This is a genomic window from Bacteroidota bacterium, assembly GCA_026391695.1.
Classification (GTDB): Bacteria; Bacteroidota; Bacteroidia; order Bacteroidales; family JAGONC01; genus JAPLDP01.
Window position 1 is genome coordinate 1 of record JAPLDP010000028.1, and the last position, 57671, is coordinate 57671.

Annotated in this window: 44 protein-coding genes (1 of these 44 running past the window's edge); 22 read left to right on the plus strand and 22 right to left on the minus strand. The window is 42.7% G+C overall.

The window, feature by feature from the left end:
* A partial coding sequence (locus tag NT175_02660) for a DUF6340 family protein (GenBank protein ID MCX6233611.1) occupies positions 1-633 on the plus strand: 633 nt, incomplete at its 5' end.
* A gap of 34 nt (positions 634-667) precedes the next feature.
* A complete protein-coding gene (locus NT175_02665) occupies positions 668-2071 on the plus strand; it encodes a Tat pathway signal protein (protein ID MCX6233612.1) in 1404 nt (467 codons plus the stop codon).
* A gap of 26 nt (positions 2072-2097) precedes the next feature.
* On the opposite strand, the gene NT175_02670 is transcribed toward NT175_02665, so the two are convergent.
* From NT175_02670 to NT175_02685, 4 genes are read right to left on the minus strand one after another with little or no spacing between them, the layout of a single operon-like run.
* Positions 2098-4113, minus strand: coding sequence for an Ig-like domain-containing protein (locus NT175_02670; protein ID MCX6233613.1), 2016 nt, complete (start codon positions 4111-4113; stop codon positions 2098-2100).
* Positions 4114-4142: 29 nt separating this feature from the next.
* Complete coding sequence (locus NT175_02675) at positions 4143-5411, minus strand: Ig-like domain-containing protein (protein MCX6233614.1); 1269 nt, start codon at positions 5409-5411, stop codon at positions 4143-4145.
* Positions 5412-5450: 39 nt separating this feature from the next.
* Complete coding sequence (locus tag NT175_02680; protein MCX6233615.1) at positions 5451-6944, minus strand: RagB/SusD family nutrient uptake outer membrane protein; 1494 nt, start codon at positions 6942-6944, stop codon at positions 5451-5453.
* A 5-nt stretch (positions 6945-6949) separates the two neighbouring features.
* A complete protein-coding gene (locus NT175_02685) occupies positions 6950-9916 on the minus strand; it encodes a TonB-dependent receptor (GenBank protein MCX6233616.1) in 2967 nt (988 codons plus the stop codon).
* A gap of 214 nt (positions 9917-10130) precedes the next feature.
* Here NT175_02685 and NT175_02690 point away from each other — a divergent pair, with 214 nt between their 5' ends.
* On the plus strand, positions 10131-11453 hold the full coding sequence (locus NT175_02690) for a hypothetical protein (GenBank protein ID MCX6233617.1): 1323 nt from the start codon (positions 10131-10133) through the stop codon (positions 11451-11453).
* Between the two features lie 76 nt (positions 11454-11529).
* Here NT175_02690 and NT175_02695 read toward each other — a convergent pair whose 3' ends face one another.
* From NT175_02695 to NT175_02765, 15 genes are all read right to left on the minus strand, one after another.
* The gene (locus NT175_02695) at positions 11530-11622 is read right to left on the minus strand and encodes a hypothetical protein (protein ID MCX6233618.1); all 93 of its coding nucleotides are present in this window, start codon (positions 11620-11622) and stop codon (positions 11530-11532) included.
* 58 nt (positions 11623-11680) lie between these two features.
* Positions 11681-11965: a nucleotidyltransferase domain-containing protein gene (locus tag NT175_02700; GenBank protein MCX6233619.1), complete on the minus strand. Its 285-nt coding sequence runs from the start codon at positions 11963-11965 to the stop codon at positions 11681-11683.
* Between the two features lie 295 nt (positions 11966-12260).
* The gene (locus NT175_02705; protein ID MCX6233620.1) at positions 12261-12599 is read right to left on the minus strand and encodes a hypothetical protein; all 339 of its coding nucleotides are present in this window, start codon (positions 12597-12599) and stop codon (positions 12261-12263) included.
* 18 nt (positions 12600-12617) lie between these two features.
* The gene (locus NT175_02710; GenBank protein MCX6233621.1) at positions 12618-14042 is read right to left on the minus strand and encodes an NADH-quinone oxidoreductase subunit N; all 1425 of its coding nucleotides are present in this window, start codon (positions 14040-14042) and stop codon (positions 12618-12620) included.
* 58 nt (positions 14043-14100) lie between these two features.
* Positions 14101-15615: an NADH-quinone oxidoreductase subunit M gene (locus NT175_02715; protein MCX6233622.1), complete on the minus strand. Its 1515-nt coding sequence runs from the start codon at positions 15613-15615 to the stop codon at positions 14101-14103.
* A 14-nt stretch (positions 15616-15629) separates the two neighbouring features.
* Complete coding sequence (gene nuoL, locus NT175_02720) at positions 15630-17549, minus strand: NADH-quinone oxidoreductase subunit L (protein MCX6233623.1); 1920 nt, start codon at positions 17547-17549, stop codon at positions 15630-15632.
* A 70-nt stretch (positions 17550-17619) separates the two neighbouring features.
* The gene (gene nuoK, locus NT175_02725) at positions 17620-17937 is read right to left on the minus strand and encodes an NADH-quinone oxidoreductase subunit NuoK (GenBank protein ID MCX6233624.1); all 318 of its coding nucleotides are present in this window, start codon (positions 17935-17937) and stop codon (positions 17620-17622) included.
* 17 nt (positions 17938-17954) lie between these two features.
* Positions 17955-18461: an NADH-quinone oxidoreductase subunit J gene (locus NT175_02730; protein ID MCX6233625.1), complete on the minus strand. Its 507-nt coding sequence runs from the start codon at positions 18459-18461 to the stop codon at positions 17955-17957.
* 15 nt (positions 18462-18476) lie between these two features.
* Positions 18477-18959 carry a 4Fe-4S binding protein gene (locus NT175_02735; GenBank protein MCX6233626.1) on the minus strand — a complete coding sequence of 161 codons (483 nt, stop codon included), beginning with the start codon at positions 18957-18959 and terminating at the stop codon, positions 18477-18479.
* 18 nt (positions 18960-18977) lie between these two features.
* The gene (gene nuoH / locus NT175_02740; protein ID MCX6233627.1) at positions 18978-20054 is read right to left on the minus strand and encodes an NADH-quinone oxidoreductase subunit NuoH; all 1077 of its coding nucleotides are present in this window, start codon (positions 20052-20054) and stop codon (positions 18978-18980) included.
* A gap of 26 nt (positions 20055-20080) precedes the next feature.
* Complete coding sequence (locus NT175_02745; GenBank protein MCX6233628.1) at positions 20081-21193, minus strand: NADH-quinone oxidoreductase subunit D; 1113 nt, start codon at positions 21191-21193, stop codon at positions 20081-20083.
* A gap of 3 nt (positions 21194-21196) precedes the next feature.
* A complete protein-coding gene (locus tag NT175_02750) occupies positions 21197-21652 on the minus strand; it encodes an NADH-quinone oxidoreductase subunit C (GenBank protein MCX6233629.1) in 456 nt (151 codons plus the stop codon).
* A gap of 63 nt (positions 21653-21715) precedes the next feature.
* Positions 21716-22264 carry an NADH-quinone oxidoreductase subunit B gene (locus NT175_02755; protein MCX6233630.1) on the minus strand — a complete coding sequence of 183 codons (549 nt, stop codon included), beginning with the start codon at positions 22262-22264 and terminating at the stop codon, positions 21716-21718.
* The gene (locus NT175_02760) at positions 22255-22605 is read right to left on the minus strand and encodes an NADH-quinone oxidoreductase subunit A (protein ID MCX6233631.1); all 351 of its coding nucleotides are present in this window, start codon (positions 22603-22605) and stop codon (positions 22255-22257) included. The genes NT175_02755 and NT175_02760 overlap by 10 nt, the downstream gene beginning before the upstream one ends.
* Before the next feature lie 137 nt (positions 22606-22742).
* Positions 22743-25022: a putative Ig domain-containing protein gene (locus tag NT175_02765; protein ID MCX6233632.1), complete on the minus strand. Its 2280-nt coding sequence runs from the start codon at positions 25020-25022 to the stop codon at positions 22743-22745.
* Between the two features lie 118 nt (positions 25023-25140).
* Here NT175_02765 and NT175_02770 point away from each other — a divergent pair, with 118 nt between their 5' ends.
* Together NT175_02770 and NT175_02775 are read left to right on the plus strand one after the other, a co-directional pair.
* Positions 25141-26919, plus strand: a complete 1779-nt coding sequence (locus NT175_02770; GenBank protein MCX6233633.1) for an aconitase/3-isopropylmalate dehydratase large subunit family protein — start codon at positions 25141-25143, stop codon at positions 26917-26919.
* Positions 26920-26930: 11 nt separating this feature from the next.
* On the plus strand, positions 26931-28274 hold the full coding sequence (locus NT175_02775; protein ID MCX6233634.1) for a metallophosphoesterase: 1344 nt from the start codon (positions 26931-26933) through the stop codon (positions 28272-28274).
* A 130-nt stretch (positions 28275-28404) separates the two neighbouring features.
* Here NT175_02775 and NT175_02780 read toward each other — a convergent pair whose 3' ends face one another.
* The gene (locus tag NT175_02780) at positions 28405-32784 is read right to left on the minus strand and encodes a hypothetical protein (GenBank protein MCX6233635.1); all 4380 of its coding nucleotides are present in this window, start codon (positions 32782-32784) and stop codon (positions 28405-28407) included.
* 426 nt (positions 32785-33210) lie between these two features.
* Here NT175_02780 and NT175_02785 point away from each other — a divergent pair, with 426 nt between their 5' ends.
* From NT175_02785 to NT175_02805, 5 genes are all read left to right on the plus strand, one after another.
* A complete protein-coding gene (locus tag NT175_02785; protein MCX6233636.1) occupies positions 33211-34941 on the plus strand; it encodes a TIGR03768 family metallophosphoesterase in 1731 nt (576 codons plus the stop codon).
* Between the two features lie 213 nt (positions 34942-35154).
* Positions 35155-36357, plus strand: coding sequence for a metallophosphoesterase (locus NT175_02790; GenBank protein ID MCX6233637.1), 1203 nt, complete (start codon positions 35155-35157; stop codon positions 36355-36357).
* A 12-nt stretch (positions 36358-36369) separates the two neighbouring features.
* On the plus strand, positions 36370-38034 hold the full coding sequence (locus NT175_02795; GenBank protein ID MCX6233638.1) for a TIGR03768 family metallophosphoesterase: 1665 nt from the start codon (positions 36370-36372) through the stop codon (positions 38032-38034).
* A gap of 92 nt (positions 38035-38126) precedes the next feature.
* Positions 38127-40010: a T9SS type A sorting domain-containing protein gene (locus NT175_02800; protein MCX6233639.1), complete on the plus strand. Its 1884-nt coding sequence runs from the start codon at positions 38127-38129 to the stop codon at positions 40008-40010.
* A 28-nt stretch (positions 40011-40038) separates the two neighbouring features.
* Entirely contained in the window at positions 40039-41088 is a 1050-nt protein-coding gene (locus NT175_02805; GenBank protein ID MCX6233640.1) for an HAD family hydrolase, read from the plus strand.
* Positions 41089-41091: 3 nt separating this feature from the next.
* Here NT175_02805 and NT175_02810 read toward each other — a convergent pair whose 3' ends face one another.
* Positions 41092-41745, minus strand: a complete 654-nt coding sequence (locus NT175_02810) for an ABC transporter ATP-binding protein (protein MCX6233641.1) — start codon at positions 41743-41745, stop codon at positions 41092-41094.
* A 108-nt stretch (positions 41746-41853) separates the two neighbouring features.
* On the opposite strand from NT175_02810, the gene sucC reads away from it, so the two are divergent.
* Positions 41854-43047, plus strand: coding sequence for an ADP-forming succinate--CoA ligase subunit beta (gene sucC / locus NT175_02815; GenBank protein MCX6233642.1), 1194 nt, complete (start codon positions 41854-41856; stop codon positions 43045-43047).
* 59 nt (positions 43048-43106) lie between these two features.
* On the opposite strand, the gene NT175_02820 is transcribed toward sucC, so the two are convergent.
* Positions 43107-44978 carry a nucleoside-diphosphate sugar epimerase/dehydratase gene (locus NT175_02820; protein ID MCX6233643.1) on the minus strand — a complete coding sequence of 624 codons (1872 nt, stop codon included), beginning with the start codon at positions 44976-44978 and terminating at the stop codon, positions 43107-43109.
* 62 nt (positions 44979-45040) lie between these two features.
* Between NT175_02820 and NT175_02825 the strand changes: the two genes are divergently transcribed.
* The 11 genes from NT175_02825 to NT175_02875 all read left to right on the plus strand — a co-directional run.
* Positions 45041-45208 carry a hypothetical protein gene (locus NT175_02825; protein ID MCX6233644.1) on the plus strand — a complete coding sequence of 56 codons (168 nt, stop codon included), beginning with the start codon at positions 45041-45043 and terminating at the stop codon, positions 45206-45208.
* Between the two features lie 217 nt (positions 45209-45425).
* Positions 45426-46538, plus strand: a complete 1113-nt coding sequence (gene gcvT, locus NT175_02830; GenBank protein MCX6233645.1) for a glycine cleavage system aminomethyltransferase GcvT — start codon at positions 45426-45428, stop codon at positions 46536-46538.
* A gap of 373 nt (positions 46539-46911) precedes the next feature.
* Positions 46912-48222 (plus strand): hypothetical protein, encoded by a 1311-nt coding sequence (locus NT175_02835; GenBank protein ID MCX6233646.1) that lies wholly within the window; start codon positions 46912-46914, stop codon positions 48220-48222.
* Positions 48223-48559: 337 nt separating this feature from the next.
* Positions 48560-49054, plus strand: coding sequence for a transposase (locus tag NT175_02840; protein MCX6233647.1), 495 nt, complete (start codon positions 48560-48562; stop codon positions 49052-49054).
* A 964-nt stretch (positions 49055-50018) separates the two neighbouring features.
* Positions 50019-51143, plus strand: a complete 1125-nt coding sequence (locus tag NT175_02845) for an ATP-binding protein (GenBank protein ID MCX6233648.1) — start codon at positions 50019-50021, stop codon at positions 51141-51143.
* Entirely contained in the window at positions 51140-52504 is a 1365-nt protein-coding gene (locus tag NT175_02850) for a sigma-54 dependent transcriptional regulator (GenBank protein MCX6233649.1), read from the plus strand. Before NT175_02845 ends, NT175_02850 begins: the two co-directional genes overlap by 4 nt.
* Positions 52505-52745: 241 nt before the next feature.
* The gene (locus NT175_02855; GenBank protein MCX6233650.1) at positions 52746-53030 is read left to right on the plus strand and encodes a hypothetical protein; all 285 of its coding nucleotides are present in this window, start codon (positions 52746-52748) and stop codon (positions 53028-53030) included.
* Between the two features lie 24 nt (positions 53031-53054).
* Complete coding sequence (locus tag NT175_02860) at positions 53055-53321, plus strand: hypothetical protein (GenBank protein MCX6233651.1); 267 nt, start codon at positions 53055-53057, stop codon at positions 53319-53321.
* 178 nt (positions 53322-53499) lie between these two features.
* On the plus strand, positions 53500-54300 hold the full coding sequence (locus NT175_02865) for an NAD(P)H-dependent oxidoreductase subunit E (protein MCX6233652.1): 801 nt from the start codon (positions 53500-53502) through the stop codon (positions 54298-54300).
* A gap of 30 nt (positions 54301-54330) precedes the next feature.
* Positions 54331-57561, plus strand: a complete 3231-nt coding sequence (locus NT175_02870; protein ID MCX6233653.1) for an FAD-dependent oxidoreductase — start codon at positions 54331-54333, stop codon at positions 57559-57561.
* 10 nt (positions 57562-57571) lie between these two features.
* Positions 57572-57671, plus strand: partial view of a 2Fe-2S iron-sulfur cluster-binding protein gene (locus tag NT175_02875; protein ID MCX6233654.1) — the beginning only. The gene runs 590 nt beyond the window's last position; the window shows 100 of its 690 coding nt (coding positions 1-100); it begins with the start codon at positions 57572-57574; its stop codon lies off the right edge, out of view.

The window sequence follows — 57671 nt, forward strand, 5'->3', positions numbered from 1 at the left end:
GAAACATTCGACTCCAATGTCAGGCTGGAACAGGATGAATATGACGTGGAAAGGAAAGTCAACGGGCAAAAGGTCAAGGTAAAGGAATATTCAGCCGACCTTGGAATTGATGTCAACTCAGGTTGGCGGATATATGATCCCGTGAATAAAAGCATCGCTGACATGAATATTTATTCTTTCGACCGGCGCTGGGATAAAACAGCCTCAAGCCCTGGTGAAGCCCTGGGCCAGCTTCCGTCAAAGAGGAATGCCATTAACCAGACCGGCATCTATGCAGGCGAACAGTATGGAATCAGGATTTCACCCGTTTGGGCTCATGTCACACGAAGTTATTATTCAAAAGGACAGGAGGATCTGGAACTTGCCAAACGGTATGTAAAGACCAATGAGTGGGAGAAAGCCGCTGAAGTGTGGAAGAAGCTGGCCTTTAATCCGGACAGGGAGCTGGCTGGTAAGGCAGCATATAATATGGCGCTGGCCAGCGAGATGAAGGGTGAACTGGATATCGCACGGGAATGGGCGAAAAAATCGTATGAAGAGTTTGGAAATAAAAAAGCCCTGGGGTATCTGAAAATAATTGAACGGCGTATCGGTGACCAGGAAGACCTGAAAAGACAAATGGGAGATGAATAGTCTTTAGAAGTGAACCATTATTTTAATTTCGATTATGCGTAAGATTATTTTTTTCTTTGCTGCAGCCATGCTGCTCACTGCCCCGGTTGAAATGGGCTGCTGTCATCAGGATAAAAAGGTAAATCTACAAAGGCCCATTCCTGAAAAATTTTCACTCGATGACCTGGAACACAGGACATTTCTTTACTTCTGGGAGCTTGCCGATAAAGTGAGCGGCCAGATACCCGACCGTTATCCCACTGAAGCATTCTCCAGCATTGCTGCTACTGGCTTTGGCTTGTCGGCATATCTCGTCGGCGTCGAACGGCAGTATATTACCCGACAGGAGGCTGCTGAAAGAGTAGCCAAAACACTGCGGTTTTTATACGGATTACCACAGGGGCCGGAAAAAAGTGGAATAGGAGGGTATAAAGGCTTGTTTTACCATTTCAATGATATACGCACCGGTATGCGTTTCAAGGATGTTGAACTGTCAACTATTGACACAGGCCTGCTCATGGCAGGAATCCTGTCGTGTATGAGTTACTTTAATGGTGATGATGCAGTCGAAATGGAGATACGGGATCTTGCCGATAAATTATTCCGGCGTGTGGAGTGGGATTGGGCACTGAACGGCAACGACATTCTGTGTATGGGCTGGCATCCGGAATCGGGTTTCCTTCACAGCTATTGGTATGGTTATAATGAAGCGATGATCCTGATCATTATGGCTATAGGATCGCCCACGCATCCCATACCTGCCTCAAGCTGGACTGCCTGGACGTCGAAATATAACTGGGCGTCATGGAAAGGCTATGAACATGTGAATTTCGGACCTCTTTTCGGACATCAGTTCTCCCACATGTATATTGATTTCCGGGGTATTTTTGATGACTACATGCGCGCCAAAGGTATCGACTATTTTGAGAACTCGCGTCGTGCCACCTATGCCCAGCAGGTTTACTGTACAGAAAACCCTAGACAGTTCAATGACTACAGCCGTGATATCTGGGGACTCACGGCCTGTGATGGGCCGGGTTATGCCACACATGAATGGAAAGGGAAGAAGATGGTTTTCGATGGCTACAGTGCCCGCGGCACTGCTGCCGATTACAACGTGGATGACGGCACCATCGCTCCAACAGCGGCCGGTGGTTCTATTCCCTTTGCCCCGGAGATTTGTATTTCTGCTCTCGAAGCCATGTTCAACAAATATGGTGACGCTCTCTACCAGGATTATGGTTTTAAGGATGCTTTTAATCCGTCGTTTACCTGGGGAAAAGGTAATGAAAAAGGGTGGTTCGATATCGATTATATTGGTCTGGACCAGGGGCCCATCGTCCTGATGATCGAGAACTACCGTACAGGTTTGCTATGGAATATCATGAAACGCAATCCCTATATAGTCGATGGCCTGAAAAAAGCCGGGTTCGCTGGCGGATGGCTGGAGCGGCAATAAAGATACGGATATAAAAGTGCAGCATTTTAATGTGTGAATCCCAGCTTTGACAGTGCCTGGTCTATTTCGGGACTTGACATGAAGAGATCCCACAACAGGCCTGACCTGAAGTTCTCTATCATGCAGATGATCGGTCCTTCATCAATGGCTATATAGCTATCTGCCCACCATCCATCGGTCACATCAAAGGCATCATAAAAACCACAGGGGCCCCAGAGATGATCACCAAGAATATAATAAAAATGTCTTATGACATCCATCGATTGCTCCGGTGTGTAAGGTAGTGCCGAAACGGCGGCAGTGGGAGTGATCACTCCCAGGTCATTTGTCGGGGAATGTGCATCGTAACCCCAAGGATTATCGCTGGCGGTGAGGCCCCATGATACAGCACTATAACCTATATAGTTTTTGGGATTATCGGTACAATAGGCCCAATTAATAAGCGATTGGTTTACATTTTGTTCCCAGTAGCTTGCATATATGTCGCTGAGGTTCCTTGGATCCAACCCGAGGAAAGAATAATGTGTGAAAAACAGAGGCCCGCCATAGGCAGAACCCAGCGGGAGTGTATATCCATAATAGGTGTTGCCGTTCATAATGGCGCCGTTCTTTGCATAGCCCAGATGGTACACGTCGGCAGAGACCGGATGGGTCGTTGAGGATGCTGCCAGCACATAGATGATGAGCGTTTCATTATATCCTTCGATTTTCAGGTTCACAGCCCACCCGCTATTAGGTGACCAATGCCAGTAAAGTACATTTTGACCGCGCGTAAACCAGTCATATTCTACGCCTCCGGCCAGGGTATTTATCCTGCCTGCCAGATCTCTCTCCTCTATGACAGTTGTATCAAGGTATTGTCTCATTGTCAATAAACCCTCGATCATAAAAGATGTTTCAACCAGGTCACCGCCGTCATCTTTAGGGCTGAAAGGTACCGTTTCACCTGTAGAGCCATTGAGCCAGTGTGGCCATGCACCATGAAAACGATCGCAGGTCTCAAGAAAACCAAGTATTTTAGTGAGATGTGCCAATCCATCAGCGCGAGTGATGAAACCCCTGTTCATCCCGACGACAAGTGCCATCACACCAAAACCTGATCCTCCGATAGTAACAACATCGCCTGATGTATTTCTCTCCCTTGCCAACCCGCATAATGGATGCGAGAAATCATAGAAATACCTGAACGTCTGCTGCTGAACAAGATTAAGCAACTGTTCGTCGGTTACTGATGGAAACTTATATGTGGAATCTAATGCAGTGTAAAATGAGTTGGAAAAACCGTCGAAGGAGAAGCCGTTTTTGGCCGCAAGATTTTTTGATATGGTGAAAAAGAAGCGGCTATAGTCATTCAGATCTCCGGCATTTTTTATGGAAATATTTTTATTATCGTCTGATATGGAAAACGTAATTGGCATTTGGCCTGATAAAATGAAAAAAGACTGGTAATTAAGTGAGTCGAGGGGATGCGAAAACCTTATATTTATGGTGATGTCCAAGGGATTAATATTTTGCAATGGTAGAGGAACACGGAATTCCAGCCCATTCAGAGTGATGTTATCAATTTCAAGTTTTCCGGCAACAGTGGAAAAGGAAACCTCTAAGCCAGGAAAGGTTTCTCCATTCAGACCTTTGATTGCAGAGCTTATCTGAAGCTGGTAGCCAGTCTGATGGTCCAGTTTTCTGTGAAGAGTCAGAACGGCAGACTTGCGATCTGTAGTGAAGGTAAGCACAAATCCGATGTCAGTATGATCGACTTTCTGCAGAAGCACTCCCTTCCTCACGCTGCCGGTGTCGAGTTGATTATTGAATCCGATGACGATTATGCTGTCGACAGGAACGTCAGTAGTTTGTCCCTGGAGATTAAGCATAACAGTGCCTATATCAATCTGGGCTAACTGTAAAATCCCAGGATTGGTGACCGTGTCCTTTTTACAGGAAACGATGCAGCATATTCCTGCCAGGAGCATCAAAGAGAGCGAAAGTAATATCGTCTTCACGGGTAACGGTGTTGGAAAAAAGAGAGGGTTAAGGAAATCCATAACCCTCTCAAAAAGATTTTTTAAAGCAATTACGGTTTTTCTGAGTTGTACATAAGGCTTATTTCGGTAGGCGTCAAGGTCTTGTGGAAGATTCTGACGTCATCCAGGTATCCACCGAAGTGGTTGGATGTCGGGAAATCATAGCCACCCCAGGGTTCGGTATCCCACAATGTGCCGGCTCTTGACTGGATAAAGCCAAATGCCAATTCATTGACGACTTCAGGAGCGACACCGCCATATAATAATCCGACGACACCTCTTTTCACATCGCCATCGGGCCAGAGGTTAAAGTCGAACTGTTTCATCTTTTCGCCGTTGATATACATGGTAGCGAGCCTGGTAGCACTTTCGTATGTGCAGACGACATGAGCCCATGTATCTTTGATAAGAGCAGCGACGCCACCAGAGGCGGTGAGGTCTTTACAGAATGTCCATCCCTGCCAGCCGCCATTTTCCCATGTCTGCCCATCACCGGGAAACCACAGGTCTTCGGCTGCAGTGGTGCCGTCAGCCAGCTCATATTGTGCTGCCAGCTTGCACCATGAGTAGTCGGCGGTAATTTCGAACTGGAAGCCATGGAAAGCGCCAAGTCCCATTACAAAATGTCCTTTCGGGTTACCACCGGCGTCAACATGGCCGGCCGACACTGCCTTGACCCAGAACGACAATGTAAAGTCGGCGGTATTCATCAGCAGGTCGCCATTGGCAAATTCAACGATTGTAGTGGTGCCGTCAAACCTTGCACATTTTCCTGCAGTTGCTGTATAAGAGTCAGCATAAGTGAGGTTCACATTTCCAATAGGAGCGGTGCCAGCAACCTGTTCATTGGGGGTATCGTTGAAATTCCAGTAAGCATACACACCGGCAGGAACGAAGGTTCCTTCGGTTGTAAAGGTTCTGTCAAAAGCCGGCAGGCTTTGTCCGTCTGTTGCCTTGATGCCTGCTTTAAAGCTTAGCTTATAAAGGGCGCCATTTCCAAGGGATTGGTCTGGAACTATTGTGATCTTGGCACCGGATACGGTAATAGTCAGGTTAATAGCTGTGGCATCATAATCCTGTTCCAATGTGATCTTAGTAGCATTTGCAGTAGTAGCATCTACATCGAGCGAAAACACTGCCTCGATTGTCGGATTTGTAGGTACATTGCTCGGCGGAGTGGCTGAATTCATGTCAATGATCCCACTTTTTAATGATGAGAGCGCAAAGGTGACGGTCTCATCTTTTTTACAGCTGTTTACTCCGATCAGGAGCACCAGTGCTATAATTAATGAACTGAATAACACAATTTTCTTTTTCATACTTTTTATAAATTTAAGGTTAAACATTATGTGAAATTATTACCAATTTGGATTTTGAGTCAATGTCCCCTGCGAGATATCGATTTCGTTCTGTGGTATGGGCAGGAGTTCATGTTTGCCGGTAATAAAACCGAGAGGCCCCAGCACTGCAGAGGCTTTTCCTGTCCGCACGAGATCCCAGAACCGATGTCCTTCCATGGCGAGTTCAAGCCGTCGTTCATTCAATATCAGGTCTTTAAGCTGAGTTTGATTGGTGACTGTGATATCCGGTAAAATGAAATTATTCCCCTGGCGGGCACGTGCCCTTACCATATTCAAGTATACTAACGCTTCGGTGGGCTTATTATTTTCATTGAGTGCTTCGGCAGCCATAAGCAATACATCGGCATAACGTATCACGCGGCGGTGATGGCCCCACTGTGTGATGGTATTATTCCCCGGCACCCATACTTTCCGGTTGTAGCATTCTATTTCTATGATATTGTTCTGTTCATCATAAGTCACATCCGGGGTAGTGCCGTCTCCAAGTATGACAACACCGTCCAGGGTATCGCCCAGGTTAATGACAGTGCCCTTGTACCGCGGGTCACCTGCTTCGAAGGAATTCCGTAAATTGATGGAAGGTCTGTTGAATCCCCATCCACGGTTGGGCGTTCCTCTCACTCCCTGCGTGTTAGCATACTGATCACCGCCATTTTCTGTGCCCTCCAACTGCAGAGCGCCGATTTCAAAAACGGATTCAATTCCATTGTTGCCGTCAACACTGTTGGCATTGACGAAAACAGGTTCCAGCCCATACTCGTTGGAAGTGATCACCTCCAGAGCATATTTTTCAGCATTGACAAAGTCATGCCGAAAGAGATACACCTTAGCCAGCAGAGCTTTTGCTGCTCCCTTAGTCGCCCTGCCCATATCGGTTGCTGCATATTCGCTTTTTTCAGGCAGAATATCAATGGCGTAGAGGAGATCCTGGACAATGAGGTTATAAATTTCCTCCTGTGAAGCACGCGATAATTTCAACGGCGGTGTCAATGTTGTGACCAGCGGCACACCACCCCATGCCCTGACAAGGTCAAAATAAATAAGCCCCCTGACGAATCGGGCTTCGGCCAGGTACCTGTTCTGTAGATCAGCATCCATTTGAATCAATGGTACTTTTTCAATGACCACATTAGCACGTTTTATACCTTCATACAGGGCGCTCCACCATCTGTCGAGACCATCCTGGGTAGGTGTGATGGTGAAATTATCATACGGTCCGACATACGACAGCTGATCATTGGGATTACTCCCCTTCCTGGCATCATCCGACATGATATCGAGGATAGGATACCCTCCGGAATGGTAAAACCATTCCCGTAAGGAGGCATACGCAGCATTGGTGGCTAATAGCGCATCCGCCTGCGTAGTGGGGTATGACTCCTGCGTTAACTCACCCTGGGGCTCTTTTTCCAGGAACTTTTCGCATCCCGGTAATACCAGCAAGAATGTCAGTGCCGGTATCAGTAAATATTGTTTATTTAACGATTTCATTATCATTAAAAGGTTAAGTTGATGCCAAATGAATAAACAGCAGTAACCGGGTAGATGCCATAATCTATCCCGTTTGATAGCACATCGAAGCTTCCAATTTCGGGCGTATAACCTGTATATTTCGTAAATGTATAAAGGTTGTCGGCTTTTATATAAACCCGGAATTTATGCATATAAATTTTTTCACTAATAGATGATGGCAGAGTATATCCCAGAATTACATTTCGTATTCTGATATAGGATCCATCCTGGATAAACTTATCGGACGGTGTATAGTTGTATCCTCCGAAAGACGGCCGTGGTTCGGTGTTGCTGGTGCCGGGGCCGATCCATCTGTCCATCACATGCTGCTCGAAGTTATAGGGATCAGGGCGGACGACCTCTTTGCCATTGAATATTTTATTGCCCGTTTGGCCCTGGATGCTAAAGGAGAAATCTATTCCCTTCCATTCCAGGTCGGCATTGAATCCAAAAATGAATTTGGGTACAGGGGAGCCGATATATGTTCTGTCTTTGCCATTAATGACGCCGTCATTATTCATATCGACAAAGCGGAGATCGCCGACACCTGCCTGCCCGTCATGGGGGTATGACTCCATTTCTGTTTCCGACTGGAAGATGCCGTCGGTCTGATATCCGTAAAAAGCGCCGATAGGCAAACCAACTCTGCTTAAAGTGACAGGAATGCCGTTGCCCAGGTAACCGCCAATCAGCGTTGAATCGATGCCGCTATTACCTCCAATGCTCAGTACCTCATTATGGAGGCTGGAACCAAGGAATCCGATGTTATATTTGACAGAACCGATCTGGTCTTTCCAGTTCATATTGAATTCAATACCCCTGTTCAGGATAGAAGCAGCATTAAATCGCACTTTTTGACCGGCTCCATTTCCAAAATAGCCTGGAGTGGATAATTGTACCAGGATGTCATCTGTCACCCTGTCGTAGTAGTCTATTTCAGCTGTAAGTCGGTTGTTTAAAACACCGATCTCCAGACCAATATCGGTTTGTTTTGACACTTCCCACCTCAGGTTTGGATTGCCATTCACAGCATACGATGCCGCAGGATTGGGAGCTGCATCTATTCCAAAAATAGTGATCAGATTGGATTGCACCCTGGAATACCGGTCATAATACGTGATTTTTTCATTGCCAATTTTTCCCCAGCTGGCTCTTATCTTCAGTTTGTTGATAAAATTAATATTCTCCATAAATTTTTCCTGTGAAATGTTCCATCCTGCTGCAAATGAGGGGAAATTGGAATATCTGTTGTCTTTGCTGAATTTGGATGAGCCGTCGCGACGGAATGTGGCAGTCAGAATGTATCTATTATTGTATGTGTAATTCACCCTGAAGAGATAGGAAATCATAGAGTAGTATTGGTTGGGGTCCACTCCATTGAAAATATTATTAACGGTATTTACATTATTTGCCGGATCATAGATATAGGATGGATTAATATACCAGAAGCTTGACGCATCACGAAGTATGTTAGCTCCTTGCACGCGCATTTCTTCCGATGAAGTATTCTGCATGGTGTAACCAATCAGAGCATCGACCGAATGTTTACCGAAATCTTTTTTATATTTTAATGTGTTTTCCCAGAGCCATGTGAGAAGATCGCTATTATTTTTATTCAGATCGCTGAGAACATTTTTTTGCATTGATTCAGTGCCGTCGGGATTATATATTGTATAAGCTGGCGTGAAGCTGACACTTTTGTAATACCCTGCGTCAACGCCGAAACTGGATTTAAATGTGAAGGCTTTCAGGAAATCTATTTCGACAAAAATATTTCCTACACCTCTTAATCCTTTGTTAAAATTATTGGAATATGAGAGGTCGGCAAGAGGATTGCCAACATTATACACGACAGCATAACTTCCATCAGGGTAATATGGCACCAGTAATGGCTGGGCACGGTAAACCTGGTAGGTGACATTTGGCGCAACTTCCTGCTTGAAGGGTGTTAGAGATATGGTAGTCCCAACCCTGGCGAACTTCGATAAATGATATGTATTATTAAAATTTAATGTTATTTTCTGGTAATTGGATTTGTCGATGATGCCTTCCTGTCCAAAATAACCGAGGCTAAGATAGTACTGCATAGAGGTGGTGGCGCCGGACGCTGAGAGCTGGAAATTAAAGAGGGGAGAAGTGTGGAAAACCAGGTCCTGCCAGTCGGTGTTTGGCACTGCATCGACATTGTTGTAACTGCCGGATTTTATTTCGTTTGAAATGATGGCAAAATCACGGCCATTTAAAAGCTTTATTTTTTTTGCCAGGCTTTGCAGACCATATTCACCCGTAAAGTTGAAGGTGGTTTTTACTTCGCCGATTTTACCGGATTTTGTAGTGACGAGAATCACCCCATTAGCTCCGCGCGATCCATAAATGGCTGTGGCAGAGGCATCTTTTAAAACTTCCATAGAGGCAATATCAGCAGGGTTCAGGAATGAGATATCATCGAGAATTACGCCGTCGACGACATAAATGGGCGATGAATTATTGAAGGTCCCGATGCCCCTGATTCTGACTGCCGGCGATGCTCCTGGCGCACCTGAAGTGTTCATCACCTGCACACCTGTGACTTTACCCGACAAAACTTCGACGGGATTGGCAACCGTAATTTTTGTGATGTCATTGCCTTTAATGCTGCTCACTGCACCGGTCAGATCACTTTTTTTCACCGACCCGTAGCCAATTACGACAACCTCTTCCAGGGCTATCTTTTCTTGTTCAAGGATTACATTGATGACGGTTTGAGTACCGGCCTGAACCTCCTGAGTAATATAGCCTATGAAAGAGAATACCAACATAGCCTGAGGCGACTCAACTTTTATAGTATACCTGCCATCCAGATTTGTGCTGGTACCAATAGTGGTGCCTTTAATCATGATGGTTGCTCCGGGAAGGGTTTCCTTCGTGTCGGAGGCAGTTACAGTACCGGAAATGGTCCGAACCTGGGCCAAAGAAATTGATACTATGCAAAAAAAGAAAAACAGAAATGCTCCGGTTCTTCTTATCGCTAGCATCTTCCTGCTTGTTGTTTTGTCTTGCATAAATATTGGGAATTGTAAATTAAGAACGACTAAGATACAATATTTTTTATTTTAAAATTTTTTTAGATAAAAAAATGTTGTACATTTCATGATGAATTTTTTGAATAATTAAATTCACTCAATCATGAAAAGAATTATACAAGTAATCTTAATTGTCCTTGTATCAATAGTGATTTCATTTGGACAAGCGCCGCAATCCATTAACTACCAGGCAATCATCCGCGATTCACTGGGTTTGCCTGTCAGTAATCAGCTGACAAGTTTGAGAATAAGCATTCTTAAGGGAAGCGCCACGGGAACGGCTATTTATGTGGAAACCCATTCTGACTCTACTAATTCCTTTGGAATGATCAATATTGCCATTGGTGGCGGAACGGTCGTTTCCGGAAGTTTTTCTGCTATTGACTGGGGTTCTGACGCTTATTTCTTGAAAATGGAAGTGGATACAACGGCCGGAATGGATTATATATTGATGGGGATCACTCAGCTTCTTTCGGTACCCTATGCATTATATTCTGAGAAAACAGGCGATACATCCATGTGGAGAAAGAACCAGTCATCAGTATATTACGAAGAAGGCCAGGTGGGTATCGGTACCAGTGAGCCCGATTCATCTGCCATATTGGATGTGACAAGCTCGACACAAGGCTACCTTCCCCCGCGAATGACCACAACAGAACGGGATGATATTGAAAATCCCGCCGAAGGTCTAATGATCTATAATCTGGATTGCCATTGCATCAATTTCTTCAATGGTGTTGAGTGGGTTTCCTATGGACAGGATCCTAACCTGGACTTTGAATGCGGAGGGCAACTTACTGATGTCAGGGACGATAAAACCTATGGCACAGTTCAGATAGGCGATCAGTGCTGGATGGCCGAGAACCTGAATGTTGGGACTATGATCAATGGCAGCAACAATCAAGCTAATAATGGTACCATTGAGAAATATTGTCATAACAACAATCCTGCAAACTGCGCAACCTATGGAGGTTTATACCAATGGGATGAGGCGATGCAGTATGATACAACGCAGGGCGCACAGGGCATTTGTCCCAATGGGTGGCATATACCGACAGATGATGAATGGAAGGTCATTGAAGGCACTGTTGATAGCCAGTACGGAGTAGGAGATCCAATCTGGAATAATGCGGGGTGGCGTGGATTTGATGCAGGTGGCAATCTAAAAGAAACGGGATATACTCATTGGTATTCACCAAATACCGGTGCTACTAACGAGAGTGGGTTTACAGGTCTTCCGGGGGGCATCCGCATCAACGGTGGTATCTTCGGCAACCTTGGCTACTTCGGTTACTTCTGGTCTTCGTCGCAGCCCATTACCTACGGCGCATGGTTCCGGGGCCTGAGCGGCGACTACTTCGCCAACGTTTACCGGTACGGCAGCAGCGAGGGGTACGGGTTCTCTGTCCGCTGCCTCAAGGATTGAGTGCGTTATGAGCGCGAAGCAGCGAAGTAACAAAGGGATGACATCTCCGGCACGGAGATGTCATCCCTTTGTTACACTAAATGTCAGATATCATCTCTTTAAGGAGAGGAAGATCAACTTCGACAGTTTTCCAAACGACATCCAAATCTACATCCAAATAATCATGAATGAGCTTACAATTTTACCTATTGCCTCAAGAATATGGTCAAGGTATACCTGATCGTTCTTCATTGATAAATAATTTGCAGATCCCTCTTGATATTTTCTTTAATAATTTCATTCCTGATCGCACCTTCTGTCACAATGTCAACTCTAATACCCAGTTTTTGAGAGATTAATTTCTCAACGTGAACTAATTGGAGAAGCGAGAGTGTAGATTTGAACTTCACAAGAATATCAATATCACTTAAATTTGTGTTTTCATTCCTGGCATAAGAACCAAAAATACCAATCATTACAGGATTATAATCCCGTAATGTATTGATAATGATATTTGTAACTTCTGTGTTCATTATATGTCCCTGAACAAAAATACGATTTTTTTCAATAGGTACTAACGTGTATGTATACGGACGTAATTATCTTTCACTTATCAGTGCACTCAGTAAATTTAAACAAATTTAATAATTCTATATCTATAAGGTAACTTTTACAGGTAACAAAGGTATGAACCCCAGCTGGCGCGCGTCCCACTTTTACGGGACAAGTCTTCCGAACGCGTGGCCGGTTTCAGTGCGTTTGAAGCGCGCAATTCTTTCGAATGCATCGCAGACGCACGCTATTATTGGGCTATTTGTATCTGAGTTTTTAAGCTTTAGGCTTCCGGAAAGCCCAGTAGCGGCTGTCAGTTTTTGTGGTCCATTGCTTCCAGAAGGAAGCTGTAACTCTCTTTCCGTCTCTTGTGCGCAGGCTCATTTCATATACGGCGATGACCGGATTAAAAACGATATCCGTCACACCTAAAATGAACGTCGCAGGGGAATCCACATTATCCTTTATTTCTTCCTGTACATGCACTTCAAATTTATTGTATTCAAGGATGTCTTTAAGAAAGGCTATCCGGTCAGGATCAGCTCCCTTTTCAACAATGCTGCAACGGATGCCATCGATCTCTTCTACAATATGTTTGCCTTTAGTGAGAGCCATAATTTAAAAATTTTACGACTAGTTAATTCCGAAACTCAGGTTGGTGATGATCTCATAGATTTCACTGTAAAATCCCAGTGCCACAATACCGATGGTGCATATTATCAGCCCGAAGCGGGTGGAGATATCGCTTTTAATATAGGCTATCGGAGATTCATTCCTGTTGATAAACATTGCCTTAACGATAAGTAAATAATAGTAGAGTGATACGGTAGCATTAAGAACCGCAATGAACACCAACCAGTAATATCCTGCTGATGCTGCAGATGTGAAAAGGAAAAATTTCCCAAAGAACCCGGCGACAGGAGGGATGCCTGCCAGTGAGAACAGTGACAGAGTCATCAGCAGGCTCAGTTTGGGATTGGTATGATACAATCCGTTATAATCATCCATGGTTTCTTTATCAGTCACAGCCGAGATGGCCGACACAACGCCAAAAGCACCAAGGTTTGAAAAAATGTAAACAAGAACAAAATAAATCACCGACGTCATCCCGAGTTTTGATCCGGCTACAATACCGAGAAGGATGAAACCTGCCTGCGCTATGGATGAAAAGGCGAGAAAACGTTTGAGGTTCTTCTGCCGTAAGGCAAAAAGGTTACCGATGGTCATTGTCAGAATGGAGATGATATACACGACATCCTTCCAGATGAATGTAATGGAACTGAAAACTGTATAAAGGACGATGATAAAGATGAATGAGGCGGCTCCTTTTGAAACCACTGAGAGATAGGAGGTGACATTGACCGGAGCTCCCTCGTAAACGTCGGCAGTCCACAGGTGGAATGGCACAAGCGATATTTTGAAAGCCATCCCGGTGAAGAAAAAGATGAATGCCAGCACCTGAAGAGGCGCTTTTGTATAAGCAGCTGCAACTTCAGTGAAGAATATAGATCCGGTTGTCCCGTAAATCATAGATAATCCAAAAAGCAGAATTCCGGAAGAAAGGGCAGAGGAAAGGATCAATTTGATGCCGGCTTCGGCTGACCGTGTCTGGTGATGCACGAACGCTGCAAGCGCCGCCATGGGTATAGTTGCCAACTCAAGGCCAAGATAGAACATCAGAAAATCACCCGACGAGATCATGAAATTCATCCCTATCAGCGTGGAGATAAGCAAAAGGAAAAATTCACTGATCTTTTCCCTGTTCTCTTCTCTTTTAAGCCATGTGACCGATTGCAGCATAACGATGAACAATCCGATGTTCAGGATGTTCTTCATCAAAATTGTCAGGGTATTGCTGCGAAACATACCGCCAAAGAGAATGCCTGTCGGAACAGGAAGATAACCGATGATCAGGGTGATGAAAAATAATCCTATGGCAACAGGGATAATTGTGATCTTTTTATCCTTTTTAAGATTCAGATCGGTGACCAAAACGATGACCGCCACAATTGTCAGCAGCAGTTCATTTCGCATGGTCAAAAAATCGTGTATGTTCATAAATTAGGTTATATCGTAAAATGCTTATAATTTTTAATTTTTACTTTTTAAATTTTATTTAAAAGATTCCTGTAACGGGCAAAGCTAGTATCTTATCAATAATGGGTTTCATGCTGAAGTTGATCATATCCGACAGCAGCAGCGGCATCAGACCAATGGCAGTGATGCCGGCGACAAGTGTGACTGTAGAGAGCCGCTCGTACCAGTGAGCATCGCCTATGTGCAGGTAATGATCATTCTTTATTGGACCAAGCAGAAGGATGCCTATGACACGCAGGATATATACGGCTGTGATGACAATTGATGTCGTGGCAAGGATCGTTACCACCCGGTGAAACGTATCGGTATGCTGAAAGGCACCAACGAAAATGGTCACTTCAGCCACAAATCCGCTAAATCCCGGTAGGCCTAGTGAGGCGAGACCGGCGATGACATAAACTACCGACAGGAAAGGAATGACTTTCATTAAACCGCCCATTTCATCAATGATACGAGTGTGTGTTCTGGAGTATATCATGCCTATCAGGGCAAAGAAAAGGGCTGTCATCAAGCCGTGGGAGACCATCTGTATGATGGCGCCGTTCATGGCTGTCTGGTTCATCATCAGCAGGGCAAACAACACAAGTCCACAATGACTCACCGAAGAATAGGCGTTGATATATTTCAGGTCTTTCTGGACAACGGCTCCGAATGCACCATAAACCACACTGATGGTGGTGAGGATGATGAATATCCATGCCATCTCGTGGGCAGCTTCCGGCATGAGGTACATGGCGATACGGAAACAACCATAGCCTCCCAGCTTCATCAGCACACCGGCATGGAGCATCGACACTGCGGTTGGCGCCGAGGAATGACCATCTGGCGACCATGTATGCAGCGGAAATAGGGCGCCCAGAACACCGAATCCAATGAATGTGAATGGGAAGAAAAACCGCTGTGCAGCCAACGGTATGTTCACTTTGGCTATTTCGGTCAGGTTAAAGGTTAGCTGGCCACCATCAGGTGCAGAATGGAAATAGAGTCCCAATAACCCGACAAGCAATAACGCTGATCCTCCCATCAGCATCAGTGTCAGCTTCATAGCAGAATATTCCTTGGGGCCCGATCCCCATATCCCGATTAAAAGATACATCGGTATCACAGCCAGTTCATAGAAAAGGAACATAGTGAACATGTCGAGTGAAATGAAGAAACCGAAGACCCCTGATGAGAGCAGGATAAGGGATATAAAAAATTCACGCGGCAGGATATCGACCTCCCATGATGCGAAAATACCGGCAAAAACCACCATAGCAGTCAAAGCGACCATGGCCACGGATATGCCATCGATGCCTATGGCATAATGGATGTTAAGGCTTTTAAACCACAGGTGATCAGCCGTGAAGAGCCACTGTGCCGTGTTGCCGGCATGCCGTTCCATAAGGTAACGGATAACCAGCACTGCAGCCAGTAACAGCTGAATGCTCATCCCTGTCGCACTGACGAGACGCGTGCCTTTAAAATCCTTCGTGAAAGTAATCGCGATGATGGTCAGGATCGGAACCAGTACAAATAAACTCAGGAAATCCATTAGCTATCACTTATTTATTTTACAAAAAAAGCAAAAATCAGCACCAGAAGCAGTGCTCCTGTGACAAAAACAAAGGCATATTGTTGCAACTGACCTGATTGCAGACCTTTGATCTGCACCGAGGTAAATTGTGTCGCCCAGGCTATTCCATTCATGGTGCCATCAACCACGTGCCTGTCAAACCAGGCCACAGGACGGGAAATATATCTGAAAATAATCTTCCTGGTGACAAAGAGATAGATCTCATCAAAATAAAACTTATTATAGCTCCACTTGTAAAAATGTTTCAGGGTTGCCGCCACTCTGTCGGGCAGGTCATTTGTCTTCCGGTACATGACGGTGGCAATGGCAATCCCTATCAGTCCGATAAGTATAGATGGAATGGCCACACCCCATTCAATATGTGATTCAAATGGCTTGCTGTCGGATGTGACCAGGCTGCTGAAAGGGATAAAACCTGCAAACACCGAGCCGATGGCCAGGAAGATGAGTGGGATAGTCATAACCCTCGGCGCTTCATGAGGTGTTTGGTGATAATGTGTCTCTTTCCCCCAGAAGATGCTGTAATAAAGCCTGAACATATAAAATGCCGTTATGCCAGCGACAAGATATTCGATAACGAAAAGGAATTTATTATGGAGAAAAGCTGCCGTAAGTATTTCATCTTTACTGAAAAATCCTGCTAGTGGTGGTATTCCTGCAATTGTAAGGCAGGCAATCAAAAATGTAAGGTGCGTTATTGGGAGATGCTTTCGCAGATTTCCCATATCAGCCATATCATTGACGTGGACGGCGTGTATCACAGCGCCGGCGCAAAGAAACAGCAGGGCTTTGAAGAATGCATGGGTGAAAAGGTGGAACATGGATGCCATATAGCCCAGGCCATCATGACCACCATATCCCGATACCCCTAAGGCGAGCATCATGTAGCCGATTTGTGAGATTGTAGAATAGGCCAGCACACGTTTGATATCGGTCTGGGTGCAGGCAATGACTGCAGCAAACAGTGAAGTAAATGCCCCCACATAGGCGACAAGGTCAAGTGCCGGTGTGGCTGCCAGCGCATAAATGGGGAACATACGTGCGACGAGATAAACGCCTGCAACAACCATGGTGGCAGCATGTATCAACGCAGAAACAGGCGTGGGGCCTTCCATGGCATCAGGTAACCAAATGTGCAACGGGAACATGGCCGATTTACCGGCACCACCCATGAAGACAAAAATCATCGACCAGGTCATGGTCGATAATCCCATGAATGCTATCCCGCTACCCATTATCAGGCATGAACCCTTTGGATCAGTCAGGTTAAGAAAATCAAGTGTGCCTGTCGTAAAGGATAGAATCAATATACCGATCAGAAAGCCCAGGTCGGCAAAACGTGTGACGATAAATGCTTTTTTTGATGCGGCTACTGCCAATGGCCTATCATAATAATAACCGATCAGGAGATATGATGAAATGCCGACAAGCTCCCAGAAAATATACATCTGGAATAAGTTGGTGGCAATGACCAATCCCAGCATGGAGAAACTAAAAAGTGACAGGAAGGAGAAAAACCTGGCAAAGCCACGATCTCCCTTCATGTAACCCAGACTGTAAATATGCACCATGAGCGATACAGTAGTGATGACGACAAGCATCATCACCGAAATAGGATCCAGTAAAACGCCAAGGTCAATATGCAGCCGTTCGGTCAGCCGTAACCATACCGTTTTGAATGCTATAATGGTCTGGAAAGTGCCCTCGACCTTATCCGTTTGAAAAAAATAGAAGAAAGCCGTAACATATGACAGCATGGCTGAGATAAATAATCCTATGGTTCCTATGATCCCGGAGACCAGCGGCTTGAATTTGTGCCCCGTCAGCCCTGTAAATATAAAAACCAGGAAGGGTATCAGCGGGATCAGAATAGTATAAGAAAAGTTGATCATATCGCTAAATTTCTATTGTTCTATTTTAAATTCCTTTACTGATCATTGATCATTGTTCATTGATCATTGATTAAAACTTCATTTCATCCACCTTCTCCACATCAATCGATCGGAAATTCCGGTAGATATTGATGATGATGGCTATAGCCACAGCGGCCTCGGCGGCTGCAATGGCAATGACGATAAGACTGAAAAAGTGTCCTTGTAATTTATCGGGATACAGATACTTGTTGAATGCCACAAAATTGATGTTCACGGAATTAAGTATCAATTCAACAGACATGAGCATGGTGATCAGGTTTTTCCTGGTCAGGAAGCCATAAATCCCGATAAAAAACATCAGTGTGCTGATAGTCAGAAAATAATATAGAGGAATCCCCTGAGTCATAGTATATATAATTTAGATCATTTGGTTTCTTTTCTGGCAACAATGATAGCCCCGATCATAGCAGCAAGCAGCAATACCGATATCACTTCAAATGGAAGGGCATAGCCGCCTTCACCGTATGAGATAAGTTTCGTGCCAATAGTCTTGATATCACTGCCGATGGCAGGCTCGGATGATGGAACGAAAGTAAATCTGAAAATAGTGGTAAGAGTAAGAATGGCGCCAATGATGACGGCGAGGGCTGAGAAAAGTGACCGTCTGGCACCGGCCATGGGCGCCCGTTCGCTGATATGGCTGGTAAGAAGAATGGAGAAGATGATCAGCACCACGATACCGCCGGCATAAACGGTAAGCTGCACCGCAGCAAGAAAATTAAAATTCAGCATAAAATACAAACCTGCAGTGGCAAGCAGCACGAACAGAAGATATACCGCTGACCGTAATATCCGCCGGCTTACCACAGTCATCACTGAGAATATCAGGATGATACCTGCAAATACAAAAAACATGACTTTACTATTCATTTCGTAGTCTCTTTTTTATTCTTTGACACCTTCCATAATCTTCGAACCGGATTTGTTGAGAACCTTAGTGAGTTTGGACCTGTCCCAAACAGCATGTTCGAATGTCTGCGCCATAACGATAGCCTCCGACGGGCAGTTTTTTATGCATAGATTGCACATCGTGCACATGCTAAGATGATAGATGTGCTTGTCGATAATCCGTTTTTTCTTTCCGTCGGGTAAAACGATGGTCTTTGAAATAATTTCAATGGAGCCATTAGGGCAATTGATTTCACAGATACCACAGCCAGTACAACTATGCTCATTATATTCATTGTGAGGCATAACCACTTCACCGCGGAAACGATCGAACATCTTCAATTTATCACGGTTTTCCGGGTACTGTTGTGTAACAATGGTTTTTGGCCTGATGATATAATGACCTGTAACTTGCATCCCTTGCACAAGAGTCCAGATGCCTTTGATGATGGATAGGATATATTTATATAATGCTTTCATAGGTTCGGATAACGATATTTAAAAATGCCAACCTTTCAAAACGATGAACGCCATGATCAGGATGTTCACAAGGTTAATAGGTAGCAGGAATTTCCATTCCAGTGCTAGTATCTGGTCGATCCTAAGCCTGGGGAATGTCCATTTAAACCACATGATGAGAAAAATGACCGCCAGGACTTTACCGAAGAACCAGAAAATAGGCGGGATGAAATCCATTATACGGTTGAATCCCTCAAAGTGCCCAAAGTGGAATGGCATCCATGCCCCAAGGAATACTGTAGTGGCTATTGCTGCTACGATGAACAGGTTAACATATTCTGCCAAAAAGAAAAAGGCGAATTTTATGCCTGAATATTCAGTGTGGAAGCCTGCTGTGAGTTCCGATTCAGCTTCTGCCAGGTCAAAAGGTCCGCGGTTTGTTTCTGCTGTCCCGGCAATGACGAAGACGAAAAAAGCGATGACTGCCGGAATATGGCCTTTGAAAATAAACCAGGTCGCCTGCTGGCCCTCAACGATCTGTGATACCTGAAGCGAACCGGCAAGAATAGCAATGGTAATGATCGACAGTCCGACAGAAAGCTCATAGCTGACGATTTGGGCGCCACTGCGCATCGCACCGATAAGAGAATATTTATTATTGCTTGACCATCCGGCCAAAAGAACACCGATGACTCCCACAGCCGACACAGACGTCACAAAAAATACCCCGATGTCGAAATCAAAAGCTTGTAAACCTTTTGCAAAAGGAATGACGGAAATTGTAAGAAAAGGTACAATAATGACGATAAATGGAGCCAAATTGTAAAGGAACTTGTCAGCTTTTGCAGGCTGGATAAGCTCTTTCATCAGCAGCTTGATGAAGTCGGCAATGGTCTGTAACAGTCCCCATGGCCCGACACGCATAGGGCCTAACCTGTTCTGGAAAAAAGCACAGACCTTCCTCTCAGCATAAACAAGGAATAATCCGAATAAGGCAACAAACAGGATAACGGTGACACCGATAATGACCCATTCAATGGCCTGCGTGGCAACCGGTGACATGTGTGCACTCAGGCCTTTGTGAATGGCCTCGGTAAGTGATGAAAAATCATATATATCAAACACCATAGAATAGGGTTCTTTTATCGGTCAATATCTGGAATTACAAGGTCAAGTGTCGACATAATGGCTACCAGGTCGGCAATCTTCCAGCCCTTGGCAATGACATTCAATGCTGAAAGATTGGAGAAACCCGGTGACCGGAATTTAAGCCTGTAAGGATTCTTCTTTCCATCGCTGATGATGAACACACCAAATTCCCCTCTTGCCGCCTCCACTCTCTGATAAAATTCACCCTCGGGTAGTTTGATGACACCTTTCATCTTAATGGCATAGTCGCCTCCGGGGATGTTATCGATGAGTTGCTCAATTATGGACAGGGATTCCCACATTTCAGTTATCCTCACCCTGTAGCGGGCAAAGGTGTCGCCGGCAGTGTCAAGGGCTTCGTTAAACTGCACCAAGGGATAGGCGCTGTATGGATGATGCTTTCTTACATCACATGCGAATCCGGATGCGCGTCCTGAGGGGCCGGTGACACCATAGGAGATGGCATCTTCGAGGGATAATATCCCAATGTTTTTGGTTCTCTCTTTGAAAATTACATTCCCTGTGAGAAGCTGGTCATATTCCGGCAGCTTCTTTTTGAAGTAGATGATAAAATCCTTAACGCGTTTCTGGAAGTTGGGATGGATGTCGAACATCACCCCACCCGGTACGCTGTAATTCACTGTTAACCTGGCGCCACAGGTCTCTTCGAAGATGTCAAGAACTTTTTCCCTGTCACGTAGTCCATAAAAAAATGTCGTCAATGCTCCCAGGTCCATTCCCATGACGCACCACCAGAGCTGGTGTGAAGCCAGACGCTGTAACTCGGCCATAATGGTGCGGATATACCTGACCCTGTCGGGAACTTCTATGCCCATTGCATTTTCAACACACAGGCATACAGCCTCATTATTCATATGTGCCGACAGGTAATCCATACGATCAGTCAAATGGACAATCTGGGGATAGGCGAGTGATTCACACATCTTCTCAATGCCGCTGTGGATGTAGCCGATATGAGGTTCCACATTGTGCACAATCTCGCCTTCCAGTTTAAGCAGGAGCCTCAGCACACCATGTGTCGACGGGTGCTGTGGTCCCATGTTTATCAGGTATTCCTGGGTTTTTATTTCATCGGGTGTAGTCATAGGCTAACGCTCCACTATTCTGATTTCATCCATATAATCTTTTCGCAAAGGGAATCCCCATCCTTCATCGAGGAAGAGGCGGCGCAGGTCAGGGTGGCCATTAAATTTAACCCCCAGCAGGTCATATACCTCACGTTCATGGAACTCGGCGGTACGCCATATATCGCATACGGTATCCAGCACAGGATCCTGACGGTCATGGGTCTTCGTCTTGAGCACCATGATATGTTTATGTTTGTATGATTCCAGATGATAGTACACCATCATGTTCTCGGGGAAATCAATTCCAGTAAGGCAAATGAGATAATCAAAGGATGTTTCCTCCGACTCTTTAAGAGCTCTGGCAAATTGCCGCAATTTTTCTGCGGGTATGACAACTTCAAGGTATTGTTTGCCGATTGTGACCTCTGCTTCCGGCAACATAGTAATAATCTTTGCTTTTAGTGCTTCGTTGGTCATCAAAAATATTTTTTAACTGACAATAATGATAATTATTGACTTCTAAACACTTCAACCACTCATTCACTCATTGCTTACTATCTTTTTCTTGCCAAAATTTCTTTCACGTCTAATTTTTTTCTGAAGTTGCATGAGTCCAAATAATAAGGCTTCAGGACGAGGTGGGCATCCCGGAATATAAACATCAACAGGAATGACGTGGTCAGCACCCTTAACGACGGAATAGGAGTTATAAAAGAAAGGCCCTCCGGAAATAGCGCATGCCCCCATAGCGATGACATATTTTGGCTCTGCCATCTGATCATAAAGGCGTTTGAGAACAGGAGCCATTTTATAAACGATAGAACCTGATATGATGATCACATCAGCCTGACGCGGTGTAGCCCGTGCCACTTCAAAGCCGAAGCGAGCAAAGTCATGCCGTGATGCTCCCGTAGCCATCATTTCTATGGCACAACACCGTGTGCCAAAAGTCAGCGGCCATACCGAATTGGATCTTCCCCAGTTTATAAGGGCATCCAGCTGGGCCAGGATAATACCGCCTCCGGCATATTCCTCACTGATCGGGTAATCATTAATATAAAATGGATCTTTTTTCTTTCTTATTCCCATTTCAAAGCATGTTTTTTCCAGGCATATAAAAGCCCAAGACCTAAAATAAAGAAGAATATCAGAATTTCAATAAAGCCAACAAGTCCGGCCTGATGCATGATCACAGCCCAGGGATAGACGAAGACAGTTTCGACATCGAAAATAAGGAAAAGGATAGCAAACAGGTAATATCCCACTGTATACTGGAGCCAGGCTCCGCCAATGGTCGGAATCCCGCATTCATAAGGTTCGAATTTCTGAGGATTATAAGATTTACGGGGTACTAAACTTGAAAAAACCACGGCAGCTCCGACGAGGAAGACTGCTGTTATAAAGAATAATACAAGTGATTGACTTTCCATGAGTTAAATATAACAATGACAATTTTTGAAAAAATGAAGGGTCAAAAGTATGAATTTTTTTTTTGTATCTATCCAAATATATATGATGAGTTTATTAACAGAAAAAGGGAAAGAGGGATGACATCTCCCCAGAGATGTCATCCCTCTTTTTTAACCTTAACCAAAACAACACCATGTGACGGCACATGGGCTTCAAATATATCCATGATTTCACCAATGTCCTTTTGTCGCCAGAGATCTCGCACTTTAACATTTCCTTCAATGCCTGTTTTTTTCAGGTTTAGCATGTAAGTCTCAGTTTTTTCGCCGAGGTTGAAAATACCTATTGCACTGTTGCCATTTTCAAGTTTTTTAACCCACACCTGGATGTCTCCTTCCTTGATGACCGGCGTGGCTTGTTTCCCCAATGGATCCTGGTCAATGGCCAGCACTTCATCATTAGTGAGAAGATTAAGCGTGAAGGCATCCAACCGTTGCATGTCGCAGCCGATTAATAACGGGGCTGACAAAAGACACCAAAGAGAGATGTGTGTATATTGTTCATCAGGTGTAAGTTTGGTAGGATGGAGGTTTGGTCCCCAGCCAACCCAGCCGACAACAAGCATGTCAGGATCATTCCACCGCCCCGGACCGGCAAAAGGTCCATTTTCAACCTGACCGAAGCCTATTTCACTCAAGCTTTCCCATGTGTCGGTAATATCGCCTGTAGTGCGCCACAGGTTGCCGCCAACCTCAGCACCCCATTCCCACACATTGCTCATTCCATACTGGCACAGACTGTAAACAATATCCCTGTCAACCTTGTCAAGAGCATCACGCATGACAAAATAGGGTTTCTTGCGTTCCGGCAGTGAAGTGTCTTTGGCAATACCATCATAGGAACACCAGTCATATTTCAGGTAGTCCACACCCCAGGAAGCAAAGGAGTTGGCATCCTGCTGTTCATGCTGGTATGTGGCCGTATATCCGCCACAGGTCAATGGGCCTGGAGAACTATATATTCCGAACTTTAAACCCAAAGCATGAAGGCTGTCACCGAGCCTTTTCATGTCAGGGAACTTTTCATTGGTTAGGATGTTTCCTTTAGGATCACGTTTGGGTTCTCTATCCTTTGATATTTCCCATCCGTCATCAATATTAATGTATGTCCACCCATGATTGACGAGGCCTTTTTCGATATATGTCTTTGCACTTGTAAGTACTTTTCCTTCGTCGACTGATAAGCCCCAGCAGTTCCAACTATTCCAGCCCATTGGTGGAGTGAGGGCTATCAGGTCGCCAATCACAATACGTAGCTCCTTGCTGTCTTCTCCCTGACTATTTTTAGCTTTTATTATAATCTGATATTCGCCACTCTTATAAACAGTACCTGTAATTAGCCCGGTGGCTCCATCAAGTGTGAGACCTTCGGGCAGACCGGAGGCTTCGAAAGTCATGGGTCGTTCTCCGGTTGCCGGGATGGTAAAAAGAAACGGATGACCCGGCCGTGCTGCTGTTATCCTGGCCCCGTTTATACGTGGTGAAGGCGGCGACTCCGGTGTCAGAATATATGGTGTTTCTTCCTTGTACTCGAGGAATGTGCCGGCATCTTCAAAATCAAACCGGTATGTGATAAGAGCCGACTGATCCGTCCTGGGCAGATTAACCTTGAAATCACGGGACGTGAGAGGCTGGAGTGTCACTTCTTCTTCCATTTTATATATTTCCTCCTGTGTCACCTTGTTTACTGCTGTTATGCTGAGATCACCATCCAGGATCAGTGTCTTGGAAGTGTTTTTTATGCTGTATGATTTACCTACGCCCTTTTCATCAAAAATAAACGGGCTGTAACTGTTATCGAAAACCAGGTATTCCTTAATGTTCACCATGCTGATGCACTGATTTCCGGTATACAAGCCTCCCTGGCCGCCCTGATCATAAACACGTACAGTAATTACATTTTCCTGATCCCACCTGATACGCGGATCATCAACTGATAAAGCGTATCTGCGGGGATAGTCCCATAAATTAGTCGGTGCAAGCAGAAAAGATGTATCGATAACACAATCCTCTGCCACTGTCTTACCATTAATACCGATAATCTTACCGTTCAGAAAGGTCTGGTCAAAGTTGTTTATCTTACCAAGAAAGATCCTGAGACTATCCTTCAGGAAAGAGTTTTTCTTAAGTTCCGATGGGATCACTACCTTAAGCCTGAACCAGGCATAACCATCATAGGGATCATAACCCTGTTCTTCCCAAATCTTATCAACTTTTATTGTTTTCCATGCTGAATCATCGAAAGCCTGATTAGCATACTCAAGATTGTCGCCTGTGCTGAATCGCCAGTCAGTGTTCAGATTGATCACGTTTTCAGTGTAATTATGTACACATGAAATACAGAGCAGGATAATTAGAAAAATGGAATACTTTCTCATGGCTAATGTATTATTTGATATCTGGCTAAAATAGTAAAAGCAAGGTTATGATGAGTTTTTTTTATTTAATTTTACGACCCAACTTAAATCTTGAATATTAAATTAAAATATGAATATTATGGCAGGACTGACATTTGCCGAAAAAATGCTTGGCGCCGGTGCAGGTGTCATTGTTTTTAAGAAACCCGACATTGTTATGTCGCATGATAATACGGCCAGCATTGAAAAAACGTTTCAGAAAATGGGCGGGACAAAAGTCGCCTACCCTGGTCAGTTACTTTTCATCCTTGATCACAATGCGCCGCCGGCCAGTTCTAAACTGGCCAATGATTACCAGCGTATCCGCGATATAGCCGCAGAGCAGGGGGTGAAAAAATTTCATGATGTCGGCGACGGTATATGCCACCAGCTGATGTCGCTTTATGCCCGCCCCGGCATGATCATCGTGGGCAGCGACAGCCATACATCTACAGCGGGTGCATTCAACGCTTTTGCCGCTGGCATCGACCGCACCGAAACGGCCGGATTGTGGAAACAGGGTGAAACGTGGTTCAGAGTACCCGAATCACTGAAAATAACTCTTAAAGGGAAACTTTCTAAGGGTGTTTATGCTAAGGATGTTGCCTTATGGATCATCGGTATGATTGGTTCCAGCGGTGCCGACTACCTGTCGGTCGAATTCCATGGTGAAGGCGTATTAACGCTGACTATCGCCGACCGCATGGTGCTCGCCAACCTGGCATCGGAAATGGGTGCAAAAAATGCTGTCTTCCCTTGTGATGAAGTTCTGCAGCAATGGATTGGCAGAAAAACTGCCGGAATATGGGCTGACAGCGATGCTCATTATAAAAAGGAGATGACCATCAATCTTGGAGATGTCTATCCTGTTGTAGCTGCTCCGCATCATGTAGATAATGTAAAAGCCGTATCGGAAGTGCGTGGCACAAAAATACATGAGGCGCTCATAGGTACATGCACCAATGGCCGCATTGAGGACCTGCGTGAAGCTGCCCGCATGCTCAATGGCAGGAAAGTCCCCGCTGGATTACAGTTCCTCATTATTCCGGCATCAAAGGAAATTTATCTTCAGGCCATGGAGGAGGGGCTGATTAAGAAATTCATAAAAGCCGGTGCTAATGTCCTTTCCGCCTCCTGCGGCCCTTGCCTGGGAACAGGGCAGGGGATACCTGCTGACGGGTATACCATAATATCAACAGCCAATCGCAATTTCAAGGGACGCATGGGAAATCCCAATTCGGCCATATACCTGGCATCTCCTGCCACGGTCACTATCTCAGCTTTGAATGGCGAAATCACCGACCCTCGCAATATCATTACAAACGATAAATTCCCACGGTCGGTGGAACAAAGCAAAACAGTCGTCATTGCACCCGGAGAAGATCGTTTTTCCAATGGCTCCTGGAATTATGCCGACGTGGATAACCTGAACACCGACCAGATGTTTGCAGGCAACCTGACTTATAACGTGTTGAGCTCGGAACCCGACAAGATCATGCCGCACCTTTTCAAGGGCTTTGATGACCGGTTTGCTGAACAGGTGAAACAGGGCGACATCATTATTGCCGGTGCCAACTTTGGCTGCGGCAGCTCACGGGAACATCCATCTGTTGGCCTGGCATTTGCCGGAATTAAAGCTGTGATATGCAAATCAGTCAACAGGATTTTTTATCGCTCTTCTGTTAATCAGGGATTGCCAATCATTATCCTGCCTGAGGCAGTGGATGCTTATAAACACGGCGATAAGGTTGATATAGATTTCACCAGTGGTACAGTGACTGTCGGTACGAAGACATTCCACTTCGCTCCATTGCCTGAGAAACTAAGAGGAATATTTGACGCCAAAGGTCTTGTGAATTATATAATATCAGGCAGGTAATCAGTTCTTTGATGAAAAAACGGCTCATCTATTACCTGATTATTACATTGATGCTCCTGGCAGGATTTTACCTTCTGCTGCTGAAAGTATTCCCCAAGACAGCCTCATATTATCCTGGTTTCCTGTTCCTGGCAGCCATAGACCTTTATTTCTGGAGCTCAGCAAGAAAACGTATTCGTAAAATCCGTCAACCACTGCGAAAAATTTCATCTTTTCTTTACTGGTTACCTCTTTTTGTTCTCGTTGGTTATCTAATGCTGACATTCTTCATAGGGCAAAAGGAACTCATCAGCAGTTTTGCATCTTACTTAATTGGCACAATACTTATCATTTATGTATCAAAGCTTTTACCCGTGGTTTTACTCTTTCTGGCTGACCTGTGGAGAGTGGTAAGAAGATCTTTCGATGGATTTAAAATTCTTCTGTCGGGGAATAATCCTACGTTGGCCAGGAAGATACCCCGCAATAGGCATGTTCAAAGCCTTGCATGGTGGCTGGGAGTCTTCATCTTGTGTATGTTTATTTCCGGCATGGTTTTTTGGGTACATGACTTTAAGATTAGGAATCAGGAAATTACAATCAAAAATTTGCCTTCAGTTTATAAAGGACTAAAGATTGTGCAGATTTCCGACCTGCACCTGGGAAGCTGGTGTTCTGCAAAGAGTCTACGCAGGGTCGTCAATATGGTCAACAGCCTTAAACCTGATATAGTATTTTTTACCGGTGATCTGGTAAATAATATCACGGATGAGGCATATCCGTTCGAACCCATTCTTGAACGACTACAGGCTCCATATGGTGTTTTTGCGATTCTCGGAAACCATGATTATGGAGATTATGTTGGATGGCGAACACCGGAAGAAAAGGAAAAGAACCTGCAGGACCTGGTCGATCTTTACAATCGAATAGGCTGGCGTCTGTTGCGGAATGAACACGTGATCATTGAAAAGGATAGCGCACGGATGGCAGTCATTGGCGTCGACAATTGGGGCAGCCTCGACCGTTTCCCCAAACGGGCCGACATGCACAAAGCATTGGAAAACATGGAACTGCAACCGTTAAATATCCTTTTGTCACACGACCCAAGCCATTGGGAGTATATCATATCAAAGGAATACCCCGAACTGCAGATTACCATGTCAGGTCATACCCATGGCTTTCAGTTTGGAATTGAAACAAAGCATCTGAGATGGAGTCCGGTGCAATGGGTGTATAAATACTGGGCAGGTATATATTCAACGACCAACGGAGCAGGTCAGGAGCAATATCTTTATGTCAACCGTGGTCTTGGTAATATAGGCTATCCTGGCAGAATCGGTATTTTGCCGGAAATCACTGTGTTTAAAGTCAAATAAAAGCTATAAATCCAGGGGTAAGCAATGACTCAAATTTCGCAACAAGCTACGGTGAATTTAACCAAGTCACCTCACCTCCTTGCCCCCCCTCCTCCAGGAGAGGGGGACGGGGGGTGAGGTCATCTAAAGCTTAATCGCCCTGGGATATCTGGATGGAAGTAACCTCAATGTCACCACCTTCGGCATAAAGGTTTAGCCAGCTGTTATCGTTCCGGTACCAGGGATCCTGTGCACTCACACGGATGATATAATCCGTAATATCGCCTTTGCGAATAAACTTAAGAACCACCCCTCCGGTTTTCTGTGTGCTCAGACCATAACTCAGGTAAAGCCTTGGAACCGCATCGCCGGCACTGCGCGCTTTTATCATGATATAATTATTCTTTCGTAACCGGATATCTACAGGTGTGAAGTCATATTTGATCTCTGTATTGTTTTTTATGATGACACTTGTCTTGGTGATATCAACAATGGCATGTTCCTCAAGGTATCTCCTGATATTCCTGATCTGATTCATCGGGTATGCCTCATCAGACTTAATATTCAAAGCTTCTTCATAAGCAGTGAGGGCTTCATCAAGAATTTTCTGGTTATACAGGTTATCAGCCCTGGCAATGGCTTTTGTGTAGGCCTCCTTAAGAGCCATCTCCCTGGCCAGGAGGATGGCTTCCACTTCCTTCAATTTGTCTTTGGGATATGTCTCCTCAGGCTTAATACCTATGGCATTTTGGTACTGCACCTTGGCATTTTTATAATCCTCCTGCCCAAAATATGCATCGCCCTGAGCAATGGCTTTGTCATAAGCCTCCTGTCGGGCTTTTTCATTCATCGAAAGAATCGTATTGATCTCGTTTATCTTTTCCTGGGGATATGGCTCCTCGGGCTTTATATTCAAGGCATTTTGGTATGTTGTCCGCGCGTTATCATAATCCTTCGACTGGAAGAAATTATCGGCTTTTACTATGGCATCATTGTACGCTTTCTGTTTACTGAGATCGGCAAGAATAATTCGTATCTCCTCCAGCTTGGATGCCGGATACTGCTCATCCGGGAAGATATTCAGGGCATTTTGAAAAGGAGTCAAAGCCTTTTCATACTCCTGTGACCCAAAAAACCTGTCACCATCGGCAATAGCCTGCTGGTAGGCCTTTTTCTTTAATTCAAGTTCAGCAAGAAGCTTGGTCAGCTCGCTCACTCTGTCGGAAGGATATTTTTCAAGAGGCTTTATCTCAAGTGCCTTTTTATAAGCCGGAAGAGCATTTTCAAAATTCTTCCTGTTATAGAAATCATCTGCCGTGGCTATGGCCGTCCTGTAGGCTTCTTCTTTGTTTACATTGGCCAGAATGATCTCTATATCCGATATTTTTTGTGCAGGATATGTCTCCTGTGGTTTTATTGAAAGTGCGTTTTTATAATCCGCCAGGGCACCAGTGTAATTCTTAACTTTGAATGCCTCATCTGCGTTGGCTACATAGTTTTTGTAATCGCCAAGCAGCTTTGTGATCTCGGTGATTTTTGAAGCAGGGTAGGACTCTTCAGGTTTGAATTTGAGCGCTTCCTGATATTTGATCAGGGCACCGTCGTAACTTTTGGAGTTATAAAGCTGATCCGCAATGGCAATGGCATTATCATAGCCCTGCTGATTGGCTTTTATTTTATTCAGGATATCCTCAATGTCATAAATCATGTTTTTGGGGTAGGTCTCGGAAGGTTTGATACTAAATGCTTCTTTAAATTTCAACAGGGCATTCTCATAGTCCTGGCTATTATAATAAATGGTTCCGGCAGCTACGACGTTCTTGTAGTTTGCATCCGATATTTTTTGATCAGCCAGTATTTTGATGAGTTCGCTGATTTTTTCTTTCGGGTATTGCTCATCGGGTTTTATCGCAGAAGCCTCCCTGAAAGAATTTAAAGATTCCTGATAATTTTTATCATTGTAATATTTATCTCCCTTAGTGATAGCCAATTCATAAGCAGCCTGGACTTCATTATTTTTAAGGATCAATCCGATTTCGTCTATTTTTTCTTTGGGATACTTCTCCTCCGGCTTTATTTTCATGGCTTCCTGATATAATCTTAAAGCTTCGGTATAATTGCCTGCCTTAAATAAATTGTCTCCCTGTGTGATAGCGCGGTCATACGAATCCTGCCTGAGCCGCATGTCGGCAAGGATTTTATTTATTTCAGCGACCTTGTCCTTGGGATACTGCTCTGCAGGTTTTATTCCACTGGCATCCACATACCGTGTTTTCGCCAATTCATAATCCTTCCTGGTAAACAGGTCATCACTCTCCCTGATGGCGGAATAATAAGCGTCCTGCTGTGCTTTAATCCCGGCAAGGATCTTGTCAATCTCACTGACCTTATCCCTTGGATATTTCTCTTCAGGCTTAAGCTGCACTGCTTTGCTATATTCACTTCTGGCCTGTTCATATTCCTTTAAACCGAGCGACCTGTCGCCATTCGCAATAGCTTTTGTGTAAGCTTCCTCTTGGTTTTTCAGAATGCCGACCAGCTCATTAATATTATTCAGCTTTATCTGTGGGTAGTTTTCTTCCGGCTTGATCCGCAATGCCTCCTGGTAAGCGAGCTTCGCCTTCGTATAATCGCCACTGCTGAAATAAGTGTCACCGTCAAGTACGGATTTGTCATAAGCCTTTTGCTCGGCATCCTTGTCAGCGATGATTTTTTCAGCTTCGGCAAGCTTGGTCTTTGGATAAGCCTCCCCGGGCTTTAATGATAAAGCATTCTGGTATTCTGTCATTGCCTCGGGATATTTGGCTGCCTTAAAATAATTGTCAGCAGCAGCAATTGCATTATCGTAAGCCTTATTAAGGGATTGCTCACTTGCCAGTATCTGGTTTATTTCACTTATCCTGCCTTCCGGATAAGTTTCGCCGGGTTTGAACGTAAGGGCCTTATTGTAAAATTCCAGCGCTTTTGTATAATTCTTCAGTGTATGATATAAATCAGCGGCAGAAATCGCCTCGTTATATGATTTCTGCTGTGAAGCCAGATCGCTGACATTTCTATTGATTAGGGAGATTTGGTCAGATGGGTATTTTTCACCAGGTTTGATGATCAAGGCTTCCTGATAATCATTTCGCGCGTTATCATACTCCTTTTTATTTAACAGGTCATCAGCCCTGTTGATGGCATCGGTATAAGCTTTTTCGCGTGTTTGAATATCAGCCAGGATGCTTTCAATCTCTTTTATCTTTTCCTTTGGATAAGTTTCGCCTGATTTAATGGCGGATGCATTCTGATAAGTCGTTTTAGCCTGATCATATTTCTGCACCTGTAGCAGGCTATCACCGGACGCTATGGCACGTAAATAAGAATCTTCCGTAGTTTTCGCATCAGCAAGAATCCTGGTGATCTCATCTGCCTTGTTTTTGGGATAGACCTCGCCGGGCTTCAACCCAATTGCTTTTTGATAGGCTGTAAGCGCATTCTGATAATCCTTACTCGTCAGATATTTATCAGCACTTAAAATGGTGATGTCATATTCCTTTTGTATCGCTTTCATCTCGGCGATCAGCGGATCAATCTTGCCAATCATGTTCTGTGGATACCGTTCACCAGATTTTAAGCTGGAAGCTTTCAGGTACTCAATTTTAGCTTTATCATACTGTTGTTCAATATAAAAATTGTCAGCAATGGTGATGATTTTATCATATTCTGATTTTTGGCTTTGAAGAGATGCCAGGATATTATCTATTTCTTTGATCTTGTTTTTTGGATAATCTTCATCAGGTTTCTTAATATTGGCATCGCCATAGGTTGTTTTGGCGTCATAGTAAGTTTTTTTGTTAAAAAGGCTATCAGCTTTTGCAATGAGCTTATCATAAGCCTCCTGTATGCTGCGCTGGCTGGCAAGAATCTCATTGATCTGCATGATGCGGTCGAGCGGGTATTGTTCATGTGGCTTCAGGTCGCTGGCATTCATATATTCGACCTTGGCATCGAAATAGTTTTTTACGGCATATAAACCATCAGCCTGCCGGATAGCTGCGGCATAGGCGGCTTCAACTTCCGGATCAGTCCATATCTTGCTGATCTGAGCCAGCCTGTCTTTCGGATACTGAGCTTTGGGATCGATCTTCAGTGCATTCAGGAACTCGATTCTGGCTTTTTTGTAGTCTCCGGCTTTAAACCACTGCTCCGCCGATGTTATGGCCGCCTCGAAAAGAATGTTTTTTGTCTTTTGTTCGTCAAGGAGTTTTTTAAGATTATGAATCTTTTCATTGATGTAAGCGTCATCCTGTTTGATTTTTGATGCCGATTCATAATCGAACAGAGCCTCAGAGTATTTTTCCTCCTGATAATACTGATCAGCTCTTCGCACAGTTTCGCGAAAGATGGAATCATTCTGGTTTGTCACTCCCTGTGCATACAATAGGAGTGGAACTCCATTTAAGATGATTACCAGCAGGTAAGTGTATAAAAATTTGATGAAATGATTTTTTAAATAGATGAGTAAAACAAAATTCTGACGGATATTCATCAAATTTAAGCGATTATAAAATTTAAATAAGGTGCAAAGATAAATTGCCCGGATATACATTTTATGATAAACGAAAAAAAAATGAATTTGTTTGATTCATCTTGTCGTATTATTCTGGTCAAATTCCCCGTTTCGCACTGGCTGGAACGAAACTTAAATTCAATCAACTCTCAGTATCATCTGCAATATAATCAGTTATATGCCAATTTAATATTTCATCTATTTTAATATTTGGATATCTGTCTAAGTTTGATTATCTTTGAAGCAATCTGATTCCAAATCATTTGATTTAGACAGAGATAATAATATCTGTTTTGTAAAAAATAATGTTTTTATCGGATATTCTGAAATGTACAACTGTGTTGTGATTGTCAAATTTTATGAATTATTAAGGTATTAAGGATTATTAACTTTTTAAAAAAATACATGAAAAAGAAAAACAGAATTTGGCTTTACCCATTAGTAGTAATGGGATTTGTATTAATTCTTAGCAATAGTTGCAAGAACAATGATAGCGCTACACAGCAAGCGAGCTATCCAATAGATTCTACAGTTCTTACAACAGTCGAAAGGACAATTGTTCCTGATCCCGTGCCTTCTACAGCGCCTAAGATTCTTCCTACTGAGATTTCTAAATTTGCTGAGTATGGTTATGGCGTTTGGCAATTCGGCATGGGGCTTGGTTATGAGAAAAGACTGGATATTATGCCACTTGCATATACAAATACATCGGTCACAAATACTGCAAAACTTTTGAATTTCTTTGCCATGACCGACATCCATATCAGTGACAAGGAATCTCCTGCTCAGGCAATCTTTTTTGGCTACAAAGGCGGTCTGATTTCAGGATATTCGCCGATTATGTTATATACAACTCATGTCCTCGACGCAGCCGTCCAGACGGTTAACGCCCTTCACAAAAAAAATCCGTTTGATTTCGGCATCTCTCTGGGCGATGTTTGCAACGCAACTCAGTATAACGAGCTAAGATGGTATATCGATGTCCTTGACGGCAAGAATATAAACCCCGATTCCGGTGACAAGGATGATCCTATCCCAGGACCTAATAATGATTATCAGGATGAATACAAGGCGGTGGGGCTTGATAAGACGATTCCCTGGTATCAGGCGCTCGGCAACCACGATCATTTCTGGATGGGCTTCCTGCCACCGAATGATTATATCCGAAAGAGTCTCATCGGAGAGAATATGCTCAACTTAGGCAATCCGTTCATCGATCCTCTCGGCGTAGACAGCCGTGGTTTCTATATGGGATCAATCAACGGCCGGACGCTCTATGGCGACGTTATCGGCGCGGGACCCGTCGCGGACTTCACAAGTCCCCCGAAGGTGCTCGCAGCCGATCCTAACCGCCGTTCACTTTCGAAAAAGGAGTGGATAAGCGAATTTTTTAATACATCTTCAAATCCCAAAGGACATGGGTTCAATCAAGCAGACACAGCAAATGGATTCGCCAACTATACTTTCGAACCGAAGTCGGATATACCGATTAAGGTCATTGTGATAGACGATACCCAAAGTAACGACGATCCCAACGATCCCGATGCTCTCGGCTTTGGAAAGGGCTCTTTCGGCTATGGACATGGAGAACTTGATGATGAACGTTATAACTGGTTAATCAGCGAACTTGATAAAGGTCAAGCCGAAGGCAATCTTATGATTATCGCTGCGCACGAACCGATAGGCGTCGAAAAGGTTCCATCCATGATGGCTTGGAACCCGGCCTTTGAAGCCAAACTGATTGCCAAACTTCATACATATCCGAATCTCATCCTGTGGATCGCCGGACATCGTCATCTCCATACAATTACTGCATTAAAATCACCTGATGCCGCCCATCCTGAAAGCGGCTTCTGGGAGATTGAAACCTCATCATTAAGGGAGTTCCCTCAGCAGTTCCGCACGTTTGAGATCGTCCGCAACAGCGACAATACTGTTTCAATCTTTGCGACCGACGTTGATCCGGCAGTCAAAGACGGGTCGTTTGCGGCGAAATCGCGTTCTTATGCTGTCGCCGCTCAACAGATATTCAAGCTTCCAATGACTAATTTTTCGTACAATGCAGAGCTTGTCAAACAATTGAGCCCTGAAATGCAAGCTAAAATACAGAACTATGGGACACCGGTATACAAGTAATTATTTTTCTGATCTCTTGGGTGTCGGAAAGATTTTGCTATTAAATGTGTGAATTATATAATTTTTTTCGAAAAATATATAACACTTCACAATATAAAGGAATGTAACTTGCTTTTTTGATCAAATATCCATATTTGATTGTTAATCAACATAATGAAAGGTTTTACTGAGTTTATAAACGAGCTCTAAACAACAGAGCGAACATTTATTACAATGAAAAGACAAATTATAATTTTCGTAACAGTCTGTGCTGCAACATTGAGCTCTTTCGCTCAGTTCACTTTTGTTGCTATTTCTGACCTGCACATCTCCGACACCATTGTCCCAAATAGTGACTTCAATGCACAATACTTCCAATGCGCCATCAAAGAATTTGACACCCTTGATCCAAAACCCGCATTTGTCATAGCAAGCGGGGATATTTCCGATGTAGGTAACCAGGAACCTGAAGGCATGTATCCTACGCTTACACAGTTTTTGTTTCCACCAACACTCACTAACCCGGGCATTGGCGACTATTTTATTGATTCTGCCCAGACAATTCCTATCTATTTCACCCCCGGAAATCATGATTATTGGGTGGGATTCGAACCAAATGGAGAGCCAATATCAACTGGTAATCTTCCGTATTATACGAAATATATCACTGTTGATACAGATTATGTAATCACAGCCGATTTTGCAGCGATTGTGTTTCTCCGTTCAGGCCATGACGGCCCCTATGGAAATCCTCCCGATCCGGCAAATATCGAAGGAACCGGATTCTCCAATGAACAATGCACCTGGCTCAGAAACACATTGATAATGAACAGCAACAAAAGAAAAATTATTGTCTTCCATCATCCTGCAGTAAATGCCGCCGGTACAAACTCTGATGGTACGCCATATACCGGTGAAATCTCAGATACAACTGATAACTCAATCCTGAATAACAGGACCAATTTCCTGAATATCTGCGATTCAAATCATGTGGATGTGGTCCTGAACGGCCATGAACATCAAAATGTGGTTGCAAACAGAAAGGGAGATACAATTGGGGAAAACTGGCCCAATGGTACCCGGTATGTCCAAACGGCTGCCTCATTTAACCGTTCTTACCGCATTATAACAGTTGATCCGGCATTTGTGACGGTAAGTCGTCCGATGCGAAGCTGTAGTGCAATTTATGGCGTGAATGAGTTAAGCAATACATTGAAAATCTCAATCTTTCCCAATCCCGCCAAAGATAAGCTTACCATTGAATGCAATCAAAAAGCCATGATGGAACTTTTGACCATCGAAGGGCAGATAATTAAAACAATTCAAAACGCGGGCAAAAAAATGACAATTGATCTGGTTAATTTACCAGACGGGGTTTATATAATGAAAGCAATAACTGACAAAGGAATTGCGATAAGGAAATTTATAATACAATAAACGGGAATCAACATGAAAACCCAAATCAGAACCTGGATTTACCCGCTAATGGGATTTGCTTTATTGATTACAAATAGTTGCAGCAAAGATGATGACCATGGCAATCCTATAGACACCAGGGGTTACACAACACTTGACAGAACAATAATCCCGAATACCATTTCTCCATTTCCGCCACTAATTTATCCTTTCGAAATAGCAAAATACACGGAATATGGTTATGGTGGCTGGCAATATGGTCAAGGAATACCTTATCAAAAAAGGTTGGATATTATGCCAACCGGATATACCGGCACATCGGTTACAAAAGCTTCAAGCCTTTTGCGTTTCTTTACCATGTCCGACATTCATCTTTGCGACAAAGAAACACCCACTTCAGCCATCTGTTACTCATACAAGGGAGGTGGTAGTCCCTCAGGATATTCAGCGTCTATGCTATTGACAACACAGATGCTCAATGCTGCAGTGCAAACGATAAACGTCCTGAATAAGCAAAGTCAGTTTGATTTTGGCATCTCCCTTGGTGATGATTGCGACAACACGCAGTACAATGAATTAAGATGGTTCATCAATGTTCTTGACGGCAAGTCAATAAATCCCGATTCCGGTGTCAAGGATGATCCGATCCCCGGGCCGAATAATGATTATCAGGATCCATATCAGGCGGAAGGGCTTGATAAGTCGATTCCCTGGTTTCAGACGCTCGGCAATCACGATCATTTCTGGAAGGGTTCATACCCTGTGACCGATAACTTTCGGCCAAATTATACCGGGTTGGATATCATAAATTTAGACAATCCTCTGACCGGACTTGATGGCAGAGGTTTTTACATGGGATCAATTGACGGACGGACGCCTTACGGTGACATTATAGGCGTGGGTGCTACCGCAAATTTCCAAACACCTCCGCAAGTGCTTGCAGCCGATCCGGACCGCCGTTCGCTCAGGAGAGATGAGTGGATTAACGAATTTTTTAATACATCTTCAAATCCGATAGGGCATGGATTCAGTCAATCCAATGCAAACACAGGCTTTGCCTGCTATGCGTTTGAACCAAAGATGGGCCTGCCTGTTAAGGTCATTGTTCTCGATGATACCCAGCAGGACAGTGATCCCAATATTGGTGGCTATGCGCATAGCTCTCTTGATTGGGATCGTTTTAACTGGCTTATAGGTGAACTTGATAAGGGTCAGGCTGAAGGTAAGCTTATGATCATAGCTGCTCATGTACCAATAGGACTTGGACCTGGATTGTGGAACACTGACGCTCTAATTACAGAACAGCAATTGATTGACACTCTTCATAACCACCCGAATCTCATCCTGTGGATCTCAGGACATCGTCATATAAATGCAGTTACGGTACAACCATCAACTGATCCAACCCATCCTGAGCTTGGTTTCTGGGAGGTTGAAACTCCATCATTAAAGGATTTCCCTCAACAGTTCCGCACCTTCGATATCGTTCGGAACAGCGACAATACTATTTCAATCTTTGCTACCGACGTTGATCCAATAGCCAATCCGGGGTCTTTGCCCGCGTTATCGCGTTCATATGCTGTGGCATCTTATCAGTTATTCAACATTCAGGAACCTTATTTGCCTTCCGGTGCATACAATGCAGAACTTGTAAAACAGTTGACTCCGGAAATGCAGGCTAAGATTCAGAACTACTGAACACCCGTAACTTAGTAACTATATTCATCTTTGCTGTGAAAAGGGTCTTTTATAATTTACTATTTGATTTTCATCCTTTAAATCAAGTTAAAATGAAACATTATTTTCTTTGCTGCATTATTTTAAGTCTTGTTTATTGTAATAATCTTTTTGCAGGAACCCGGTATTACCGCCTTTCGTATCGCGACGATCCGGCTACCACCATAGTCATTGGCTGGTGTGATAGCGCAATATCCACAAATACTCAGGTTTATTATGGTACTATCGATTTCGGTACCAATTACTTAAGCTACCCGCTATCTCATGGAATTGACCGGACAGTACTCAATTACTATGGTTTGAACCATCAGTTTGCAAGGCTTACGCAGCTTACTCCAAATACTGTTTATTACTTTGTTGTTCGCGACGACCAGGGAATAAGTGCCCGCATGTGCTTTAAAACATTGCCCGACAATGCCAATTCTCCGGTTACCTTTATTTCCGGTGGCGACAGTAGAACGGCAATGGCTGGCGAACCTGATTCACTATTATGCAGGCCCTGGCGACAAGATGCAAACAGATTGATTTCAAAAATAAGCCCTGACTTTGTTGCTTTTAGTGGTGATTATGTTCTCCTTGGAGCCATTATACCCGATTGGGACGACTGGTTTGACGACTGGCAGCTTACTATAACACCCGAGGGACGGCTTTTTGCGCTTGTACCCACATTAGGAAATCATGAAGCTCCCGATGATTTATATAACATGTTTGATATTCCCAATGCCAATTCATATTATTCTCTGAGCATTGCCGGTAAATTACTCAGAATATATACGCTAAATACCGATCTTGGATTCAACAGCACCAATTATACATCTTCTTGCGACAGCACCCAGCGAAGCTGGCTCGAGAACGATTTGCAATTACACACGGGTAATATTAACGAACCCTACTGGAAATTTGCCCAATACCACTATCCTTTTGCTCCTCACGGATGCTTTCCGGTTGATACCACAATGATAAACTGTTGGGCATCACTTTTCCAGACCTATAAGGTAAAATTGGTTGCCGAAGCGCACGCCCACGTTATTAAAGTGACGTGGCCTATTCTGACATCATCTGGTACTGCAAGTGATAATGGTTTTATCCGGAACGACAGTTGCGGGATTGTTTATATTGGAGATGGTAGCTGGGGCGCACCACAATGTCCTTTATTTACACATTATTCACCCGATGCTGCTTTTAAATGGACGCGCAACCAGGAAAAAATGCCCGGGTTTCAGTTGGTGTGCGTTTCTAAAGAAAAAATTGAAATACGGGTCATTAAACTCGAAAATGTCATTAATGTAGGTCAGGTTGGAATCAATGACCCTCCCTGCTCACTACCCGCAAATATTGTTTTATGGAACCCCAGTAATGGCAGTGTGGTCACAATAAATAATCCCAACCCTTTGTCTGATAATGCTGATCTTATAAATCTTAATACTTCCGGGGGTATTTTAAATCCGGTATTTTCTTCTACGCAATACAATTATACCGTTTTATTAGCAGATACTACTGTTATTCCTCCTACGATCAGCGTTACCTTATCTGATCCGAATGCCACGGTTCAGGTTACCCAGGCATCCAACCTTTCAGGATCGGTTGCCGAACGCACTGCTACAGCTGTTGTTGTAGCTGAAGATGATATTACATCAAATACATACAGCGTTATTTTTTCTAAAAACCAATCCGGGTTACCTGAAATATCAGCCGGTAAAGCTGCTGTAATTTATCCAAACCCTGCAAACAAAGTGGTTCATATAGATTTTTTTGACAAAAATAATACAGCAAAAGTGGAAGTTTACAATGCTTACGGCAGTAATATTAAATCACTATCGGTAAATACCGGTAATACCTTTAATATGGACATTTCTTCATTCAATACGGGCATTTATTACGTTTATATTACAATGAATAAATTCAGGGAATGCTATAAAATTTCGGTAGTAAAGTAAACATTTGTAATTTTTTAATAATAATATGATGAATATAAAAATCAGAACCTGGATTTACCCATTAATATTAATGGGATTTGTATTAATTATTAACACCAGTTGCAAGAACAATGATAGCAGTAAAAAGAAAGTCGGCTATCCAGTAGCCTTTGTCGCCGATCCCTTGCCATCCTGGAATAATACCGAACATAAGAAAGCCATTGTCACCTTCGTCGAACAAGTGACCAGGGAAGGTTCACCGAACTTTGTGCCGCCTGCCGAGCGTATTGCCACCTTTGATAATGATGGCACACTGTGGTCTGAGCAGCCGATATATTTCCAGTATACTTTCACGTTCGACCGGATCAAAGCGCTTGCGCCGCAGCACCCCGAATGGAAGAATAAACAGCCATTCAAAGCTGTGCTGGAGGACGACCTTATGACAGTTTTCGCTGGCGGAGGAAATGCTTTGAACGAGATCATCATGGCTTCGAACGCCAACTATACCACGGAGGAATTCGCACAAATCGTCAGCGAATGGTTGGTTACAGCGAAACATCCGAAGACCGGCCGGCTTTACACGGAAATGATCTTTCAGCCTATGCTCGAACTGCTCGCTTACCTGCGTGCCAATGGTTTCAAGACATACATCGTGTCAGGCGGCGGTGTTGAATTTATGCGCCCCTGGACGGAAAGGGTCTATGGTATACCCCCCGAACAGGTCATTGGCACCAGCTTCAGGATCAAGTTTGAGTTGCGCAACGGCAATCCCGTGCTAATACAATTGCCTGAGTTCAGCTTCATAGATGACAATGAGGGCAAACCTGTCGGCATCAACCAGTATATCGGCCGCCGTCCTATAGCTGCTTTTGGTAACTCCGACGGCGACCTGCAAATGTTCCAGTGGACGACCGCCGGCAGTGGCGCGAGTTTTGCGCTTATAATCCACCATACCGATTCAGTGCGCGAGTGGGCATACGATCGTACGTCCTCTTACGGTCGGCTTGACAAGGCACTCGACGAGGCACATGCAAAAGGTTGGACAGTTGTAGACATGAAGAACGACTGGAAGATCATCTACCCATTCGGGATGAAGTAATTACTATTGGATAATCACTCCATCCTTTATCAGCAGCTTCCTGTCGGCCATGCCGGCAAATTCGGCATTGTGGGTGACGATAATAAATGTCTGGTTAAACCTGTCTCGAAGCGTGAAAAAGAGTTTATGTAATTCCCTGGCATTCTCCGAGTCAAGATTGCCGGAGGGCTCATCGGCAAGTATGACCGACGGATCATTGATCAAAGCCCTGGCAACAGCAACACGCTGCTGCTCGCCACCGGAGAGCTCCGACGGCTTATGATCCAGCCTGGCGCCCAGATCCAGAAATCCGAGTATCTCTCTGGCCTTTTCTTCCGCTACCCTCCGCGGGACATTCGCGATAAACGCCGGTATACAGGTGTTTTCGAGTGCTGTGAACTCAGGAAGGAGATGATGGAACTGGAATATAAAGCCTATATGCTTATTTCTGAAAACGGCTATCTCTTTTTCTGAAAATTTGCCCACATCCATGCGGTCGATCTCAACGCTGCCCATGTCGGGCTTATCCAGTGTGCCGATAATTTGAAGCAGCGTGGTTTTCCCGGCACCCGATGCCCCGACAATAGAAACGATTTCGCCTTTGGTGATGGCGAGATTTATACCTTTCAGCACCTTCAGGTTGCCAAAGGATTTATGGATGTTGCTTGCCGTTATCATAGATCAAATATCTGGAATCAAAGATATCAATGAATTTTTAATAATTTAAATGAATTTCGTTGAATTTCTCTTACTTTTGACCACATAAAGATCAATTATCACTGAAGAATGAATTTACACGAATATCAGGCAAAATCGATTTTAAAAAAATACGGCGTTAACGTCCCCGAAGGCATGGTGGCTTATTCTCCCGACCAGGCCGTTGATGCCGCATGGATCATCAGGGAAAAGACCGGCTCCGACAAATGGGCTATCAAAGCTCAGATACATGCCGGCGGCAGGGGTAAAGGCGGCGGCATCCGCATTGCCGGCTCCTTTGATGAAGTAAAAGAACATGCACGGCATCTTATAGGCATGATGCTGGTCACACCTCAAACAAGTCCACAGGGTAAAAAAGTCAGTAAAGTGCTCGTCGAACAGAATATCTATTACCCTGGCATATCGGCGATTGAGGAGTTTTATATGAGCATACTTCTCAACAGGATAACCGGAAAATTCATGATACTTTACTCACCGCGTGGTGGTATGGACATCGAGCAGGTGGCAGCCGAAACGCCTGATCAGATCTTCAAGGAAGAGATCGAGCCCGGTATTGGTGTCAGCGGCTTTCAGTGCAGGAAAATCGCATTTAACCTTGGATTGAAAGGCAAGGCACTCAAGGAGATGATGAACTTCGTGCCATCCCTGTACAAGGCTTTTATCGACTCTGACGCCACTCTCTTTGAGATTAATCCTGTTTTCAAGACTTCCGATGATCATATCTTTGCTGCCGACGCTAAAGTTGTCGTGGATGATAATGCCCTGTACCGTCATCCCGACATACTTCAGATGCGCGACCTGGATGAAGAAGATCCCATCGAAGTGGAAGCCAGCAAATTTGACCTTAACTATATCAAGCTCAACGGAAATATCGGGTGCATGGTAAATGGTGCAGGCCTGGCCATGGCGACAATGGATATCATCAAATTATCGGGTGGCGAGCCGGCTAACTTCCTCGATGTCGGCGGCTCCGCCAGCGCTAAAAGGGTTGAAGAAGGTTTCCGCATCATCCTTTCCGATCCCAACGTGGAAGGCATCCTGCTCAATATCTTCGGCGGTATAGTACGCTGCGATATTGTAGCACAAGGTGTTGTTGATGCTTACCGGAATATCGGCGAAATCAAAGTGCCTGTCATCGTCCGCCTGCAGGGTACTAATGCTGAAGAAGGAAAACGCATCATTGATGAATCCGGATTAAAAGTCTATTCAGCTATCCGGCTCCAGGATGCCGCCGAACTGGTGACACATGTCTTGAATAAATAAATCAAACGACTACTTTTGAAATAATTCCAGGGAATTCTTCATGTTGTATTTTTCATACTTCATTCTTCATCTAGCCTCTCATATACCGAATTCACGCTTTTATACTCTGGCAGTATCTCTTTCATTTCCCTGACGATGGCATCATTATCTTGCGTATCCAGCAGAGCAATTAGATGATCGATTTTTCCGACAGTAATATCCGGTTCGTAGGGTCTTTCTCTTGCTATCATTATTTGCGGGTGATGCGTGGGTAAAATGTTTTCCTTGTCACTGAGCAGCTCTTCAAAAAGCTTTTCACCCGGTCTAAGACGTGAGTAAACGATCTGAATATCCTTTCCCAATGTAAGCCCCGATAGCTTGATCATTTTCATGGCCAGATCTACGATTTTGACCGATTTACCCATGTCAAACACATAAATCTCACCACCTGAGCCCATAGTGCCGGCTTCAAGAACAAGCTGGCAGGCTTCGGGTATGGTCATGAAAAAACGCGAGATATCAGGGTGAGTGATAGTTATTGGGCCACCTTTCTCTATTTGCCTGCGGAAAAGAGGTATCACAGACCCATTCGATCCCAGCACATTACCAAAGCGCGTGGTGATGAACTTTGTCGAATTCCTCTGATTCAGTGCCTGTGCATAAATCTCGGAAAGGCGTTTTGAAGCACCCATGACACTGGAAGGATTGACGGCTTTATCGGTAGATATCATGATAAATTTCTTTACACCATACTTTACCGCTAGGTCAGCCACTATCCTGGTGCCGGTAACATTTGTCCGCAATGCCTCTATGGGATTATTCTCCATCATGGGCACATGCTTATATGCAGCCGCATGATAGATGATATCAGGCTTGGTGCTCCGGATGATAGCTTCCATGCGCATTTCATTGCATATATCGGCAATAATGACCTCAAAGCTTGTAATATGGGAGGCTTCTGTACATTCCAGCTCCAACTCGTAAAGGGCTGTTTCAGCCTGGTCAATCAGGATCAGTTTCAGTGGCATGTAACCGGCCAGTTGACGCACCAGCTCACTCCCGATAGAACCCGCAGCTCCTGTGATGAGAATGGTTTTCCCTGCTATTTCCTTGCTGAGCTTCCTCTCGTCAAGTTTTATCACATCCCGCTCCAGCAGATCTTCGATGTTAATCCCCTTTATCTGGTTAAAACTCAGCTCTCCATTGATCCACTTGACCACCGGGGGGACATTAAATAACCTTAAGTCAAAGGGCAGGCACATCTCGATGATCTCCTTTTTACGCTGGGGACTGAGCTTCTGAACTGCAAGAATGACCTGGGTCACGGCATGGGCTTTTATAAGATCGGCTAATTTATCAGTACCATAAATGGTGACACCCTCCAGCTTGGCACCATGTTTTTTGATGTCGTCATCAATAAATGCAATCACCTTGTGTTTCGAACCTGCATCCCTGTCCAGCGCTCTTTTTGTGATGACACCTGACTCGCCGGCACCGAAAATGATCACATTCGATTTCTCTTTCGAGGGATTAATTAGCTCAAGATAGGCCATCTTTACCAGCATCCTGAAGGTCGTCATGGCAAAAATGGAAACAAAAAACTCAATGATAATGATGGAGAAAGGAATGAGATATTTATGCGTGATGAAAAAATATGTTACGATGTTGGTCAGCCCAAAGAAGATGCTGCAAAGCAGGTTAACCATCACAATCCTTATTGCATCTTCAGTGCTGGTATACCTGATGATGCCTGCATAAGTTCGGGCAATGATAAAACTCAAACTTTTTACGATAAAAAAATAGGCGAGCACATAAGGCAGCGTGATTCTGTCAGAATATGGTATGTCAAAGTTGAACCGCAGCAGGTAGGCAAGTATGACGGCTGAGAGAACGATAAAAATATCGATCAGGAAAATGGCCCATCTGGGTATGTTGGTAGTTGGAAGGAACATCGCTCCGGGAGTTTGATCAGAACAAAAGTAGTATTAATCCTTTATACTGTGTTGAGATTTTTATGGTTGCAAGTTTCAAGTTTCAGGTTGCAGGTTACAGGTTGCAGGTTGCAGGTTGCAGGTTACAGGTTACAGGTTACAGGTTGCAGGTTGCAGGTTACAAGTTTCAGGTTGCGAGTTACAGGTCGGGCGACCCGGCTGTCTCAAAAGTGTTAAAATTGACATTTTAACTCTGTGTTACTTTGTGTCTTCTTTGTGAATCTTTGTGTTACAATTAATTCCGACTTCATCGGGATTTCGCTCGCCTTCGCCTCGCTCAACCTGCAACATGCAACTTGTAACCTGCAACTTACTGGCTCTTCCCGAAAAAATCCCGCATTTGTGATTAAATTAACAATAATTTATAAATTTGTCGGCTAGAAACACACAAAAACAATCCTTATCATCATGAAATACACTGCCTTTACAAAATTCCACGAAGAGCTTGGCGGACGGATGGTTGAGTTCGCTGGATATTACATGCCGGTTCAATTCGAAGGTGTCAATGCCGAACACGAAACAGTCCGGAAAAGCCTTGGTGTTTTCGATGTTTCCCACATGGGAGAGGTGTGGATTAAAGGACCTAAAGCTCTTGACTTTATTCAGCATATAACCGCCAATGATGCTGCCAGACTTTATGACGGGAAAGTCCAGTATTCCTGTTTCCCCAATGGTAAGGGCGGCATCGTCGATGACCTTCTTGTTTACCGCATCAACAGCGAAACATATCTTCTGGTCATTAATGCCGCCAATATCGATAAGGATTGGAGCTGGATTGTCAGGCAGGGTGAACGCTTTGGCCTTAAACCCGCCAGGGAGCTTGTCAATGCTTCCGACGACACAGCCCAGCTCGCCGTTCAGGGCCCTCTGGCGTTGAAAGCTATGCAGAAGCTGACACGGGAATCCGTGACCGACATGGAATATTATACATTTAAAATTATCGAATTTGCTGGAGTAAAGAATGTCCTGTTTTCAATCACAGGATACACAGGTTCAGGTGGTTGTGAGATATATATGAAAAATTCCGATGGCCCGAAAATATGGAAAGCGGTGTTTGAAGCCGGCAAGGAATTCGGGATAAAACCTATCGGGCTTGGCGCACGCGACACCCTGCGCCTCGAGATGGGCTTCTGCCTCTACGGCAACGACATCAATGATACCACATCACCTTTGGAAGCCGGGCTCGGATGGATCACGAAATTTACCGGCACAAAGGATTTTATCGATAAAGCCTACCTTCTCAAACAGAAAAGTGAAGGCCTGACACGCAGGCTGATGGGCTTTGAGATGGTCGACAAAGGCATTCCGCGGCAGCATTATGAAATCACCAACAGGGAAGGGGAGAAGATAGGGGAGGTGACATCCGGTACCATGGCACCATCGCTGAAGATCCCTGTTGGCATGGGCTATGTTAAAGCCGGCTATTGGGCGCTGGACACCGAAATATACATTAACATCCGTGGCAAAGCCCTGAAGGCGAAGGTTGTGAAGATACCATTCTATAAAACAAATATTCCCTAATTGGGTTCCGGAGTTTGCGCCTTTCTCTTCCCTGTTTCTATTCCTCTTAAGAGTGAGTCATTTTGACGTGCTGAACAAACGTATGCGTTCGGTGAATTATCCCTTTTGTTAAAAAATAAGCCTGACGATGATGCTATTATATCTAAAAATGATATATCTTTACGTGGCTTGAATGATATTTAATTCTGAAAATCACCTGGGCATTTAAAACCATTTTAATGATCATTAACTCAATAAAACAACAATCTCTATAACACGCTACTCAGTCTCTCCTGTCCACATCCCTAATAGTTTGAAAACAGGACTTTATGAGTAGGTGCTACAAGACAATTGTAGGCAAGGCTAAACACACACTAATGACTGTAAACATTTTATGAAAGAAAAAAGTAAAAACTCTGAATTTGTAGAAGTGTTAAAAGATTTCATTTATGAAATTGATTCTCTTAATGACACTTTACCAATGGTAATAGCTATGATTACCGTTAAAAATGAGCAAATTGAAAAAGATTTCCACAATTTTATTGAAAAAAAAAGGATAAAAAAGGAAACAGGTACAATACAAGATTCAACCCAAAAATCTGATGAAGAGGAAGACATAATTTCACTTACCCTTCGAGATAATATAATCTTTGAGGAACTTGAAAAAAATTTAGTTGTTTCAAGATTAGCTTATAAGGTAATTCCTAGAAGCCTCTTCGTTTGTTTGATAAGTCAATTTGATGCTTCTTTTAATAAACTAATTAAAAAAATATTTGAATTATATCCTGAAAAACTTAGTTCATCTGAAAAAGCTTTAACATATTCTCAAATAATTGATTTTAAAACACTTGATCAAGTAAAAGAATATGTTGTAGAGAAAGAAATAGAATCGGTCCTACGGGAGAATCATTCATATCATTTCGAATGGCTTGAAAAAAAGCTTGGAATGCCCTTAAGGAAAGATCTTACAGTTTGGCCATCATTTATAGAATTAACAGAACGGAGGAATTTATTTGTCCACAATGATGGTTTGGTTTCAAATCAATACATTACAACATGTCGAAAGCATAGTATTAAACTTGACAAAAATATAAAAGTTGGTCAAACTCTACCTCTATCGCCGGATTACTTTCAAAGTGCATATGAATGTCTCTATGAATTAGCAGTCAAATTAACCCATGTTATTTGGAGGAAACTACTCCCCGATGAACTTGAAAATGCAGATGAAGCATTAAATGATATCTGTTATGATCTTATCCAAGAAGAAAACTATAAGCTTGCTGATATTTTACTTTTTTTTGCTACAGATATCCTTCAAAAACATTACAATGAACAAACTTTAAATGTATTTATCATTAATAAAGCACTGTCAAAATACCTTGCAAATAATAAAAAGGAATCAACTGAAATTCTCGATAAAAAAGATTGGAGTGCAAGCAACAACACATTTAAATTAGCCGTGAATGTATTAAAAGAGGATTACAATCAAGCATTTGAATTAATGGAATTAATTGGGGATTCTGATATACCAAGACATGCTTATCAAATATGGCCTTTATTTAAAAAAATTCGAGAGAAACCTGATTTTGCTAAAATGTACAAAAAGATTTTTAAAGAAAACTACAAAATTATAGAACGACCCTCACGATTGACAATAGAACTAATAGAAAAGAAAAAAAATAAAAGCCTAGCCAACAATAAATAAAGCTTCGTGTGGCGTCAGCCCAATCCCGACATAAGTCGGGACAGGCTATGAAGCCGCGTCAGACTGTCTAAAACCCTCTGCTTTTCAACATCAATTTTGTTTATAATTTATTACGTTTTTTCCCTGTATTTACTGGCGTTTCAACTATTTTTCATGTATGGATTATCCCGATTCGGAAGATTCTCATCGGGATGACTGAATGTAAACCGGTTTTGCTTCTCTACGTTCGCTCAACAGGCAACATTCAGTACACATACAAAGAAAACCCCGCTCACAGATTGTTCTCATCGAATCTTCCCTGGAAGAGAAAATAGAACTGGATAACCCGGTAAGGATTATCGATGCATTTGCCGACAGCTGTAAACTTGAAGAGTTTGGCTTTACCCATGCAAAGCATGCCCCGGAAGGAAGGCCACCCTATTATCCCGGTGACCTTCTGAAACTCTATATTTACGGATATCTGAACAGAATCCGCTCTTCAAGATTGCTGGAGAAAGAATGCAAACGCAACCTGGAACTCATGTGGCTTCTCAAGGAACTTACTCCTGATCACAACACCATCGCTAATTTCAGAAGAGACAACCCCAAAGCCATCAAATTGGTTTTTCGTAAGATGGTCACCCTGTGCAAACGCCTTGACCTGAGAAGACTTATGTCCATCCTTGGCTTGAATGGCCTGAAACAGGCTGTTCAAAGCATTTTATCGTTATTAGTTAAGCGTATTCCTGCCATAAAACTTTTTAAAAACCCAATAAGATACGTTGTGAGCTACTTTTCCCCAAAAACTACGTCATATCATTTTTCTCTGAATATTTGTACCTTTATTCCTTAATCTCAAAACGATGGGGAAGTTATTAGACGGACTGACGTTAAGCGCCTTTGGATAATAAAATGATAATACGTCTAAACAGATAAATCACACGCAGGCGGCCACTGGTCATAGCCGGAGCCGTTGGCATTTAAAGCAAAACCTATGATAACCTAAATCAGTAAATCATTAAAACCACTTTGGAAATATTTTCACCAATTTAATTGAATATCGTAACAATAAAAAAAGAAAAAAATGAAAAAAGAATTTCAATGAAGTGCTCCTTCAGGTGCTGTTTACGGCCTGGGGCTTATCGGCGCAGCTATTTATTTCATTTCACACGCTACAGGCTTCTGGATTGGCGTGCTTGGCTTTTTGAAAGCAATTGTTTGGCCGGTTTTTTTAATATATGAGGCGTTTAAGCATTTTGGCATGTGATGAAAAACAGACCCTTCCTGAAAAGTTTCGGGATAACGGTTGATAGTCCTAAACTGGTTCTGTTCAGAATATGTCATGGCCAGGTGCATTTTTGGACAATGGAAAATAATTTAAAGCCCAAAGAGTATATTAAATTCTGATTTGGATATATATTCTTACCACTACAATTGAATATCGTAGCAATAGAAAAGAAAAAAATTTTTCAAGGAAATGCATCTTCAGGTGCTGTTTACGACTTGGGATTAATTCGTTAGACTCACATTTCAAAAACAAAGTGCATTGAAATTTGTAAGTCGAACAACTTAGTGAAGTTATCTCATGAGGCCAAAAGGCCTAATAATCCCGACAAAGCCTGAGGATATATACCCCGCTGCTCTGCTGCGGAATTTGGGTCCAGGGCTTGCCTTGGGATTCAAAACATTTGGCACATTTGCCTTTACAACCAAACGCATAAACCTAGACCAAAGGCAAAGGAAAAGCGCCGAATTTTTCAAGCGCTGAAAAAGTTCGTATTAAAAAAACTAATTTTGTATAGAATAAATGGTTATTAATGAAACCTGAAAATAGTTTGCATTCAACCGAAACTGCTTTGCGTGAGCGAGTCAAAGAACTTGTCTGCCTTTATGGTATTTCTGAATTAGCACATCAGGACAATTTATCCCTGAATGAACTTTTAGAAAATATTTTAAAATTAATTCCACCTGCTTGGCAATATCCTGAATACACAGTTGCAAGAATAATTTTAGACAATAATCATTTTAACTCTGCTGAATTTCAGGATTTACCTTACAGGCAAGCAGAAAAAATAATCATCAACGAACAGCCTAGAGGAATTGTAGAAGTTTTTTATATTAAAGTAATGCCTGATGCGGACGAAGGGCCATTCCTTAAAGAGGAAAGAAAACTGATTCAAGCAATTGCCCGGAAACTTACTTTAATAATTGAACGCAAAGAAGCAGCAGAAAAAATGAAATTGCTGCAAGAGCAAATCCGGCACGCTGACCGGCTTGCAACCATCGGTGAACTTACAGCAGGTATCGCACATGAAATAAATGAACCGCTTGGAAATATTCTTGGTTTTGCCCAATTAGCGAATAAAAATCATAATCTGCCGCAGCAGGTAAAACAGGATTTGGAAAAAATTATAAAAGCATCACTAAATGCCAGGGAGATAATAAAAAAATTAATGTACTTCTCTCATCAGATGCCACAGCTTTTTGAAAAGGTGAATTTAAATCAGATCATCAAAGAAGCAATGTATTTTCTTGAATCGCGATGCTCAAAAGAAAATATAAACGTTTCATATTTTCTTGCAGAACAACTCCCCTTCATTATTGCCGATGCCATTCAGTTAAATCAGATCATTGTCAACCTCGTAGTTAATGCTATTCAGGCGATGCCCAAAGGCGGCAAATTAACTCTTTCAACTTCTAGTGATTCCGAATTTGTTATATTAAGGGTTGAAGATACGGGAGTGGGAATTTCAGAGGATATTAAACAGCACATTTTCCAACCTTTTTTTACCACTAAAAAAATTGATAAAGGAACAGGATTGGGGCTTTCCGTTGTACATGGAATAGTTACCGCCCATCAAGGCGAGATTAAAGTCGAGAGTGAAAATGGGAAAGGAACAAAATTTGAAATTAAATTTCCGGTCACGAACTCTCAAAAATGAAAAAACAGAACAATAAAAAATCCGAAAAAATTCTGGTGGTTGATGATTCCCCTGAAACATTGGAATTAATTAAAAGAAATTTAGATAGCCATGGATATTTTGTTTTTACTTCATCCAATGTTTCGGATGCTATCAGTTTTTTAAATGCAACCCCTGTTGACCTTGTTGTGACTGACTTGCGGATGCCTCAGGCAAACGGCATGCAACTTGTCAAACATGTCCGCGAAAATTATAAAAACACCGAAGTTCTCGTAATAACAGGTTATCCATCTGTTGAAAGTGCGGTAGAATCCATCAAATTGGGTGCTGAAGAGTATTTAATAAAACCATTTACAGATGAAGAGCTATTTAGTGCCATGCAGAAAGCCTTTAACAAACTCTATGCAGCAAAAACAACACAAAAACAAACATTATTTCAGGCTAATATTTACGGTATTATTGGAGAATCAAAAGCAATATGCACAGTTTTTAACGCTATAGAAAAAATCGCTTCTACTAATGTAACTGCCCTGATTACAGGAGAGAGCGGAACAGGTAAAGAATTAGTTGCACGCGCCATTCATTACAGAGGTAATCAGGCAGCAGCCCCTTTTGTTGCCGTTAATTGTGCCGCTATACCCAACGAATTATTGGAGAGTGAATTATTCGGATATATTAAAGGTGCATTTACCGGGGCAAACGAAACAAGAGCCGGCTTTTTTCAAACAGCCAATGGAGGAACAATTTTTCTGGACGAGATTAGCAATACCAGTTTGTCAATGCAGGCAAAACTCCTCCGTGTATTACAAGAGAAAGAATTTTATATGGTAGGCGATACAAAACCCATCAAGGTTAATGTCAGAATTATTGCTGCCACCAATGTTGACTTACTTAATTTTGTGAAAAAAGGAAATTTCAGAGAAGATTTATTTTATCGTCTCAATGTCGTAAATATTCAGATACCACCGTTACGGGAAAGAGAAAATGATGTATTCCTGTTAATCAATTTTTTTGCAAACAAATATGCCAAAGAAATTGGTAAAAAAACAATCCCTTCATTTACTGATAGAGCATTGGAAGCACTTAAAAATTATTACTGGCCCGGTAATGTAAGAGAATTACAGAATTTCATGTATCATCTTATCATTATGACTGATGGCAATAATATTGATATTACCGACTTGCCTCCAGCGATGCGTTTCTTTATTCAGAATACTCCAACTTTTAATAAAACCCTCAAAGAAATGGAAAAGGAATATATTCTTAATGTTTTGACTTCAGTGAAAAACAACAAGACCGAAGCATCAAAAATTTTAGGAATAGACCGCAAAACATTACGCGAAAAAATAAAAGATCTTCCTTTTTCAGCATCTATTGAATAGGGAATTTTTCCCCGGCCGGTTCAAAACTCCTCAATTATTTTTTCTATTTTATTTTTGAAAAAAAGGGTTCCAACCTTTTATATCATTTTTATTCAAAAGGCAATTCATTGATTATCTTTTGGTTTATCCTATTATACTTTCATTTGCTTTAATCATATTGGGGTGAAATATTTTTATTGGCACCAATGTTGAAAAGGGTGGACGGATAATTTTCATTTAAAATGATAAACTCTATAAAAAAATGACAAATATTACAGCAGCAAACGAAAATATCGGCTTGTGCTCAACCTGTAACTATAATGATAATTGTTCTACACGGAAATCATTCAAAGGGGAAATATTACACTGCGAGGAATTTGACGATTATATACCTCAGCAAATTCTTACGGAAGAAAAAGCAAACGAAGAAAAATCACCTGTTCAATACGCACCGCTAAATGGATTGTGTCTGAATTGCGATTTAGTCAGTACCTGCACATTGCCAAAACATGAAAGTGGAGTATGGTTTTGCAATGAATATAAATAATAACAATAATTAAATATTAAGATTATGAACCCCGAAGTTTTAGAAAAAACCATCTGTATCAATTGTAATGAATTTGATAGATGTATTGAAACAAGGCTACAGCCGATATTCTTCTGCGAGGAATATGATAATTATGTGAACGTTCAGAATGACTTTTCATACAATGAAAAAGAAGTTATGAAGAACGATAAAAACGATTATGCTGGTTTATGTCGGAATTGCGACAACCGTAAATCCTGTAATATCAGAAAAACTGATACAACAAAATGGTATTGCGAAGAATACGTATAAAAGAATAATTATGGAGACTATTAATGATGTAAGGTCTGAAATTATTGAAAAAAGTATTTGTAGCACTTGTAACAAATCGGACAAATGCCTTAATATTAGATCCTCACTTAAACCAATTATTTATTGCGAAGAGTTTGACAGCTCATTGACAACCGGAATAAAAAGATTTGTTGAGGAATTGGCTGCAAAACACAATAATCTTCTTATAGCCATTTTAGAAGAAATTCAAAAACATTATAATTATTTACCTGAAAAAATTCTTAGAGAAATTTCAGACCAGTTGAAAATACCGTTGAGGGACATTTATGGAGTCGCTACATTTTATAAAGCTTTCAGTTTAAAGCCGAGAGGAAAACATCTTTTATCCGCCTGTTTGGGAACTGCATGCCATGTCAGAGGAACAAAATCTGTTGTCGTAGAAATTGAAAAACAACTCGGCATTAAATCCGGTGAAACAACAACTGATAATGAATTTACTTTTGAAACTGTTAATTGTTTAGGCGCATGCGCTCTTGGTCCGATTGTCGTAGTTGATGGTAATTATTTTACCAGCGTAAAAAAACAAATGGTAAAACAGGTTATTGATCAAACTTTAAAAGGTCATGATTTAACAGATATTGAAAATGATAAGAGGATTTTTCCATTAAGCGTCAATTGTCCGCAATGCAATCATACCCTTATGGATAATACGCATACTCTTGATGGATATCCGTCTATCAGGGTTACAATTTCTTTTAACGGTTTGCACGGATGGCATCGCCTGTCCTCTTTATATGGCAGCTATATGTATGAGTCGGAACATCAGCGATCTTTAGGCAGTATAGCGAATTATTTTTGCCCCCATTGCCATTCCGAACTATCCGGATCAGTAAAGTGTCCTGAATGCAGTACAAGCATGATACCCATGATAATTAACAGTGGCGGTGTTGTTCAGGTATGCCCGAAGCGCGGCTGTAAAGGTCATATATTGGATATATAATAAATCTGAAATTGAAAAAGTTTAAAAATTATGAAGCAGTTATCTTCTGTTGAGAATTTCGTTGAGTTTCGAAAACTTATAGTAAATGAAGCGAAGGATAATAAACCTTGTTTGGCAATATGTGCAGGAACAGGGGGGCAGGCAAGCGGTTCGAATGATATTATGAGGATAATAAAACGCCACATAATAGAACACAATCTTAATGAAAAAATTTCTCTGAGAATTACAGGATGTCTCGGCTTTTGTGAAATGGACCCGTTTATCATTGTTGAACCGGGATTCAATCTGTACCCGAAGTTGAAAATGGAAGATGTTCCGAAAATCATAAATGCTGCCGTCAAAGGAAAGGTTATAAAAGAAATGCTATATAAGGAACCCGGCGATGATAAACGATATTTCTCACAATCAGAAATACCTTTTTTTAAGAATCAGACAAGGACGGTTTTGGGCAATAATCAAAAGATAGATCCAATCAGAATATACAATTATATTAAAATCGGCGGTTATTCGGCTTTTGAGAAAGTTATTTCTAATCCGGACCCCGAATGGATAATAAATGAAGTTGTTGATTCGGGATTAAGAGGACGAGGCGGAGGTGGTTTTCAGACAGGTCTCAAATGGAAATTTGCGAGCCGGTCAGGTAAGCAGAGAATTCAAAAATTTATTATTTGCAATGCCGACGAAGGAGACCCCGGCGCTTATATGGACCGCAGTATGCTGGAAGGAAACCCGCACTCCATAATTGAAGGGATGGTTATTGCCAGTATCGCTATCGGCGCCACCCGCGGTATAATCTATGTAAGAACTGAATATCCATTGGCTATTAAACATTCGATAATTGCGATAAATCAGGCACGTGGGCTGGGAATTTTAGGAAAAAACATACTAGGTACGGGGAGTGATTTCGATATTGAAATTATCAAAGGAGCAGGCGCTTTCGTATGTGGTGAAGAAACAGCGCTGATTAAATCTATTGAAGGGCAGATGGGACAACCAAAACAACGTCCGCCCTTCCCTGTAAATAAAGGTTTATGGGGATTTCCGACTTGTATAAATAATGTGGAAACATTGGCTAATATACCTGTTGTTATCAATTTGGGAGCAAAGGAATATGCAAAAGTCGGAACCCCGGGCAATACGGGAACAAAAATATTTTCTCTTGTCGGAAAAATAAAAAATACGGGCTTGGTCGAAGTACCGCTTGGAACTACAATTAAAGATGTTGTATATAAAATCGGAGGAGGTTCAAGTGGAAAAGCTAAAATAAAAGCCATTCAGACCGGGGGACCATCAGGTGGTTGTATTCCTGAAAAAATGTTTGATATTCCCATTAATTATGAGAGTCTGACTGAAGCAGGTTCAATTATGGGATCGGGTGGTATGATAGTAATGGACGAAAATACATGCATGGTTGACATTGCCAGGTACTTCACTAATTTTTTACAGGAAGAATCCTGTGGAAAATGCTCCACCTGCCGTGAAGGAACAAAAAGAATGAATGAAATCCTAACCAATATCACTGAAGGAAAAGGGAAAAAAGAAGATATTGACCTTCTGAAGGAATTAGGACCGGTAATAAAAGATGCCTCCATGTGCGGACTCGGACAAACCGCTGCAAACCCTTTGTTGGCAACTTTAAGGTATTTCGAAAATGAATATATTGACCACATAGAAAAGAAAAAATGTACTGCCGGAGTATGTAAGGAAATCATTTCTTCACCCTGTCAATATACTTGTCCATTAAATACCGAAGTATGCGTGTATGTTGCCCTTATTGCAAAGGGAAAATATAAAGAAGCACTTGAAATAATTAAAAAAGACAACCCTCTTCCTTCTGTGCTCGCACGGGTATGTCATCATCCCTGCGAACTGAAATGCAAAGCCGGTGAATACGGAGAGCCAATAGCAATAAAGAATTTAAAGCGATTTGTTACAGATTATGCTTTGCAAAACAATCTTGTAGCTAAAGTAAAAGCGGTTAAAAAGAAAAATGACAACAAAGTGGCAATTATTGGCTCGGGCCCCGCAGGACTGACTTGCGGATTTTATCTGGGACAAAAGGGTTATGAAGTTACCATATTTGAAAAACAAGATGTGATCGGAGGCATGATGATGTTAGGAATTCCAGAATACAGGCTGCCAAAGAAAATTGTACAAGCTGATATTAATTATATTAAAAGTGCAGGAATAGAAATCAAAACAAATTCGGCTTTAGGAAAGGATTTTAATATAAGCGATTTATTCAAGAAAGGCTATAAGGCTGTTTTTATTGCTACCGGTGCAAATGTGTCCTTAAAATTGGATATTGCAGGTGAAGATATCAAAGGAGTGATTCCGGGTATGGAAGCCTTGATAAATCTTAACCTTAATAAGAATATTGAAATCGGGAAACGTGTTGGAATTATCGGAGGAGGGAACTCGGCTGTTGATGCTGCAAGAAGTGCGCTGCGCGCTGAAACATCCGAAAGTATTACGACTGTCGATATGGCAAGAAGCGCACTCCGCACCACTAAACCCGAAAGTGTTACAATTTTTTACAGACGATCAATGTCTGAAATACCTGCATATAAGGAAGAGGTTGAAGGCGCAATGGAAGAAGGAATTGAGTTTGAATTTTTAACTGCTCCTGTACGAATCATCTCCGAAAAGGGCAAATTAAAAGCATGTGAGTTTGTCAGGATGGAGTTGGGCGAAGTAGATGAGTCGGGCAGAAGAGTACCAGTTCCTGTTAAAGGTTCGGAATTTATTGTCGAACTTGATACATTGATTGTATCAATCAGCGAAAAACCCGATGTTACTTTTCTTCAGAAAGAAGAATTGGAAATAACGAAATGGAGCACCCTGTCAATAAATAATGAAACGTTGGAAACAAATATTGAAGGGGTTTTTGCAGGAGGCGATATCGTTACCGGGCCCAATTCGGTAGTGGCAGCAGTTTCCGCCGGAAAAATCGCTGCCGAATCGATTGATCAGTATGTCCAGGGAAAAGAGGTAAAACGTGAATATAAAATTACAAGACCTTCCATGTATGTTGAACCTATGCTGTTATCCGATACAGAATTAGAGAAATTATTATCTGCAAAACGTGTTGAAATGCCATTACTGTCTCCTGAAAAGCGAAAATATAATTTAATTGAAGTCGAGCAAGGTTATACCGAAGAGCAAGCAAAAATGGAAGCAATGAGATGCTTGAGGTGTGAACTCGAAACACAAGACGGACAGAAGTTTCTGGAAAAAATAAAAGAAATAGCACAATCATAAAACAACGGATATGAAAATTACTATTGACGGGATAAATTTTGATGCACCTAAGGGCTGGACTATTCTTGAATCAGCAAAATTTCTTGGACTGGAAATTCCGACATTATGTT

What these genes read in the sequence shown, in the direction of transcription:
- NT175_02735 (MCX6233626.1), bottom strand. Translation starts at nt 18,959, where the DNA reads ATGAAAGCATTATATAAATATATCCTATCCATCATCAAAGGCATCTGG.
- NT175_02670 (MCX6233613.1), bottom strand. Translation starts at nt 4,113, where the DNA reads ATGGATTTCCTTAACCCTCTCTTTTTTCCAACACCGTTACCCGTGAAG.
- NT175_02770 (MCX6233633.1), top strand. Translation starts at nt 25,141, where the DNA reads ATGGCAGGACTGACATTTGCCGAAAAAATGCTTGGCGCCGGTGCAGGT.
- NT175_02805 (MCX6233640.1), top strand. Translation starts at nt 40,039, where the DNA reads ATGAATATAAAAATCAGAACCTGGATTTACCCATTAATATTAATGGGA.
- NT175_02820 (MCX6233643.1), bottom strand. Translation starts at nt 44,978, where the DNA reads ATGTTCCTTCCAACTACCAACATACCCAGATGGGCCATTTTCCTGATC.
- NT175_02665 (MCX6233612.1), top strand. Translation starts at nt 668, where the DNA reads ATGCGTAAGATTATTTTTTTCTTTGCTGCAGCCATGCTGCTCACTGCC.
- NT175_02750 (MCX6233629.1), bottom strand. Translation starts at nt 21,652, where the DNA reads ATGACCAACGAAGCACTAAAAGCAAAGATTATTACTATGTTGCCGGAA.
- NT175_02785 (MCX6233636.1), top strand. Translation starts at nt 33,211, where the DNA reads ATGAAAAAGAAAAACAGAATTTGGCTTTACCCATTAGTAGTAATGGGA.
- NT175_02845 (MCX6233648.1), top strand. Translation starts at nt 50,019, where the DNA reads ATGAAACCTGAAAATAGTTTGCATTCAACCGAAACTGCTTTGCGTGAG.
- NT175_02710 (MCX6233621.1), bottom strand. Translation starts at nt 14,042, where the DNA reads ATGAACATACACGATTTTTTGACCATGCGAAATGAACTGCTGCTGACA.
- gcvT (MCX6233645.1), top strand. Translation starts at nt 45,426, where the DNA reads ATGAAATACACTGCCTTTACAAAATTCCACGAAGAGCTTGGCGGACGG.
- NT175_02775 (MCX6233634.1), top strand. Translation starts at nt 26,931, where the DNA reads ATGAAAAAACGGCTCATCTATTACCTGATTATTACATTGATGCTCCTG.
- NT175_02855 (MCX6233650.1), top strand. Translation starts at nt 52,746, where the DNA reads ATGACAAATATTACAGCAGCAAACGAAAATATCGGCTTGTGCTCAACC.
- NT175_02870 (MCX6233653.1), top strand. Translation starts at nt 54,331, where the DNA reads ATGAAGCAGTTATCTTCTGTTGAGAATTTCGTTGAGTTTCGAAAACTT.
- NT175_02765 (MCX6233632.1), bottom strand. Translation starts at nt 25,022, where the DNA reads ATGAGAAAGTATTCCATTTTTCTAATTATCCTGCTCTGTATTTCATGT.
- NT175_02755 (MCX6233630.1), bottom strand. Translation starts at nt 22,264, where the DNA reads ATGGGAATAAGAAAGAAAAAAGATCCATTTTATATTAATGATTACCCG.
- NT175_02795 (MCX6233638.1), top strand. Translation starts at nt 36,370, where the DNA reads ATGAAAACCCAAATCAGAACCTGGATTTACCCGCTAATGGGATTTGCT.
- NT175_02705 (MCX6233620.1), bottom strand. Translation starts at nt 12,599, where the DNA reads ATGGCTCTCACTAAAGGCAAACATATTGTAGAAGAGATCGATGGCATC.
- nuoL (MCX6233623.1), bottom strand. Translation starts at nt 17,549, where the DNA reads ATGATCAACTTTTCTTATACTATTCTGATCCCGCTGATACCCTTCCTG.
- NT175_02790 (MCX6233637.1), top strand. Translation starts at nt 35,155, where the DNA reads ATGAAAAGACAAATTATAATTTTCGTAACAGTCTGTGCTGCAACATTG.
- NT175_02780 (MCX6233635.1), bottom strand. Translation starts at nt 32,784, where the DNA reads ATGAATATCCGTCAGAATTTTGTTTTACTCATCTATTTAAAAAATCAT.
- NT175_02835 (MCX6233646.1), top strand. Translation starts at nt 46,912, where the DNA reads ATGAAAGAAAAAAGTAAAAACTCTGAATTTGTAGAAGTGTTAAAAGAT.
- NT175_02825 (MCX6233644.1), top strand. Translation starts at nt 45,041, where the DNA reads ATGGTTGCAAGTTTCAAGTTTCAGGTTGCAGGTTACAGGTTGCAGGTT.
- NT175_02730 (MCX6233625.1), bottom strand. Translation starts at nt 18,461, where the DNA reads ATGAATAGTAAAGTCATGTTTTTTGTATTTGCAGGTATCATCCTGATA.
- NT175_02690 (MCX6233617.1), top strand. Translation starts at nt 10,131, where the DNA reads ATGAAAAGAATTATACAAGTAATCTTAATTGTCCTTGTATCAATAGTG.
- NT175_02715 (MCX6233622.1), bottom strand. Translation starts at nt 15,615, where the DNA reads ATGGATTTCCTGAGTTTATTTGTACTGGTTCCGATCCTGACCATCATC.
- sucC (MCX6233642.1), top strand. Translation starts at nt 41,854, where the DNA reads ATGAATTTACACGAATATCAGGCAAAATCGATTTTAAAAAAATACGGC.
- NT175_02745 (MCX6233628.1), bottom strand. Translation starts at nt 21,193, where the DNA reads ATGACTACACCCGATGAAATAAAAACCCAGGAATACCTGATAAACATG.
- NT175_02800 (MCX6233639.1), top strand. Translation starts at nt 38,127, where the DNA reads ATGAAACATTATTTTCTTTGCTGCATTATTTTAAGTCTTGTTTATTGT.
- nuoK (MCX6233624.1), bottom strand. Translation starts at nt 17,937, where the DNA reads ATGACTCAGGGGATTCCTCTATATTATTTTCTGACTATCAGCACACTG.
- NT175_02850 (MCX6233649.1), top strand. Translation starts at nt 51,140, where the DNA reads ATGAAAAAACAGAACAATAAAAAATCCGAAAAAATTCTGGTGGTTGAT.
- NT175_02860 (MCX6233651.1), top strand. Translation starts at nt 53,055, where the DNA reads ATGAACCCCGAAGTTTTAGAAAAAACCATCTGTATCAATTGTAATGAA.
- NT175_02675 (MCX6233614.1), bottom strand. Translation starts at nt 5,411, where the DNA reads ATGAAAAAGAAAATTGTGTTATTCAGTTCATTAATTATAGCACTGGTG.
- NT175_02700 (MCX6233619.1), bottom strand. Translation starts at nt 11,965, where the DNA reads ATGAACACAGAAGTTACAAATATCATTATCAATACATTACGGGATTAT.
- NT175_02680 (MCX6233615.1), bottom strand. Translation starts at nt 6,944, where the DNA reads ATGAAATCGTTAAATAAACAATATTTACTGATACCGGCACTGACATTC.
- NT175_02810 (MCX6233641.1), bottom strand. Translation starts at nt 41,745, where the DNA reads ATGATAACGGCAAGCAACATCCATAAATCCTTTGGCAACCTGAAGGTG.
- NT175_02760 (MCX6233631.1), bottom strand. Translation starts at nt 22,605, where the DNA reads ATGGAAAGTCAATCACTTGTATTATTCTTTATAACAGCAGTCTTCCTC.